Annotated in this window: 54 protein-coding genes and 1 pseudogene (2 of these 55 running past the window's edge); 26 read left to right on the forward strand and 29 right to left on the reverse strand. The window is 64.8% G+C overall.

The annotated features are described in order from the left end of the window. The 3 genes in view from AC1RR3_RS25425 to phnG are tightly spaced (at most 4 nt apart) and all read right to left on the reverse strand, a layout consistent with a single transcriptional unit that may run on beyond the window. A protein-coding gene (locus AC1RR3_RS25425) for a carbon-phosphorus lyase complex subunit (RefSeq protein WP_492825833.1) crosses the window boundary here: on the reverse strand, positions 1–163 show its beginning. The gene continues 950 nt to the left of window position 1, outside the view; the window shows 163 of its 1,113 coding nt (coding positions 1–163); its start codon is at positions 161–163; its stop codon lies beyond the left edge, outside the window. 3 nt (positions 164–166) lie between these two features. Continuing rightward, positions 167–775, reverse strand: a complete 609-nt coding sequence (gene phnH / locus AC1RR3_RS25430) for a phosphonate C-P lyase system protein PhnH (RefSeq protein ID WP_492825834.1) — start codon at positions 773–775, stop codon at positions 167–169. A gap of 4 nt (positions 776–779) precedes the next feature. Beyond that, a complete protein-coding gene (phnG, locus tag AC1RR3_RS25435) occupies positions 780–1,244 on the reverse strand; it encodes a phosphonate C-P lyase system protein PhnG (protein WP_492825835.1) in 465 nt (154 codons plus the stop codon). Between the two features lie 107 nt (positions 1,245–1,351). Here phnG and phnF point away from each other — a divergent pair, with 107 nt between their 5' ends. After that, positions 1,352–2,083, forward strand: a complete 732-nt coding sequence (phnF, locus tag AC1RR3_RS25440; protein WP_492825836.1) for a phosphonate metabolism transcriptional regulator PhnF — start codon at positions 1,352–1,354, stop codon at positions 2,081–2,083. A 169-nt stretch (positions 2,084–2,252) separates the two neighbouring features. Here the strand turns inward: phnF and phnE (AC1RR3_RS25445) are convergent, their stop codons facing one another. The 4 genes from phnE (AC1RR3_RS25445) to phnC form a co-directional block, all read right to left on the reverse strand. Next, on the reverse strand, positions 2,253–3,101 hold the full coding sequence (gene phnE, locus AC1RR3_RS25445; RefSeq protein ID WP_492825837.1) for a phosphonate ABC transporter, permease protein PhnE: 849 nt from the start codon (positions 3,099–3,101) through the stop codon (positions 2,253–2,255). After that, positions 3,098–3,982, reverse strand: coding sequence for a phosphonate ABC transporter, permease protein PhnE (gene phnE, locus AC1RR3_RS25450; RefSeq protein WP_492825838.1), 885 nt, complete (start codon positions 3,980–3,982; stop codon positions 3,098–3,100). The genes phnE (AC1RR3_RS25445) and phnE (AC1RR3_RS25450) overlap by 4 nt, the downstream gene beginning before the upstream one ends. A 72-nt stretch (positions 3,983–4,054) precedes the next feature. Further along, positions 4,055–4,990, reverse strand: a complete 936-nt coding sequence (gene phnD, locus AC1RR3_RS25455) for a phosphonate ABC transporter substrate-binding protein (RefSeq protein ID WP_492825839.1) — start codon at positions 4,988–4,990, stop codon at positions 4,055–4,057. Between the two features lie 60 nt (positions 4,991–5,050). Beyond that, the gene (gene phnC, locus AC1RR3_RS25460; RefSeq protein ID WP_492825840.1) at positions 5,051–5,860 is read right to left on the reverse strand and encodes a phosphonate ABC transporter ATP-binding protein; all 810 of its coding nucleotides are present in this window, start codon (positions 5,858–5,860) and stop codon (positions 5,051–5,053) included. Between the two features lie 170 nt (positions 5,861–6,030). On the opposite strand from phnC, the gene AC1RR3_RS25465 reads away from it, so the two are divergent. Genes AC1RR3_RS25465 through AC1RR3_RS25475 form a run of 3 tightly spaced genes read left to right on the forward strand, consistent with a single transcriptional unit; the run spans position 6,031 to position 8,597 of the window. Then, positions 6,031–6,690 (forward strand): LbetaH domain-containing protein, encoded by a 660-nt coding sequence (locus tag AC1RR3_RS25465; protein WP_492825841.1) that lies wholly within the window; start codon positions 6,031–6,033, stop codon positions 6,688–6,690. After that, on the forward strand, positions 6,687–7,880 hold the full coding sequence (locus AC1RR3_RS25470; protein ID WP_492825842.1) for an alpha-D-ribose 1-methylphosphonate 5-triphosphate diphosphatase: 1,194 nt from the start codon (positions 6,687–6,689) through the stop codon (positions 7,878–7,880). Before AC1RR3_RS25465 ends, AC1RR3_RS25470 begins: the two co-directional genes overlap by 4 nt. Positions 7,881–7,898: 18 nt before the next feature. Further along, positions 7,899–8,597 (forward strand): DUF1045 domain-containing protein, encoded by a 699-nt coding sequence (locus AC1RR3_RS25475; protein ID WP_492825843.1) that lies wholly within the window; start codon positions 7,899–7,901, stop codon positions 8,595–8,597. 110 nt (positions 8,598–8,707) lie between these two features. Here the strand turns inward: AC1RR3_RS25475 and AC1RR3_RS25480 are convergent, their stop codons facing one another. The 5 genes from AC1RR3_RS25480 to AC1RR3_RS25500 form a co-directional block, all read right to left on the reverse strand. After that, positions 8,708–9,649, reverse strand: coding sequence for a dihydrodipicolinate synthase family protein (locus tag AC1RR3_RS25480; RefSeq protein WP_492825844.1), 942 nt, complete (start codon positions 9,647–9,649; stop codon positions 8,708–8,710). A 120-nt stretch (positions 9,650–9,769) separates the two neighbouring features. Further along, positions 9,770–11,851, reverse strand: a complete 2,082-nt coding sequence (locus tag AC1RR3_RS25485; RefSeq protein ID WP_492825845.1) for a methyl-accepting chemotaxis protein — start codon at positions 11,849–11,851, stop codon at positions 9,770–9,772. A 121-nt stretch (positions 11,852–11,972) separates the two neighbouring features. After that, complete coding sequence (locus AC1RR3_RS25490; RefSeq protein WP_492825846.1) at positions 11,973–12,743, reverse strand: enoyl-CoA hydratase; 771 nt, start codon at positions 12,741–12,743, stop codon at positions 11,973–11,975. Continuing rightward, positions 12,740–13,243: a MarR family winged helix-turn-helix transcriptional regulator gene (locus AC1RR3_RS25495; protein WP_492825847.1), complete on the reverse strand. Its 504-nt coding sequence runs from the start codon at positions 13,241–13,243 to the stop codon at positions 12,740–12,742. Before AC1RR3_RS25495 ends, AC1RR3_RS25490 begins: the two co-directional genes overlap by 4 nt. A 44-nt stretch (positions 13,244–13,287) precedes the next feature. After that, positions 13,288–13,947 (reverse strand): TetR/AcrR family transcriptional regulator, encoded by a 660-nt coding sequence (locus AC1RR3_RS25500; RefSeq protein ID WP_492825848.1) that lies wholly within the window; start codon positions 13,945–13,947, stop codon positions 13,288–13,290. A gap of 91 nt (positions 13,948–14,038) precedes the next feature. Here AC1RR3_RS25500 and AC1RR3_RS25505 point away from each other — a divergent pair, with 91 nt between their 5' ends. Further along, positions 14,039–15,286, forward strand: coding sequence for an HlyD family secretion protein (locus AC1RR3_RS25505; RefSeq protein WP_492825849.1), 1,248 nt, complete (start codon positions 14,039–14,041; stop codon positions 15,284–15,286). After that, positions 15,234–16,847, forward strand: a complete 1,614-nt coding sequence (locus AC1RR3_RS25510; protein WP_492825850.1) for a DHA2 family efflux MFS transporter permease subunit — start codon at positions 15,234–15,236, stop codon at positions 16,845–16,847. Before AC1RR3_RS25505 ends, AC1RR3_RS25510 begins: the two co-directional genes overlap by 53 nt. 185 nt (positions 16,848–17,032) lie before the next feature. Here the strand turns inward: AC1RR3_RS25510 and AC1RR3_RS25515 are convergent, their stop codons facing one another. The 8 genes from AC1RR3_RS25515 to AC1RR3_RS25550 form a co-directional block, all read right to left on the reverse strand. Then, positions 17,033–18,694 carry a tannase/feruloyl esterase family alpha/beta hydrolase gene (locus tag AC1RR3_RS25515; protein ID WP_492825851.1) on the reverse strand — a complete coding sequence of 554 codons (1,662 nt, stop codon included), beginning with the start codon at positions 18,692–18,694 and terminating at the stop codon, positions 17,033–17,035. A 98-nt stretch (positions 18,695–18,792) separates the two neighbouring features. Continuing rightward, the gene (locus tag AC1RR3_RS25520) at positions 18,793–20,247 is read right to left on the reverse strand and encodes a GntP family permease (RefSeq protein ID WP_492825852.1); all 1,455 of its coding nucleotides are present in this window, start codon (positions 20,245–20,247) and stop codon (positions 18,793–18,795) included. A 3-nt stretch (positions 20,248–20,250) separates the two neighbouring features. After that, positions 20,251–21,270: a patatin-like phospholipase family protein gene (locus AC1RR3_RS25525; RefSeq protein ID WP_492825853.1), complete on the reverse strand. Its 1,020-nt coding sequence runs from the start codon at positions 21,268–21,270 to the stop codon at positions 20,251–20,253. Positions 21,271–21,381: 111 nt separating this feature from the next. Then, complete coding sequence (gene serA / locus AC1RR3_RS25530) at positions 21,382–22,626, reverse strand: phosphoglycerate dehydrogenase (RefSeq protein WP_492825854.1); 1,245 nt, start codon at positions 22,624–22,626, stop codon at positions 21,382–21,384. Positions 22,627–22,936: 310 nt separating this feature from the next. Then, positions 22,937–24,169: a rhodanese-like domain-containing protein gene (locus tag AC1RR3_RS25535; RefSeq protein WP_492825855.1), complete on the reverse strand. Its 1,233-nt coding sequence runs from the start codon at positions 24,167–24,169 to the stop codon at positions 22,937–22,939. Positions 24,170–24,242: 73 nt separating this feature from the next. After that, positions 24,243–25,436 carry a PepSY-associated TM helix domain-containing protein gene (locus tag AC1RR3_RS25540; protein ID WP_492825856.1) on the reverse strand — a complete coding sequence of 398 codons (1,194 nt, stop codon included), beginning with the start codon at positions 25,434–25,436 and terminating at the stop codon, positions 24,243–24,245. Then, the gene (locus AC1RR3_RS25545) at positions 25,429–26,451 is read right to left on the reverse strand and encodes an extracellular solute-binding protein (protein WP_492825857.1); all 1,023 of its coding nucleotides are present in this window, start codon (positions 26,449–26,451) and stop codon (positions 25,429–25,431) included. The genes AC1RR3_RS25540 and AC1RR3_RS25545 overlap by 8 nt, the downstream gene beginning before the upstream one ends. Before the next feature lie 8 nt (positions 26,452–26,459). Then, entirely contained in the window at positions 26,460–28,784 is a 2,325-nt protein-coding gene (locus AC1RR3_RS25550; RefSeq protein WP_492826057.1) for a TonB-dependent siderophore receptor, read from the reverse strand. A gap of 452 nt (positions 28,785–29,236) precedes the next feature. Between AC1RR3_RS25550 and AC1RR3_RS25555 the strand changes: the two genes are divergently transcribed. From AC1RR3_RS25555 to AC1RR3_RS25570, 4 genes are read left to right on the forward strand one after another with little or no spacing between them, the layout of a single operon-like run. Next, positions 29,237–29,689 carry a MarR family winged helix-turn-helix transcriptional regulator gene (locus AC1RR3_RS25555; protein WP_492825858.1) on the forward strand — a complete coding sequence of 151 codons (453 nt, stop codon included), beginning with the start codon at positions 29,237–29,239 and terminating at the stop codon, positions 29,687–29,689. A gap of 55 nt (positions 29,690–29,744) precedes the next feature. After that, the gene (locus AC1RR3_RS25560; protein ID WP_492825859.1) at positions 29,745–30,314 is read left to right on the forward strand and encodes an isochorismatase family protein; all 570 of its coding nucleotides are present in this window, start codon (positions 29,745–29,747) and stop codon (positions 30,312–30,314) included. Further along, the gene (locus AC1RR3_RS25565) at positions 30,311–30,640 is read left to right on the forward strand and encodes a hypothetical protein (RefSeq protein ID WP_492825860.1); all 330 of its coding nucleotides are present in this window, start codon (positions 30,311–30,313) and stop codon (positions 30,638–30,640) included. Before AC1RR3_RS25560 ends, AC1RR3_RS25565 begins: the two co-directional genes overlap by 4 nt. Continuing rightward, complete coding sequence (locus tag AC1RR3_RS25570) at positions 30,637–31,866, forward strand: MFS transporter (RefSeq protein WP_492825861.1); 1,230 nt, start codon at positions 30,637–30,639, stop codon at positions 31,864–31,866. The genes AC1RR3_RS25565 and AC1RR3_RS25570 overlap by 4 nt, the downstream gene beginning before the upstream one ends. A 9-nt stretch (positions 31,867–31,875) precedes the next feature. Here the strand turns inward: AC1RR3_RS25570 and AC1RR3_RS25575 are convergent, their stop codons facing one another. Further along, the gene (locus tag AC1RR3_RS25575) at positions 31,876–32,760 is read right to left on the reverse strand and encodes a dihydrodipicolinate synthase family protein (protein ID WP_492825862.1); all 885 of its coding nucleotides are present in this window, start codon (positions 32,758–32,760) and stop codon (positions 31,876–31,878) included. 174 nt (positions 32,761–32,934) lie between these two features. On the opposite strand from AC1RR3_RS25575, the gene AC1RR3_RS25580 reads away from it, so the two are divergent. After that, a complete protein-coding gene (locus tag AC1RR3_RS25580) occupies positions 32,935–34,347 on the forward strand; it encodes an FAD-binding oxidoreductase (protein WP_492825863.1) in 1,413 nt (470 codons plus the stop codon). A 12-nt stretch (positions 34,348–34,359) separates the two neighbouring features. After that, positions 34,360–35,040 carry a GntR family transcriptional regulator gene (locus tag AC1RR3_RS25585; RefSeq protein WP_492825864.1) on the forward strand — a complete coding sequence of 227 codons (681 nt, stop codon included), beginning with the start codon at positions 34,360–34,362 and terminating at the stop codon, positions 35,038–35,040. Positions 35,041–35,043: 3 nt separating this feature from the next. Here the strand turns inward: AC1RR3_RS25585 and AC1RR3_RS25590 are convergent, their stop codons facing one another. The 3 genes from AC1RR3_RS25590 to AC1RR3_RS25600 form a co-directional block, all read right to left on the reverse strand. Then, positions 35,044–35,208, reverse strand: coding sequence for a hypothetical protein (locus AC1RR3_RS25590; RefSeq protein ID WP_492825865.1), 165 nt, complete (start codon positions 35,206–35,208; stop codon positions 35,044–35,046). 144 nt (positions 35,209–35,352) lie between these two features. Further along, positions 35,353–36,291, reverse strand: a complete 939-nt coding sequence (locus AC1RR3_RS25595) for a DMT family transporter (protein WP_492825866.1) — start codon at positions 36,289–36,291, stop codon at positions 35,353–35,355. Beyond that, positions 36,272–36,562: a hypothetical protein gene (locus AC1RR3_RS25600; RefSeq protein ID WP_492825867.1), complete on the reverse strand. Its 291-nt coding sequence runs from the start codon at positions 36,560–36,562 to the stop codon at positions 36,272–36,274. Before AC1RR3_RS25600 ends, AC1RR3_RS25595 begins: the two co-directional genes overlap by 20 nt. 191 nt (positions 36,563–36,753) lie before the next feature. Here AC1RR3_RS25600 and AC1RR3_RS25605 point away from each other — a divergent pair, with 191 nt between their 5' ends. From AC1RR3_RS25605 to AC1RR3_RS25615, 3 genes are all read left to right on the forward strand, one after another. Next, a complete protein-coding gene (locus AC1RR3_RS25605) occupies positions 36,754–38,775 on the forward strand; it encodes a YgiQ family radical SAM protein (protein WP_492825868.1) in 2,022 nt (673 codons plus the stop codon). A 319-nt stretch (positions 38,776–39,094) separates the two neighbouring features. Next, positions 39,095–39,319: an antitoxin MazE-like protein gene (locus AC1RR3_RS25610; RefSeq protein ID WP_492825869.1), complete on the forward strand. Its 225-nt coding sequence runs from the start codon at positions 39,095–39,097 to the stop codon at positions 39,317–39,319. Positions 39,320–39,348: 29 nt separating this feature from the next. Then, positions 39,349–40,014, forward strand: coding sequence for a hypothetical protein (locus tag AC1RR3_RS25615; protein WP_492825870.1), 666 nt, complete (start codon positions 39,349–39,351; stop codon positions 40,012–40,014). A 186-nt stretch (positions 40,015–40,200) separates the two neighbouring features. Here the strand turns inward: AC1RR3_RS25615 and AC1RR3_RS25620 are convergent, their stop codons facing one another. Further along, positions 40,201–41,025, reverse strand: coding sequence for a hypothetical protein (locus AC1RR3_RS25620; RefSeq protein ID WP_492825871.1), 825 nt, complete (start codon positions 41,023–41,025; stop codon positions 40,201–40,203). A gap of 186 nt (positions 41,026–41,211) precedes the next feature. Continuing rightward, positions 41,212–41,628, reverse strand: a complete 417-nt coding sequence (locus tag AC1RR3_RS25625; protein WP_492825872.1) for a hypothetical protein — start codon at positions 41,626–41,628, stop codon at positions 41,212–41,214. A gap of 394 nt (positions 41,629–42,022) precedes the next feature. On the opposite strand from AC1RR3_RS25625, the gene AC1RR3_RS25630 reads away from it, so the two are divergent. The 3 genes from AC1RR3_RS25630 (at position 42,023) to AC1RR3_RS25640 (ending at position 44,527) form a co-directional block, all read left to right on the forward strand. After that, the gene (locus AC1RR3_RS25630; RefSeq protein ID WP_492825873.1) at positions 42,023–42,496 is read left to right on the forward strand and encodes an acyltransferase family protein; all 474 of its coding nucleotides are present in this window, start codon (positions 42,023–42,025) and stop codon (positions 42,494–42,496) included. Positions 42,497–42,620: 124 nt separating this feature from the next. Continuing rightward, positions 42,621–43,256, forward strand: a complete 636-nt coding sequence (locus AC1RR3_RS25635) for a hypothetical protein (protein WP_492825874.1) — start codon at positions 42,621–42,623, stop codon at positions 43,254–43,256. Between the two features lie 248 nt (positions 43,257–43,504). Next, a complete protein-coding gene (locus AC1RR3_RS25640; protein WP_492825875.1) occupies positions 43,505–44,527 on the forward strand; it encodes an LLM class flavin-dependent oxidoreductase in 1,023 nt (340 codons plus the stop codon). Between the two features lie 27 nt (positions 44,528–44,554). Here the strand turns inward: AC1RR3_RS25640 and AC1RR3_RS25645 are convergent, their stop codons facing one another. Then, positions 44,555–44,995, reverse strand: a complete 441-nt coding sequence (locus tag AC1RR3_RS25645) for a hypothetical protein (RefSeq protein WP_492825876.1) — start codon at positions 44,993–44,995, stop codon at positions 44,555–44,557. 177 nt (positions 44,996–45,172) lie between these two features. On the opposite strand from AC1RR3_RS25645, the gene AC1RR3_RS25650 reads away from it, so the two are divergent. The 5 genes and pseudogenes from AC1RR3_RS25650 to AC1RR3_RS25670 all read left to right on the forward strand — a co-directional run bounded on the left by AC1RR3_RS25650 (position 45,173) and on the right by AC1RR3_RS25670 (position 49,304). Next, entirely contained in the window at positions 45,173–45,571 is a 399-nt protein-coding gene (locus AC1RR3_RS25650; RefSeq protein ID WP_492825877.1) for a helix-turn-helix domain-containing protein, read from the forward strand. Between the two features lie 74 nt (positions 45,572–45,645). Next, positions 45,646–45,781, forward strand: a pseudogene (locus tag AC1RR3_RS25655) (LLM class flavin-dependent oxidoreductase); the annotation flags it as partial. A gap of 350 nt (positions 45,782–46,131) precedes the next feature. Then, entirely contained in the window at positions 46,132–48,426 is a 2,295-nt protein-coding gene (locus tag AC1RR3_RS25660) for an MHYT domain-containing protein (protein WP_492825878.1), read from the forward strand. 233 nt (positions 48,427–48,659) lie between these two features. Then, positions 48,660–48,947: a type II toxin-antitoxin system ParD family antitoxin gene (locus AC1RR3_RS25665; RefSeq protein WP_492825879.1), complete on the forward strand. Its 288-nt coding sequence runs from the start codon at positions 48,660–48,662 to the stop codon at positions 48,945–48,947. A 6-nt stretch (positions 48,948–48,953) separates the two neighbouring features. Next, the gene (locus AC1RR3_RS25670) at positions 48,954–49,304 is read left to right on the forward strand and encodes a type II toxin-antitoxin system RelE/ParE family toxin (protein WP_492825880.1); all 351 of its coding nucleotides are present in this window, start codon (positions 48,954–48,956) and stop codon (positions 49,302–49,304) included. A gap of 27 nt (positions 49,305–49,331) precedes the next feature. Here AC1RR3_RS25670 and AC1RR3_RS25675 read toward each other — a convergent pair whose 3' ends face one another. Then, positions 49,332–49,928, reverse strand: coding sequence for a TetR/AcrR family transcriptional regulator (locus AC1RR3_RS25675; protein WP_492825881.1), 597 nt, complete (start codon positions 49,926–49,928; stop codon positions 49,332–49,334). A gap of 86 nt (positions 49,929–50,014) precedes the next feature. Between AC1RR3_RS25675 and AC1RR3_RS25680 the strand changes: the two genes are divergently transcribed. After that, positions 50,015–51,325, forward strand: coding sequence for an MFS transporter (locus AC1RR3_RS25680; protein WP_492825882.1), 1,311 nt, complete (start codon positions 50,015–50,017; stop codon positions 51,323–51,325). Between the two features lie 49 nt (positions 51,326–51,374). On the opposite strand, the gene AC1RR3_RS25685 is transcribed toward AC1RR3_RS25680, so the two are convergent. Further along, positions 51,375–53,405: a methyl-accepting chemotaxis protein gene (locus AC1RR3_RS25685; protein ID WP_492825883.1), complete on the reverse strand. Its 2,031-nt coding sequence runs from the start codon at positions 53,403–53,405 to the stop codon at positions 51,375–51,377. Positions 53,406–53,543: 138 nt separating this feature from the next. Here AC1RR3_RS25685 and AC1RR3_RS25690 point away from each other — a divergent pair, with 138 nt between their 5' ends. Both AC1RR3_RS25690 and AC1RR3_RS25695 read left to right on the forward strand, forming a co-directional pair. After that, positions 53,544–53,954, forward strand: coding sequence for a DUF2846 domain-containing protein (locus AC1RR3_RS25690; protein WP_492825884.1), 411 nt, complete (start codon positions 53,544–53,546; stop codon positions 53,952–53,954). A 156-nt stretch (positions 53,955–54,110) separates the two neighbouring features. Continuing rightward, a protein-coding gene (locus AC1RR3_RS25695) for a tetratricopeptide repeat protein (RefSeq protein ID WP_492825885.1) crosses the window boundary here: on the forward strand, positions 54,111–55,893 show its 5' portion. The gene runs 167 nt beyond the window's last position; the window shows 1,783 of its 1,950 coding nt (coding positions 1–1,783); the start codon lies at positions 54,111–54,113; its stop codon lies off the right edge, out of view.

Below are 55,893 nucleotides of genomic sequence, written 5' to 3' on the forward strand. Positions count from 1 at the left end.
AGAGCGAGCCTTCGCTCATGACACGGTCCACGGCAAGGCCGAGCTGCTCCGAGATCTGGTCGAGAGAGATTTCCGCAACGCTCTGGTCGCCGCGCCGCGCATAGGCGAGCAGGCGATGGGCGTTCTCGATGGCGCGTTCGCCGCCTTTGACTGCGACATACATGCTTCAGCTTCCCTTGCTCACGACGCGCGTGGTGCGGGGGATCGCAACCACGGCGTCATCGGCGACCAGCACCACATCGATGCCGCGCGGAAACAGCGCCTCGTTGAACCGCAGCCGCTCGAACAGGTCGAAAGGCTTGATCGACGCCTGAAGCGACGCCACGCCATCGATGCCGGGACCGCGGAGCTCGAAGCTGCGCCCTGCGTCCAGGCTCTCGACCTGGACGATCACCGTGGTGGAACGATCCGGATATTCGTTGGTGCCGAGCGCGAAGCGTTCGAGCGCCGGAAGCAAGCCACCATCGCTGATCAGCGCAAAGCTCGCGATGGACGAATCCTGCACCACCGGCGCGCCAGTGTGGAACTTCAGCCATTTCGTCACCTCGGGTCTCTCCGCCATCCGCGCGTCGAGCCAGAGTGGCGTGTCGTGGTCGAACAGCGTCAGCGCGATCGCGGCGGTGCCGCGCATCATCGTATCGGGCGCTCCGGCCATCGGCACGATGCGCTGGACCGAGCCCGGCCGCGCCATCGCATCCATGACCGAACGAAAGGTCGATTGCGCCGACAACACCTTGTCGGCGAACCCCGGCGGCAGTTCCGCAATCGTGGTCATGATCTCACCCCTCACCGCGCACCATGGTGTAGAAATCAACCTTCGTCGCAGCGGTCTCGCCCGCTGCCTGTTTGCGCTTGACCATAAGCTGCTCGCGCAACGGCGCGATAACGTCCCGCTCCACCGCGGCGCCAAAATCCCGCGATTGCACCAGCGCATCGCACAGCGCGATCAGCCGCGCCTTCTCGCCGTCGCGCCCGAGCGTGTAGCCGAAGCCGACCTCGCCGCTCGCAAGCCGCACCGCGGCGCGCGACACCGTGGCTTCACCGAGGTTGAACGGCGCGCCATCGCCGCCGACCCGGCCGCGCAGCATGACGAGGCCGTTTTCCGGTTCGCGCAGATCCTGATGGGTCGGGAGGGCCAAGTTGCGGAGGCGAGCGGCGATCTCGCCCGCCTCCGCATGCGCCAGCACGGCCATTGCGGCCTGGCGCTGGGCTTGCTGGGTATTGTTCTGGGTCACCAAATTCACCGAACTTGCCGAATTCAAGTTGTCTATGATAATAGACAACTTCATACGGAAGCGCCATGACTGTTTCGTGACAAAGGTGTGATTTCTGGGCTAGCTTGGCCGATGACATGAGCATGCAGGACACAGCCTCCTCCGGCGTCGCGCTATGGCGCCTCGTTGCCGACGGCATCGAGCGCGGGATCGCCGACGGCCGCTTTGCCGCCGGTGACAAATTGCCGGGCGAGATGGAAATCGCCGAAACCTATCGTGTGAATCGCCACACCGTGCGGCGCGCGCTGGCGGCGCTTGCCGAGCGCGGCATCGTGCGGGCCGAACGCGGCAGCGGAACCTATGTCGAGGCGCAACGCCTCGCTTACCCCTTGCGCTCGCGCACGCGCTTCTCCGAGATCGTCGGCGCCGATGGCCGCGAGCCGCATGGCCGCTTGCTCGAAGCCTCCGAGGACGTCGCCACGCGCGAGCTGGCGCGGGAACTGGGCTTGAAGACCGGCGCACCGCTGGTGCGGATCGAGGCGATCCGCCTTGCCGACCGCACGCCAATCTGCGTCTCCACGACCTGGCTGTCGGCGGAGTTGTTTCCGGGTGCGGGGGCGGTATTTGCCGCGACGCGCTCGATGACGAAACTGCTCGAGCATTTCGGCGTGCGCGACTATCGCCGCGGCGCGACCCGGATCACCGCCGGCATCGTCGACGCGACTGATGCTGCGCGGCTCGATCTTCCGCTGGGACGGCCGATCCTGGTGGTTGACGCGACCGACCACGATCTCGACGGCAAGCCGCTGGTGACCAAGCACTCGCGGTTCGCGGCGGAGCGGGTGGAGTTTCTGGTGGAGAACGGGTGAGCTGCGCCATCTTCCCCTCTCCCCCTGTGGGAGAGGGTGGCTCGTCGCGAAGCGACGAGCCGGGTGAGGGGTCTCTCTCCGCGAGTCCAATTCTCATTTGAGTGCGCGGAGAGAGACCCCTCATCCGGCGCTTCGCGCCACCTTCTCCCACAAAGGGAGAAGGAAGAAATCACGCGACAGCCCGCCGCCCGATAATCGCAAACCGCAGCTTGCTCGAGACGAAATCGATCGCGGCGACCGCGACCAAAATCATCAAAATCAGGAACGACACCCTCTGCCATTCCAGCACGCGGATCTGCTCGGCGAGCTGGAGGCCGATGCCGCCGGCGCCGACGATGCCGATGATGGTGGCCGAGCGTGTGTTGGATTCGATGAAATAGAGCACCTGACCGGCGATGACGGGAAGGACCTGCGGCAACAGGCCGAAGCGGATCTCATGCAACGCGCTGCCGCCGGAGGCGCGGATGCCTTCGACCTGCTTCTGGTCGGCGCCCTCGATCGCCTCCGAGAACAGTTTTCCGAACGCGCCGAAATCCGACACCGCGATGGCGAGGACGCCGGCGAACGGACCGAGCCCGACCACGTTGATCCACACCAGCGCCCAGATCAGCGTGTCCACGCCGCGGATCGAGTCGAGGAAGCGGCGGACCGGGAAGCGCAGGATGTTCGACGGCACGATGTTGCGCGCGGCCAGCAGGCTGACCGGAAGCGCGAACAGCGCGGCCAGCGTCGTGCCGAGCAGCGCGATCGACAGCGTTTCGCCGAGCGCCTTCAGATAGACCGGCAGCGACGAGCCGGGGTCCGGCGGGATCATCATCAGGCTGATCCAGCCGAGCTGGCTGAGGCCGGCGAAGAGGCGCGACGGCGAGAAGTCGAGATCGACGAGCCCATAGACCAGGATCGCGAATGCCGCGACGATCATCGCTGGCATTGCCAGCCGCGCCGACGCCGGCCGGTCGAACACATCAGGGTAGCGGGCGCGAATCTCGCGCGTGTCGACCTGCTGCGGCTTCGTCACGTCCGCGCCTCCTTGCCGAACAGGCGGCCGCGCAGCCAGCCGGTGCCGATGTCGATGATGAAGACGGTGACGATGATGGTGAGCAGGATGGCGCTGACGTCCGAATAGTAGAACTTGCGGATCGCGACGACGAGCTCCTGGCCGATGCCGCCGGCACCGACGAAGCCCATGACGGAGGCTTCGCGGACATTGATCTCGAAGCGCAGCAGCGCGTAGCTGGCATAGCCCGCGGTCACCTGCGGCACGATGGCAAAGCGCATGCAGGCGAGCCAGCTCGCGCCGGTCGAGCGGATGCCCTCGACCGGCCTCATGTCGGCGTTCTCGACGATCTCCGAGAACAGCTTTCCGAGCGCGCCGGTGGAGTGGATCGCGATCGCCAGCACGCCGGCCATCGGACCGAGCCCGAAGGCGATCACGAAGATCAGCGCAAAGACGATGCCCGGGACAGTGCGCGCGAACTCAAGCAGACGGCGCACCACGAAACGCAACCAAGGCGAAGGTGAGGTGTTTTCAGCCACGAAGAAGTTCAGGCAAAATGCGAAAGTCGCGCCGATCAGCGTGCCGACATAGGAAATCAGCACGGTCTCGCCCAGCATCTTCAGCCATTTGCGCCAACCCCACAGCCATTCGCCGACATCGGTCCAGACCCGCTGGCCGCTGTCGAGCGTGAGGATGCGGTCGAAATAGCTGATGAAGTTGCCGAAATGGGCGAAGAGGGTGCGCAGGTTCACTTCCGCGCCGACCGCGGCGAGAAGAAGCGCAGCGGCGAACACCGCGGCTCCCAACAGCAGGCGCCATCGCCTGCGCGCCACCGCCTGGCTGTAAGCCGCATTGAGCGTCGCCAGCTGCTGTTCGGGGAGGATCGAAACCGCGATGGTCATTGGTCAAAGAGGACCCATCAAAAGAGAAAGAGCCGGGTCCATCGACCCGGCTCCAGTGACGTCGCCCTGAGATCAGGACGCCTTCTTCTTACGCAGTGCATCGACGAACTTGATCAGGTCGATCGTGCCATCCCAGTCCTTGGTGGTGGCGTGATTAAAACCCTTCTTCTGGCCGTCCTGGAGGCGATCGAACGCCGCCTTGTCCTTCGCCGGCGCGTCGAAGAAGGCCTTCGCGATGGCCGCCTTGGCGTCGTCCGGCAGATCAGAGTTGTAGGCGTAGGGACCGTTGATGATCGGTGCCGACTTGTGGATGATGCGGAAGTCGTCCTTCTTCATCGCCGAGCCGTCGGCATTCTTCAGCATGCCCTTGGTCAGCATCTGCGCCAGCGTCGAATCGTCGTCGGTGGTCCACTGGTTGGCGGCGACGTCGACCGTGCCCTGCGCCAGCGCCAGCATCGCGTTCTCGTGGCTGCCGGTGAAGACGACCTTGCTGAAATAGGTGTCGGCGTCCGGGATGCCCATCTTGTCGAGCTCGAAACGCGGCACGTTGTTGCCGGATGTCGAGTTCGGATCGACCAGACCGAGGTTCTTGCCCTTGAGGTCGTCGACCTTCTTGTAGGCGCTGCTCGCCTTGACGAAGAACACCGAATAGTAGCCGGTCGAGCCGTCAGCATTGATGTCGTTAGCGAAGGCGTCGGTCTTGACGCCGGTCAGGCGCGCGCGGGCAAACGAGGCCGAGCCGTAGCTGGCGATATGGATGTTGCCGGCGCGCTGGCCTTCGATCACGGCAGCGTAGTCGTTGGCAATGCGCAGCGTGACCTTCACGCCCAATTCCTTGGTGAGATAGCTCATGAACGGCGCCCACCGCTCGGTGACGCCGGAAGCGTTCTCGGCCGGGACGACCGCGAAGGTCAGCTCGGGATATTTGGCTTTCCAGTCCTCGGCGGAGGCTGACGTCGTGAACGCGAGCGCGGCGGCGCCGGCGAGGATTAATCTGCGAGTGATCATGATACCCTCTTCATCGGTTGGGGTCGGTTGACGCAAAACTGGCAACTAAACAGGTGAGGCTCAGGCGGCCGCGGCCGTTCCGAGCGCCGGCACACCCTCGGGCACCGGTGCAGATGCGCCGCCCATGACATCGGCGGCTTCGAGATCGTAAAGCTCACGCGCGACGTGGTCGGTCAACTCGGCCGGCGCACCGTCGAACACCACGCGCCCTTGCGCCATGCCGATCAGCCGGTCGCAATAGCTGCGGGCCAGATCCAGCGAATGCAGGTTACAGAGCACGGTGATGCCAAAATGCTTGTTGATGCGCAGTAGCGCATCCATGACGATCTTGGTGTTGCGCGGGTCGAGCGAGGCGATCGGCTCGTCGGCAAGGATGATGTCGGGCTGCTGCACCAGCGCGCGGGCGATCGCGACGCGCTGCTGCTGGCCACCGGAGAGCTGGTCGGCGCGCTGGGCCGCGAGCGAGGCGATGTCGAACTGTTCGAGCGCGGACATTGCCAGCGCCTTGTCCCGCTCGGGCCAGGTCTGCGTCAGCGAGCGCCAGGCCGGCATCGTCGCAAGGCGCCCCATCAGCACATTGGTCAGCACGTCGAGCCGGCCGACCAGGTTGAATTGCTGGAAAATCATCGCCGACCGCGCGCGCCACTGCCGCAATTCCTTGCCGCGCAGTGCGGTGACGTCGAGGCCGTCGAACAGGATCCGGCCCTGCGTCGGCGTCGCCAAGCGATTGATCATGCGCAGCATCGTCGACTTGCCGGCGCCGGAGCGTCCGATCACCCCGACGAAGCCGCCGGGGGAGACTTGAAACGAAGCGTCGTCCACCGCGGCTTTTGCGCCAAAACGGCACGTCAGACCTTCAACCACCAGCATGCAGGGCTCCAGAGTAGCTGGGACCCACCGCTAACGCCCGCGCTTGACACTTGTGTGACATGCACGTTGCGGTGCGGCGATCCAACACACCTCATCCCCTGTCATCGCATCGTCATGACATTGTCATCAGGCGGCTCGAAGAGGAACCGTTCTCAAACTACGGATGTAACATGGCCGGCAAAACGCTCTCGGTCCAACCGACCATCGACGCTTCCGCGAAGCTCCATGAGACCAGGCTTGGCGCCTATACCGAAGTCGGCGCGCGCACGATCCTGAACGAAGTCACCATGGGCGATTATTCCTATGTCGTGAACGACGCGCAGATCACCTACAGCACAATCGGAAAATTCTGCTCGATCGCGGCGATGACGCGCATCAATCCGGGCAATCATCCGATGCACCGCGCGACGCAGGCGCATTTCACCTATCGTTCGAGTGCCTATTTCGCGGGCGAGAGTGACGACGCCGACTTCTTCGACTGGCGGCGTCAGCATCACGTCCATATCGGCCATGACGTCTGGATCGGCCATGGCGCGATCGTGCTGCCGGGCCGCAACGTCGGCACCGGCGCGGTGATCGCGGCCGGCGCGATCGTCACCAAGGACGTGCCCGCCTACACCATCGTCGCCGGCAATCCGGCGCGGATCGTGCGGCGGCGGTTCTCGGAAGAGGTTGCGGGGCGACTTGCAAGGCTCGCCTGGTGGGACTGGGATCACGACAAATTGCGTGCGGCGCTACCCGATTTTCGCAAGCTCGCAATTGAAGATTTCCTCACGACATACGAAGCAGGGGCACATTCCTCTGCCAGCAAACGAAGCGCGGTCGCGTGACAGATATTTTCCTTGAAGGCGGCCGGGCCCTGATCGGCGCCGAGTTCGTCGAAACTTCACTGAGTGTTTCCGGAACGGATATCGCGCAGCTCGGTGCCTCCCGCGGCCGGGCACGGCTGGCGATCGATGCGCGCAATCTTCTGGTGCTGCCCGGAATCGTCGACCTCCATGGCGATGCCTTCGAGCGGCAGATGATGCCGCGCGCAGGCGTCGACTTCCCGATCGACGTCGCGCTCGCCGACAGCGACCGGCAGGCGATCAGCAACGGCATCACCACGGTGTTCCACGCCACGACCTGTTCGTGGGAGCCGGGCCTGCGCAGCGCCGGCAATGCGCGCGGCCTGATGGAAGCGATCGAGCGGCAGCGCCCGCAATTCGCCGCCGACACCCGCTTCCATTTGCGGCACGAGACCTACAACCTCGATGCCGAGGCCGAGATCTCCCAGTGGCTCAGCGAGGGCCGCGTCGATCTGTTCGCCTTCAACGACCACATGGACGGCACCGTTGCCGACATGGCCAAGCCGCGCAAGCGCAACCGCATGGTGGAGCGCACCGGACTGTCGAGCGAGGATTTTGACAGACTGGTCGCGGGCGTGGTTGCGCGCGCGGCCGACGTGCCGGCTTCGGTGTCGCGGCTCGCCTCAGCCGCCCGCTCCGCAGAGGTGCGGATGCTCTCGCATGACGACGCCACGCCGGTGATGCGCCAGGAGTTCCGCGAGCTGGGCGCCTTGATCGCGGAGTTTCCGATCAACGAGGAGACGGCGCGCGCGGCGGCAAGCCACGGCGATGCCATCGTCTACGGCGCGCCGAACGTCGTGCGCGGCGGCAGCCACACCGGCTGGACCAGGGCGTCGGACATGATCGCCAAGGGTCTCTGCTCGGTGCTGGCCTCGGACTACTACTATCCCGCGCAGTTGCTCGCCGCGTTCCGCCTCGCCGCCGATGGCGTGCTGCCGCTGGCGAAGGCCTGGGATCTGGTCTCGGCCGGACCCGCGCGCGCGACCGGCCTTGCCGATCGTGGCCTCCTCGCTGCGGGGCGCCGGGCCGATATTCTGCTGGTCGACGACAGCGTGCCGCTGCGGCCGCGGCTGATCGCCGTGATATCGGGCGGAAAGCTCGTGCATCTCACCGATGCGACACGGCTGCTCGCCGCGGCCGTAGCGCCGCGCGAGGCTGTCGCCGCGGCCTAAATTGGTTATGCTGAGCCAATGACAGGTTTTCCCCGCTACGCGATCTATTTTGCCGCAGGCAGCAGCAGCGCCCTCTCCCGCTTCGGCGCCGAACTGCTCGGCTACGATGCCTATACGGGCGACGAGATTTCGTTTCCGCGTGACGCGCAGCATGTCGCGCCGGACTGGCGCGACATCACGGCCGATCCCCGCAAATACGGCTTTCATGCCACACTGAAGGCGCCCATGGCACTCGCGGCGGACAAGACCGAGGCGGAGCTTACGGCCGCCTGCGCCGCCTTCGCCAGCAAGTCGCGGCCTGCCCCGATGATCCGCCCCGTCGTCGATGCCATCAGCGGCTTTATTGCCGTTATTCCGGCCGAGCCGGTCGATGAGCTCCAGCAGCTCGCCGCCGATTGCGCGCGCGATTTCGACTCCTTTCGTGCGGGGCTGACGGCAGAGGACCGTGCGCGGCGCAAGCCGGAGAGGCTTAGCGAGCGGCAGCGCGACTATCTCGACCGCTGGGGCTATCCTTACGTCATGGAAGAATTCCGCTTCCACATGACACTGACGGGACGGCTGGACGCGGAGCGGCGCGGACCGATCCTGGAGATGCTGCGGGCGCGGTTTGCGACGCTCGGTCTCGACACACTGGCGATCGATCGCATCGCGCTGTTCAGGCAGGATGATGCGAAGGCAAGATTCCGCATTGTCGGCGAGTGGGCGCTGGCGCGGTAGCCTCAACAAACTCCGTCATTGCGAGCGCAGCGAAGCAATCCAGACTGCCTCCGCGGAAACAGCCTGGATTGCTTCGTCGCAAGGGCTCCTCGCAATGACGATGGAGAGACTTACTTCCCCCACCGTAGCGCCAGCGCGTCACGCTCCTTGGCCAGCTCCAGCAGCCCGGCCCGCGTCGCCGGATGCAGCGGCTGGAGCGGATGGCGCACAGCCTCCGACTTGATCACGCCGCCGGCCTGCATCATGACCTTGCAGGCGATCAGGCCGCATTGGCGGTTCTCGTAGTTGATCAGCGGCAGCCAGCGCTCATAGGCGGCTTTCGCCTGCTCACGCTTGCCGGCGAAATACGGGTCGATGATCTGGCGGATGCCGTCGGGATAGCCGCCGCCGGTCATCGCGCCGGTGGCGCCGGCATCGAGATCGGCCAGCAGCGTGATCGCCTCCTCGCCATCCCAGGGACCCTCGATGTCCTTGCCGCCCGCCTCGATCAGGCTGCGAAGCTTTGCAGCAGCGCCCGGCACCTCGATCTTGAAATAGCGGACGTTGGCGAACTCGCGCGACAGCCGCGCCAGCAGCTCGACCGACAGCGGCGTGCCGGCCACCGGCGCGTCCTGGATCATGATCGGAATGCTGATCGCGCCGGAAAGCACCTTGAAGAACTCGACGATGCCCTTCTCCGGCACGCGAAACGTCGCGCCGTGATAGGGCGGCATCACCATCACCATGGCGGCACCGGCCGCTTCGGCCTGCTTGCTGCGTGCCGCACAGACGGCCGAACTGAAATGGGTGGTGGTGACGATGACGGGAACCCGGCCCGCAACATGCTCCAGCACCGCATGCATCACGGTGTCCCGCTCGGCGTCGGTCAGCACGAACTGCTCGGAGAAGTTGGCGAGGATGCAGAGGCCATGCGAGCCGGCATCGATCATGAAATCGATGCAGCGGCGCTGACCGTCGAGATCGAGCTCGCCGCGCTCGTCGAAGATCGTGGGCGCCACCGGGAACACGCCGCGATAGGGGCGCTGGGCCTTGGTGTGTGGCGTGACCGGCATCGAACTCTCCATCCCATATTTTCTGCTCTGTCGCCGCGCTCGCGCGACGTCACAGATGTACTCGGCACGCGGATCGGCGGCAATGCCGATCCGCGTGCCGCTGGAACAGGGATGCGAGAGTTACGCGGTTTTCACGGCGCCGAGGAAGCCCTCGACCGCGGTGCGGAGACGATCGGCGTCGGCCGACATCTTCTTGACGGACTCCGACAGCACCGTGCCGGCGTTACCGGTCTCCTGATTGAGCTTGGCGACGCTGCCGATGGTGTCCGTGACCTCGCGGGTGCCTTGGGCGGCCTGCTGGAAGTTGCGCGAGATCTCGGTGGTGGCCGCGCGCTGCTGCTCGACGGCGGCCGCAATCGCGGTCATCTTCTCGTCGATGCCGCTGATCGAGCCGCCGATCGAGCGAATGGCGGCAACCGCTTGACCTGTCGCGCCCTGGATCTCCTCGACCTGACGCGAAATCTCTTCCGTCGCCGTCGCCGTCTGCGCCGCGAGGCTCTTGACCTCACCGGCGACCACGGCAAAGCCACGGCCGGCTTCGCCGGCACGCGCGGCTTCGATGGTGGCGTTCAGCGCCAGCAGGTTGGTCTGGCCGGCGATCGCATTGATCATCTTCACGACTTCGCCGATACGGTTTGCGGTCTGATCGAGGATCTCGACCGTCGCGTTGGTCCGCTCGGCCTGCGACACGGCCTCGCGGGCCTCGCGCGCGCTCGACTGCACCTGCGCGGAGATTTCGCCGACGGAGGCGGAGAGTTCCTCGGTCGCAGCCGCGATGGTTTCGAGATTGTTGGTGGCCTGCTCGGCGGAGGAGGCGACCGCCGCGGTCTGGCTGCTCGACTCCGAAACCAGCGTACGCACATCGGTCGCGGTGGCATCGAGCTCTCTTGCCGACGCCGCAACGCTGTGGATCACCGCCTGCACGGTGTCGTCAAAGCTGCGGCACGCCTCATCCACGGTGCCGGAGCGGGCGAGCTGCAGCGCCTGCTGCGATTCACGTTCCTGACCGAGACGCTCCGCGGTTGCCGCGCTTTCGCGGAGGCTTTCGAGTGCGGCCGCCATGGTGCCGAACTCGTCAGGATATCTGGACTGTGGAACGTGCGTCGCATAGTCGCGCGCGCCGATGCGGGCGATGGCATCGAGGATGGCGCGCACCGGACGCATGAGGCGGGTGCGCACGACATAGACGCCGGCCAGAGTCACGGCGAGCGCAAGGAGGAACGCAAGCGATTGCACGATGAGATTGGTCAGTGCCTTTTCCTGAACCGTCTCCGCACGCGCGATCGACTGATCCAGGGCCTTGTTCGCGACCGCGACGATGGACGCGAACGGCGACTGGCACAGCACATTCCATTCCGAGGCGGGCATCGCGGGCTTGCCGCTGCCGTCAAAATTCTTGGTGAGTTCCCCGATCTGCTTGAGGACGCCGTCGGTCTTGGCGCGCGCGTCCTTCGCGGCGGTGACCATCTCAGCGGCGACATCGGGCGCGGCCAGCAGTTCCTCCATGCCGGCCCAGCCCGACGCGATGGAGCCGTTCCAGCCCGCAATGGTCTGCTTCTGGGTCTCCTCGAGCGGCTTGCTGGCGTTGACGTTCGGACGCAAGGTCGAGCACTGGATGCCGTAGCGGTCGCGCACCTGCCAGGCGAAGCGGCGAACCTGGATCATGCGGGCGATGAAGGGATCGTTCATCCAGGCGCGGTTCGACACCGCAGTCGACGCCAGATTGGCGGTGTCGATCACCTTGGTGACGGCATCGTACCAGGCATTGGTGCGCTCCATCTTGCGCTCGGCCCGCGGACGCTTGGCCTCGTCATAGAACAACTGGAACTGCGGTGCGGCTTCGCTCCAGCGCTGCTTCAGCGTATTCGCGAGCTCGTCGCGCCGGGCGAATTCGACGGTGGACAGTGCCACGCCGATGGATTCATAGCCGGCCTGCTCGGCCTTCTCGGCGGCACCCAGCTTGGTGCGCGGATCGTCCTCGCCAAGCAGTGCGCTCTGGGCATCGCCGCGATTGTTGCGCAGCGACAGCACCCCATGGAAGATCGTCTTGTCGGCGGCGGCAAGCCGCGCGGTTTCGAGACTGTCGCTGTAGCGGCCGAAGGCCCCGACCATCTGGATCGCGGTAGAGGCCAGCGCACCGGCGGCCAGCAGGGCCATCAAGGTCAGGAGAAGCGAGCTTACCGATTTCTTAAACATTGCCATGAGCGAGGGGGCCTGCATTGTACTGCCGGCCACCCTGCATCGTGACATGCCAAGGATCGGTTAAGGTTTTCGTCAAATTGCCGGGAGTTCCCGGTCTGTCAGCGCTTAAAGACTAGCGAAATCAGGCAACCTTGGTGAAATCCGGCGGGCGGCGTTCCGCAAAGGCCGTGAACGCTTCGCGCGCTTCCGCCGTGCGCAGGCGCTGGGCAAATTGCTCGCCTTCGGCCTGCATCTGCGCGACCAGCGCCTCGCCGTTGCGCATCAACTTCTTGGTGGCGGTGAGCGCGCCGGCCGGCTGGCGGGCAAGCCGCTGCGCCAGCGCGAGGGCCTCGGCGTCGAGCTTGTCGAGCGGGACAACGCGGTTGGCGAGTCCCCATTCCAGCGCGGCTTTCGCCGACACGGTCTCACCGAGCGCGAACATCTCATAGGCGCGCGCATAGCCGATGCGCGCCGGCATCAGCAGGCTGGAGGCGGCTTCCGGCACGAGTGCGAGACTGACGAAGGGCGTCGACAATTGCGCGTTGTCGGCCAGCACGACGAGGTCGCAGTGCAGCAGCATCGTGGTGCCGACGCCGACGGCGCGGCCCTGCGCCGCTGCCACCAGCGGCCGGGTGCAGCGCGCCAGCGACTGGATGAAGCGCACGACGTTGCGGCTGCCCTCGGACTTGCCGGCTGCCACGGCGGCGAACTCGCCGACGTCGTTGCCGGCGGTGAACATGTCACCCTCGCCGCGGATCAGGATCACGCGGGCGGAGGGATCGAACTCGGCGGATTCGATGCTGTCGGCGAGCTTGCCGTACATCGCATCGGTCAGCGCATTCTTCTTGTCGGGGCGCGCCAGCGTGATCGTGAGAATTCCGCCATTGTTCTCGGTCCGGACATGCTCGGTCATTGCTCTGCTCCTTTTGAAGGTCTTGAATCTGAAGGTCTCGGATCTGAAGGTCTTGGATCTGAAGGTCTTGGAAACTTGTCCTGAATGCTGGTCAGCCAGCGCGCGACGATGTCGATCTCCGCGCTGGTAAACCCGTCCGTCAGCGCCGCGTTGATCTCGGCGGCCGAGGTCTTCGCCTGCGCCAGCGCATTGCGCCCCTTCGGCGTCAGCCACACCCGCCAGGCGCGGCCGTCCTCGCGATCGGCGCGCCGCTCGATCAGTTTTGCCGCCGCCGTGCGGTCGACCAGGCCGGAAATGCCGGCCGGCCCCATATCGAGCGCCGCACCTGCCTCGCCCATCAGAACGCCGTCCTGCTTGCCGAGGATGAACAGCAGCCCCGCCTGCGCCGGCGTCACTTCGCTCGAAGCCTGCACCGCCATCCAGCGCTGCAGGCGGCGTTGTGCGACGTTCAGGAGATAGATCAGCCGGTGGTGCCGTGCTGCAGGGTCTTTACTTCGCATGCGAAACAAATAGTCGGGCCGGCTGGGAATGTCAAAGGGCGTTGTTAGGTCGATTTGACGCGGCAACCGTCGAGAAACAGGGCCGCGCAGGTCTGCACGCGATGCTCGATCTGCTTGCGCGAGGGTAGCGGCTTGCCGCCATAGATTGCCGCACGCTGCGGCGCCGATGCGACCATGCCGATCAGCATGCCGGCGATTTCCTCCGCATCGTCGATGGCGATCCGCTTGCGCTTGACCTGCACGCGCAGCCAGCCGGCAAGCGCCTTCACGGTGCGAGCGATGCCATTGTTGTAGAAGTTGGCGGCAAGCTCCGGGAATGCGGCGGATTCCTGCAACACCATGCGCTGCAAAGCCACGACCTCCGGATCGAGCGCGAGATCGGCACAAGCCATCAATGCGGCGCGCAGGCCCGTTTCGATGTCGACCTCGTCGCTGGCCTGGAGATCGACCGCGGAGAGCAACCGCTCCAGCCTGTCCGCGCACATCGCCTCGAACAGCGCGGCCTTGCCGGGAAACAGGCGATAGAGCGTCTTGGTCGAGATGCCGGCGCGGCGCGCCAGCTCTTCTGTGCTTGTCGCGGCATAGCCGTCGCCGGCAAAGGCGTGCCGTGCGGCTTCGAGGACGATGCTCTTCGTCTCGTCGTCGCTGCGCACCGGCGGCCGTCCGCGCGGACGGCATTCGTTTTCCGATTTTGCCTGAGCCATGTCTTTAAATGATGCCTGTCATTCCATTGACAATTCCAAAGCTAGTCTCATTTTGGAAATTATCAAGTTTCCTAATTCAGGGGAGCCGGCCATGACCGTCCACACTACCCCATCCGCAGCTGCCCAGACCGCCCTTCCAGCGACCGCGCTGGAAGGTGTCCTGCCCGGCGCCACGACCGGCGTCCGCCGGCAAAAACTCAACCTTCGCAAGCTGTTGCTGATGGGGGCCGCCGCCATCGCGTTGGCCGGCGCCAGCTGGTACGGCTACGACTATTGGACCGTCGGCCAGTACCTTGTCTCCACCGATGACGCCTATGTGAAGGCCGACAACACCACCATCGCACCGAAGGTCAGCGGCTATCTCAACGCCGTTCTGGTCGCCGATAACGAGCATGTGAAAGCCGGCCAGGTGCTGGCCCGGATCGACGACCGCGACTTCCGCGTCGCGCTCGACCAGGCCCGTGCCGACGTCGCCGCTGCGAATGCGACGGTGACGAGCAAAGAGGCGCAGCTCGACGTCCAGCAGGCGGTGATCGCCGCCGCCAAGGCGACCATCGACGTTGACACCGCCGCGAAGACTTTCGCGGAGCAGGAAAACAAGCGTTACAGCGACCTCGCCAAGACCGGCTACGGCAGCGTACAAAATGCGCAGCAGGCCCAGGCACGCGACGCCGGTGCGGACGCAACGATCGCGCGCGACAACGCCAACCTCATCTCCGCCCAGAAGCAGGTCGATCTCCTCAAGGCGGAGATCGTACAGGCCAAGGCCTCTGCTGCCCGCGCCGCTGCGATCCAGCAGCAGGCCGAGCTCAATCTCGGCTACACCACGATCGTCTCGCCGATCGACGGCGTCGTCGGCAACCGTTCCTTGCGCGTCGGCCAGTTCGTGCAGGCAGGCACCCAGCTGATGTCGATCGTGCCGGCCGAGGGCGCCTATGTCGTCGCCAATTTCAAGGAGACGCAGCTCACCCACGTGAAGGCCGGACAGACGGTCGATATCGAGGTCGACATGTTCCCCGGCCAAATCGTGCACGGCCATGTCGATTCCCTCGCACCGGCGAGCGGCCAGGAATTCGCGCTGCTGCCGCCCGACAATGCCACCGGCAACTTCACCAAGGTGGTGCAGCGCATCCCGGTCAAGATCGCGCTTGATGCCGGGCACGGACCCGCGATTGCGCTGCGGCCGGGCATGTCCGTCATCCCCACCATTGCAACACGTTCGACCGCGCCGACCGCGAATGCGGCCGTGACGCCCACAGCGAAGCTCGTCTCCGGAGGGTCGTACCATGTCAAACAGCCTGTCAATTTCGACGCCAGCAACACCGGCCGCGACGCCTGATCGCGCCGCCAGCGATCCGAACCGCGCGAGCCTCGCGACCTGGATCGCCGTGCTCGCCGCCATGATCGGCTCGTTCATGGCCATCCTGAACATCCAGATCACCAATGCCTCGCTGGCCAATATCGAGGGCGGCATCGGCACCGGCGCGGACAACGGTTCCTGGATCTCGACGTCCTATCTGATCGGCGAGATCATCGTGATTCCGCTGACCGATTATCTCAGCCGCGTGTTCTCGTTCCGCCGCTATATGATCGCAAGCGCGGCGCTGTTCGCAGCGTTCTCGGTCGCCTGCGCCTTCACCCATGACCTGCCGTCCATGATCGCGATGCGCGGCCTGCAGGGCTTTGCCGGCGGCGTGCTGATCCCGATGGCCTTCACGCTGGTGCTGACCAAGCTGCCGAAGCCGCAGCAGCCGGTGGGGCTTGCGATCTTCGCGCTGTCGGTGACGTTCGCGCCCGCAATCGGCCCGACCATCGGCGGCTATCTCACCGAGAACTACGGCTGGCGCACCATCTTCTTCGTCAACGTAATCCCGACCGCCGTGATGGTGGCCGCGCTCTATCTGACGCTGGAGAAGCAGAAGATGCAGCTGGGCCTTCTGAAGGAGGGCGATTGGGCCGGCATCGTCACCATGGCGATCGGGCTATCGGCGCTGCAGGCGGTGCTCGAAGAAGGCAACAAGGACGACTGGTTCTCCTCGCCTTTCATCGTCAGGCTGGCGGTGATCGCGGCCGTCAGCCTCACGCTGTTCGTCACGATCGAGCTCACGATCGAAAAGCCGCTGATCCGGCTGCGCCTGCTGACGCAGCGCAATTTCGGCTTCGGCACCATTGCGATGACCATGGTCGGATTCGCGCTGTTCGGCTCGGTCTACATCCTGCCGGCCTATCTCGGCCAGGCGCAGGGTTATAATGCCGAGCAGATCGGCAACGTGCTGGCCTGGACCGGCCTGCCGCAACTGGTGCTGATCCCCCTGATCCCGAAGTTGATGCAGCGCTTCGACACGCGCACCATCGCCATCACCGGGCTCCTCATCTTTGCCTATAGCTGCTTCATGAACACGGCGATGTCGCCGGATTATGCCGGTGACCAGCTCTGGATCCCGAACATCGTGCGCGCCGTCGGACAGGCCATGGTGCTGACGCCGCTGACCTCGGTGCTGACCGGCGGCATCGCGCCGCAGGATGCGGCGGCGGCCTCCGGCATCAGCAACATGTTCCGTAATCTCGGCGGCGCGATCGGCACGGCGACGCTCGCCACCATCATCACCAAGCGCGAGCAGTTCCACTCCAACATCATCGGCCAGTCGGTGACGCTCGGCCGCGAGGAAATCCGCACCCGCATCGCGCAGATGACGGACTACTTCATGGCCCACGGTGTGCCCGACCCCAACGCCGCGCGCGAGCAAGCCATCATCGCGCTCGGCAAAACGGTAAAGCGCCAGGCGCTGGTGATGGGCTATTCCGACGCCTTTGCGGTGATCGGCGCGGTGCTGGTGCTCGCCGCGATCGCGGTGCTGCTGACGCGACGGGTGAAGGCGGCGGGCGGGCCGGCGCATTAAGCTCTTCTTCTCCCTCTCCCCGTTCTTACGGGGGCGCGACGAGCTTCGCTCGCGCTGAGAGGGTTGGGGTGAGGGGCTTCCTCTACGCGTGAGATCTATCGAGAGACCTGTACCCCCTCACCCGGATTGCATCTAAGGATGCAATCCGACCTCTCCCCGCACGCGGGGAGAGGTGAAGGGCCACCTCACGGCGCACAGGTAAAACTCGCCGCCTCCGTCACCGGCCCCGACCTGTAACGCGGCCAGGCCGGCCAGCGGCACAGCGGCAGCGCGCGGGTCACTGTGAATGACGGCGCCTCGAGTTTCTGCTCGGTGACTTCCAAGTCGCCGGGCGCCTTGCCCTTCTCGACCCAATTGACCAGCGCGCTCAGCATGTCGACATTGGCCGGCGCACCGGAGCCGACATGATCGACGCCGGGGGCGGTGTAGAGCCGCGCGAATTCCGCGGTCTCGGCCTTGCCGAGCTTCCGCTCGACGCTCTCGAAATAGCGGATGCCGGCGTACGGGCTCTGCGCGTAGTCGGCCATGTGCTCGAGCATGATCAGCCGGCCGCCTCGGGCGCGGAAGCGGCTGAGATCGGGGTCGGTGGAATCCATGAGCGCCGAGACTTCGAGCAGCCGCGCCTTGTGGTCTTCCACCTTGTAGGTCGTGACGTCGAGCGTGGGATCGCGCGCGAACACATACCGGATACCACCGGCACCGTAGACCCAGGCGATGCCGTTGTTAGGCGCAGGCGGCTGCGCGGGCGGCGCGGTGCCGAGCCACCACGCGACCCAGCCGCCGGTCGGGCCAACCGCGGGCGTATCCTCGCCCGAGACGCCCCAGCCGGGATAGTCGTCGAGGCCATTGGCGAGGGGGAACGGGAATTTGTAGGTCGCATGCAGCGTGTTGACCGCGTTGATCTGCGCATCGGTCAAACACTGATCTCCGCTCTGGCCGCTGGCGCACCGCAGCGTCTCGACCTTGAATGTCGCCTTGCAAGACACGGGATCCTGCACCAGTGCGTCGTCGGAGCCATCGGCCTTGTCGCAGGCGGCGCGCACGGCGTCGCCGACGAGCTTGACCTGCGCCGGATTGATCCAGGCCTCGCCCATGGTCGCAAGCCCCGAGCGCGTGCCGGCATGCTGCAGGCCCACCCAATTGATGACGGGGACGCGCGCAAAAATGCCGTCGAAATCGTCGGGGTAGCGCTGCGCCATGGTCAGGCCTTCGCGGCCACCCTCGGACGAGCCCATGAAGTACATTTTTTCCGGCTTCTTGCCGTAGGCACGCTCCATCAGCGCAACGGCGGCGTCGCGCACCTTCTTGTAGGCGCGATGGGCAAAGTTCTCGAAAGCTTCGTCGTTGAGCGCGAAGACCTGCGGCAGTTCGCCTTGTCTGGTCTCATGACCGGAATCGGTGCCATAGGTGACGAAGCCACGCGCGAGCGGCGACGGCTTGTCGAAGGGATAGGCGGGCGGCAGCCCGAGGCCGCTGATCAGCACGCCGTTGAAACCGCCGCCGCCATATTGCACCGAGCGACCGTTCCACTCGACCGGGAGATTGACCTGGAATTTGATCGGCGGCGCCTTGGGATCGACAGGGTCGATATGGCCGAGCAGCTTGCAGAAGGCGGGATTGGCGGGCGTGACGCGCCCCGACGGGGTCGGCCCGCGTTCGGCAACCGCGAGAGGCGACGGCGCCAGCAGTGTCGCGGTATCGATCTTCACGGCATCGGCGCCGCCGGTGAGACCCTTGCAGACGGTGTCCGCATCCTCCGCCAGCGTCACCGCGGACGCGCCGCCCGCGCTCATGACCGCCATCGCACCCACGAGCCATGCACAGAGCTTCGCTCTTTGTCGCGTCATCGTTTCCACCCGGCGTTCGCTGTTATGTAGGATTGATCCGTTGGCCGCATTGAATGCAACCTTCGCCGTGCCGTCAATCGCTCGCTTTGGAATTCGGCTCAGAACGATCCCAGCACGCTGCCCAGGGCGATCACGGCCACCAGTGCCAGCAGCGACGTCACGATGCCGACCATGACGATGTCGACATAGCTGTCGCGATGCGTCAGGCCGCAGATCGCAAGCAGGCTGACCACCGCGCCATTGTGCGGCAGGATATCCAGCGTGCCCGAGCCGATCACCGCCACGCGATGCATCAGCGCAGGGTCGATGCCAGTGCGTGCGGCGAGCTCGACATAGGTCTGGCCGAGGGCGTCCAGCGCAATGGTCAGGCCGCCTGACGCCGACCCGGTCAGCGCGGCCAGGATGTTGGTTGCGACGGCAAGCGAGACCAGCGGTCCGCCTTCGATCGCCAGCACCCAGTCGCGCACGATCGCGAAGGCCGGCAGCGAGGCCACGACTGCACCGAAGCCGACGAGGCTGGCGACGCTGAATGCGGGCAGGACGGACGCATTGGCTCCGGCGTCCATGGTGCGACGAAGCGCCGGCAGGCGGGCCCGGTTCAGCGCGATGGTCGTGACGATGGCCGCCGTCAACGCGACTGCGACCGACCACACGCCCGCGACGGCCGCGAGCGACGTTTCACCAAAACGCTGCTCGGCGAGATAGCTGACATCGAGCCGCGGCAGCACGACAAGGGACATCACGAGATTGACGGCCACGACGACGATCAGCGGCGCGATGGAGTTCAGCACGGGCGAAGGCCGGTCGCTGCGATGACCGTGCTGTAGTTCCGCCGGATCGAACTCGCGCGCGGTCGTCGCGCGCTCGCGCACGAGCTCGTCCGCGGCGGCGTGCTCGATCGCGCCCTCGATGTCGTCGCCATAGCCTTCTCCGGCGCGGCGCGCCGCAGCTTCTGCACGGTGGAGCCACCACAATCCCGCGCAGAGCATGATGATGGAGGCGATGATGCCGAGCCCCGGCGCGGCGAACGGCGTCGTGCCGAAGAACGGCATCGGGATCGCATTCTGGATCGACGGCGTGCCCGGCAGGGCCGACATGGTGAAGGTCGACGTCCCCAGCACGATCGCAGCCGGGATCAGACGGCGCGGGATCGCAGCCGCGCGAAACAGCGAACGGGCCATGGGAACGATGACGAAAAACGCGACGAACAGACTGACGCCGCCATAGGTCACCGCGGCACCAGCGAGCACCACCGCCAGGATCACGCGCCGCTCGCCGAGGCGCTCCGCCATGAAGCCCGCGACCGACGTCACCGCGCCGCTATCGTCCATCAGCTTGCCGAAGACCGCGCCAAGCAGAAAGATCGGAAAGAATTGCGCCAGAAATCCTGCCGCATTCACCATGAACACCTGCGTCAGGTTCGCAAGCAAGGGTTCGCCGCCGAACAACGCGGCAACGAGCGCAGCGAAAGGCGCCAGCAGAAGCACGCTCCAGCCGCGAAAGGCGAACAGGACCAGCAAGCCGAGCCCGACGAGAAGGCCGAGAAGACCCATGTCTCAGCACTCCGACAGGAGAATGTCGAGATCGGCGGTCGATTGCCGGCCGATGTCGGCACCGTGCTGGCCAAGAAACGCGTCCGCGGCCAGGCGCCCCTCGGCGCGCAGCATCGAGACGAACTCCCATTCCGCGTTGAGTTTCGACGAAGCGCCGAACGCCGCCAGCATGTCGCTCTTGATCCGGTGCGTCCGCATCTTCGCCCAGCGCGCGCCCTCGCCGCTGCCGGGGTCGGCGGCCTGGCGCAGCAGCGCGATCATGCGCAGCTCCTTCACCAGCGGCGAGTTGAAGGAGATTTCGTTCAGCCGGTTGAGGATTTCGGCAGCCGTCCGAGGCTCCTCCGGCCGCTCCGTCGGATTGATCTGGACCAGGATGGTGTCGTGCGCGTCGCTCTCGCGGACCAGCGGTGTAATGGTCGGGTTGCCGGCATAGCCGCCGTCCCAATAGGACTCACCGTTGATCTCGATCGCGCGAAACATGGTCGGCAGGCAGGCGGAAGCGAGCAGAACGTCGGCCGTGATCTCCGCATTGCGGAAGATGCGGCCGCGCCCGGTGCGAACGCGCGTCGCGGTAATGAACAGTTTGATTGGCGAACTCGCCAGCCGCTCGAAATCGATGCTCTCGGCGAGCACCGCGCGCAGCGGATTGTAGCCGGTCGGATTGAGATCGTAGGGCGAGAGCACGCGCGACATCAAATCGGTGAGAATGTAGAAGGGCGACGTATCGAGGGTCCAGCGCCCCATCAGGCGGTCGAGCGGCGAGCGCTGCAGCGGACTGAAGGCCGCAGCCTTCGAAACGCGGCGCCAGTATTGTTCGAGCGCCTCGCGCGCGCCCTCGGCGCCGCCGGCCGTCCAGCCGTCCGCCAGGACCGCCGCATTCATCGCCCCTGCGGAGGTTCCGGAGATCGCGGCGATCTCCAGCCATTTCTCTTCGAGGAGGCGGTCGAGCACACCCCAACTGAAGGCGCCGTGCGAACCGCCACCCTGAAGCGCGAGATCAATCAGTACGGCGTCCCGTTCCATGGCGGACACTCACGCAACTGAAGCTCAAATTCGACGTGATTTTGCACCATGTCGAATTCGACGGCAGTGTGAGAGCAGTCGCCGCGATATGCAACTGGAACGTGGGGGCGTTTAGTGCTCGAATACCAGCCGTGCGCCGACCGTGCCCTCGAGGCTGCTGATCTGCGCAAGCAGCGCGGCCGAATCCACGCCCCCGAGGTCGGCATCGAGCACGACGTAACCGAGGTCACCTGCGGTCTCCAGATATTGCGCGGCGATGTTGATGTCGCGCTGGAGGAAGACCTCGTTCAGCCGCCGCAGCATGCCCGGCACGTTGCGATGGACATGGCTGAAGCGCGCGCCGGAGGGGCGCAGGTGCAGCTGCACCTCCGGGAAGTTCACCGCGCCCATGGTCGATCCCGTGATGAAATAGTCGACCAGTTTTCGCGCGACTTCCCCACCGATGCGCTCCTGTGCCTCCTCGGTGGAGCCGCCGATATGCGGGGTGAGGATGACGTTGCCGAGGCCCTGCATCGGGCTCTCGAAGCGATGCGCGTTCGAGGACGGTTCGACCGGAAACACGTCGATCGCGGCGCCCGCAATGTGACCGTCGCGCAGCGCGCCCGCGAGCGCATCGAGATCGACCACGGTGCCGCGGCTGTTGTTGATGAAGAACGAACCGGGCTTCATCGTCCGCAGCTCCTTCTCGCCGATCATGCCCGCGGTCTCCGGCGTCTCCGGCACGTGCAGGCTGACGACGTCGCTCTGCGCCAGTAGCTCTTCGAGCTTCTCGACCGGCTCGGTGTTGCCATGGCGGAGCTTGTCGGTGCGGTCGTAATAGATCACGCGCATGCCCATGGCTTCGGCGAGCGTCGAGAGCTGCGAGCCGATATTGCCATAGCCGACGATGCCGAGGGTGCGGCCGCGGACCTCGCGGCTGCCGGTTGCGGACTTGTCCCAGCCGCCTTCATGGGCGGACACCGAGCGCGGAAAGATCTGGCGCAGCAGCATCACGATCTCGCCGATCACGAGCTCGGCGACGCTGCGCGTGTTGGAGAACGGCGCATTGAACACGGGAATGCCGCGCTTGCGCGCCGCAAGCAGATCGACCTGGTTGGTGCCGACGCTGAAGCAGCCGACCGCGAGGAGCTGGTCGGCGGCTTCGAGCACCTCATCGGTGATCTGGGTGCGCGAGCGGATGCCGAGCAATGACACGCCCTTGAGCGCCTTGCGCAGATCCTCGCCGTCCAGCGCCTTGGTCAGCCGCTCGATATTGGTGAACCCCGCGCCCTTGAACAGGTCCACGGCGCTGTCATTGACGCCTTCGAGCAGCAGCGCCTTCGCGCTCCGCTCAGGGCTTTGGCCTGGGGCTGGCATAGAATCTCCTGAAATGGCGGCTTTGCCGCAGCTCATAAACCGCGGACGAGGCCCAGCACAATAGGGTTTGGATAGGGGGAGAAGATGGCGCGGGGGTAGATGTGCTGGTGTACCAGACCCGTCGTCCTGAGGCGCGAGCGGCGCGATGCCCGGCATCGCGCCGGGAGCCTCGAAGGATGAACAGCCGCGATGCGGCCGGGCCATCGCCCTTCGAGGGCCGCTACGCGGCCACCTCCAGCGACAACGGCTTCGCCGTTGCGCGGGGGTGACGGTGATGGAGGATTGGCACGGAGCGCGCGGGCCACTCGAGTCAAATCACGTAAAACCCATGCGTGCCGTCGAGCCGAAGCTGTTCGACGAGGCCATACTCCCAATCGAGATAGGCCTGCATCGCGCGTTCGGCGACATCGGTACCTTCGTAGGGCCGGCGGTAGCGGTGGGCGGGATCGGGCTTGGGCAGCATGCGTGGCGGGCCGATCTCGAGCGTACCGTCATAGCCGCCCTCGCGCACATAGACCTCCCAGCCCATCTGCGCGAGCCAGGACGCGGTCATGTCAGCCCGCACGCCCTTGTCGTCGGTCAGGACGATGCGCGCGCCGCGCACCGGTGCGGCCATGTCGGTCTCCTGGACCAGCTGGCCGCCCGGATAATGGCGGAAGCCCGGAAGATGGCCGGCGGCATAGTCCTCGGCGTCGCGCACGTCGAAGCGGTACAGCGTGCGATGGGTCTCAGCGAGCAGTGCTGACATCTCATTTGCGCCGATGCGGCGGACGCCGGCGCGATAGGCGACGTCGCGGGCGTTGGCCGGGCCGCCTTCGAACGGCCCAATCGCGCCGCGCCGGTCGGCACCATGATTGAGGGTGTGTCGCGCCAACGTCCAGCCGATCGTGCCGTTGCGCAGCGCCCGCACCTTGTTGGGCACGCCGGCATTGATCAGCGACTGGGTGCCGATGATCGAACGGGTGCGCCCGGCGCAATTGACGATGATGGTGGTCTCAGGATCGGGCGCGGCCTGACCTGCCCGCAGCACCAGCTCGGCGCCGGGCACGCTGACCGAGCCCGGAATGTTCATGGTCGCATATTCGTCGAACCGGCGAACGTCGAGGATGGCGATGTTGGCCTTGTCCGCAATCAGCTTCGCCACTTCGTCGGCGCTGAACGACGGCGTGTGACGGCGCGCCTCGACCAGCTCGCCGAACGCCTTCGAATAGGAGTTGACGTCCTCGAACATTTGATAGCCGGCATCGCGCCAGCCCTTCAGTCCGCCATCGAGCACTCGGACGTTGCTGTAGCCGAGCGCCGCAAGGCGTTCGGCACCCACAGCGACCAGCCCCTCGCCATCATCATACAGCACGATCGCCACATCCTTGCGCGGCAACCTCACCTCGGCCTCGATCGTGATCCGGTCCGCGGCCATGTTGGCGGCGAACAGCGGATGGCCGGTGGCGAAGGCCGCCTCGTATCGGAGATCGAGCAGCGCGATCTCCTCGCGCAGCAGCAGCGCACGGCGGATGTCGGCGGGGGTGACGGTCGAAAGCTTCATGGCGCGAACCCTGGTGAGGACAGCCATGGGCTTTTGAACGATTGCGGCGGCCTTGGCTAGCCTTCGGGTCCGTTCACTCGCCCGGAACGAGGCGCCCGAGCGGCGGCTGTGCCGGGCGCCGCAACCTGCGACGCGATAGATAGAGCAGGATGCCGGTCACCGCGAACAGCGGCATCAGCGCCGCGGCAATCATGAACGCAAGCTTGCCGGGCCAGCCCAGGACCGCGCCGCGGTGGATGTCGAGCAGGTTGGCGATGATCTTCTCGCCGAACGTCTTGTCGGCGTAGCGCTCCGCGGAGGCCAGCTGACCTGTGACCGCATCGATACGGAATTCGTCGCGCGTGGTATCGAGCGTCGTCTCCTTCCCCCACGACCGGATCCGTATCGCCGTGCCGGGACCTGCGGGCAGCGTCAGCAGGGCCCTGGCGAAGCGGTCGCCCTCCTCGCGCCGGAACGTCGTCCAGGCCTGATCGAATCCGATCAGCTGGGATGGCTCGGAACGACCGGCCGCGCGCGGCGCCTTTGCGGCCATCCTGGGCTGCATCTTCGCGGCAGAGACCTCTGGACGCGACAGCAGCCAGACGACACCATCCTTGTACCAGTCGAACGAGTACCACAGCCCGGTCAGCGTCATCACCAGATAGACCGGAAGGACCCAGGTGCCGATCACCGCATGCAGCGATCGGTGCAGCCCGCGCCCACTGAGCCCGAGGTTGGGCTTCAGCCACGTCTTCACGCTGCTTGCGCGGAGTGGCCAGCGCAGCACGAGGCCTGAGATCAACATGACGATCAGGCCGAGTGCGGTCACGCCCGTGACTTGACGGCCCCAACCCTTGGCATCGCCGGGGATGAGCAGCCAACGATGCAGCCTGCGCACCGTGGCGAAAAACTCCTCACCGCGCGGAGCACCCAACACGTGCGCATCATAGGGGTCGACATAGAGCGACGTCGGCCGCGCACCCTGCTCATCGCGCGCGAAACGGACGCGCACCGCGGCGGCCGGATCGCTCGACAGCGTGACGGCCGAGACCTTGCCGAGGTCCTGCCCTGCCTTCAGCCGTGCGACCAGCTCGTCCGGCATCAACGCCGGCGCCTGGCGCGGCACGACCCGCATGATGCCGGCATTCAGATGATCGACGATCTCGTCCTCAAAACTCATGATCGCGCCGGTCAGCGCGATCACAGCCAGCACCAACGCGAGCACGAGACCCGCGATGGAGTGGATCTGGAGCAGAACGGCTTTGATATTGTGCCCCACCCTACTCATCGAAGCCCGCCTTCTTGATCAGCGCGATCGCGGCCTGTTGATGCGCGGCGATCTGATCGATCGGCAGCGCATCGGCGGCGAACGAGCCCATCTCGGCAACGATGGCCGCCCGTTCCGCTGTCGCGACCACGGGATATTCCAGCTCGGCGGCGGCAAAGATCCGTTGCGCGGCAGGCGTGACCAGGAACGCGAGCAGTTTTTGCGCGTCCTCCGGATGCGGCGCGTGCTTCGCGATGGCAGCACCGGTGAGGTTCACATGCGTCCCGCCGCCCCGAAAGGCGGTCGGGACAGCCTTGACCTCCATGGCCCATGCGCGCCAGCCGGCACCTTCCCGTCCATCGCGCAATTGCGCCAATGCCACGGTGTTGCCGATACCGATCTCGCAAGTGCCTTGCGCGATCTCGCGGATCACGTCGTTGTCCTTGCCATCAGGCTTGTGGACGAGATTGGCTTTCAGGCCCGCGAGCCAGGCCTGCGTCGCCGCTTCGCCATGATGGGCGAGATAGGCCGCAACCAGCGCGACATTGTTCTGGTGCAGCGGCGCCCGCATGCAGAGCTTGCCGCGCCATCGCGGACTCGCAAGGTCTTCGTAATCGATCGAGGCAGGCGCGCTGTCCTTGCGCGCGAATACGACGCGCGGGCGGACGGCGAGCGCAAGCCACTGCGCCCCGCCACCGCGAAGATTTGCCGGAACGACCTGTTCGAGACGCGACGACGTGAAGGCTTGCGTCAGGTCACGGTTGGAGAGCTGGGTCGTCTTGTCCAGCCCGATCGTCACCAAGACGTCGGCGGGCGACGCTTCGCCTTCCGACACCAGGCGCTTGACAGGACTGTCCTCGACAAAGACGATTTTCACCTTGACGCCACTGGCTTCGGTGAAGGCAGCAACGACCGGCTCGACCAGGGCAGCCTCCCTGGTCGAATAGAGCGTGATGTCCCCGGCGCAGCTCGCACCTGTGGCCGCAAGGCAGGCAGACGCCACCGCGATCAGGACCGCGATTGCTCTGTGCCGCATCGCCATCGCTAGAACTTCACCGTTGCAGACAGCGAGAAGCGGCGGGCATCGCCGATGGCGACGGCCAAGGCGCTGCCGGTGGTCGACGTATAGTAGAGCTTGTCGAACAGGTTCTTGACGTTGAACTGATAGGTCACCGGCAGCTTGTCGATCTTCGTGTCGTAGGTCGCAAAGATGTCTGCGACGGTGTAGGCCGGCAGGAAGAGCGAGTTGTCGGAAACGGCCGGCCGGTCACCGACATAGTGTGCGCCGCCGCCGAGACGCAGACGGCCCGGCAACCGCTCGCCGAAATCATAGACGAGATAGAGTGAGGCCGTGTTCATCGCGGAATTAATCAGCTTGGCGTTGCCGACATCGGGATCGTTGATCAGGCGCGCATCGGTATAGCCGTAACTTCCGATCATGCTCCAATCGTCAGTCAGCTTGCCGGTCACGTCCAACTCGATTCCGCGCGACCGGGCCGCACCGGAGGTTCGCGCCGAAACCGTGCCGTTGCCAAGATCGTCCCTGACAAGCACATTCTTCTTCTGGATATCGTAGAACGCCAAGGTCCCCGACAGCCGCTTGTTGACGTCGAATTTGAAGCCGGTTTCCCACTGTGTGCCTTCTTCGGGCGGGAGATTTCCGGTGACCACGAAACCCACGGTCGTGCCCGCGAACTGTGCGATGGTCGAGGTTGGCTTCAGCGACTGCGTATAGCTCACGTAATAAGTGAGCTGATCGTTCAGCTTGAAGATGACGCCGCCGAGCGGCAGCACCTTGTCGCCCGCCAGATTGGTGTTCGTGATGAAGTTCGGCCGGCCCTTTCCGGCGAGCTGCTCATATTCCATCCAGCGTACGCCGCCGACGAAGGACAGCCAGTTGGTCGCGTGGAACGTGTCCTGGGCGAAGAAGCCGCGGGTGCCGAGCAGATCGGTCTGCTCGCTGTCGACTGCGGAAACGGTCGTGCCCGGTGTGACCAGCCCGTAGACCGGATTGTAGAAATTGAAGTTTGGCGTCGCCTGGCGGATCAGGTCGCGACGGTCGATGGTGCGATACATTGCCTCGCCGCCGAACAGGATCTCGTTGCGGAAGCCGCCGACCCAGACGTCGCCCTGCAGATAGGAGGTGCCGTAGCTGGCGTTGCTCAGCGAGTTCTGGGTGCCGTCGTTGCTGCGGGTCTCGATGCCTGTATTGGCGTCAACCTTGGTGATGCGGAGCTGGTTGGCGCTGTAGGTTTCGGTGTTGTAGCTGTAGGCGGCCGTGACCTTCCAATTGTCGTCGAGCTTCTGCTCGACCGAGGCCTGCATCAGATCCGAGGTGCCCCACATGTTGTTGAAGGGCTCGTCGAGCCGGCGCTCCTTCGGGATCGCCAGCGGCGCACCGCCAACGAAGGCCGTGCCGCGGTCGAACGGATAGATGAACTCGCGGTGCTCGTAGGTCAGCTGGACCGTGGTGGTCTCGCCATACCAGGCCAGCGACGGGTTCACCAGCATTTCGCGGTGGCGGCCGAAATTGCGCCAATAATCCTCGCTGACGCCGTAACCGATGAAGCGGTAGGCGAGACCGCCGTCTCCGATCGGACCGGTGATGTCGAGCGTGCCGTCGGCGCCGCTGCGGTTGTTCGCAAAGGTCGAACCGAGCAGCGTGACCGAACCGTGTTGGTACAGCTCCGGGCGCTTGCTGATGGTGTTGACGATGCCGCCGGGATCCATGATGCCGTAGAGCAGCGAGGCCGGTCCCTTCAGCACCTCGACGCTCTCGACCGCGGCGTTCAGGCTGCGGCCCTGCACCAAAGGCATGCCGTTGCGCATGATCGAGCCGTCGCGATTGTCACCGAAGCCGCGGCGGATCACCGCGTCCTGAGTGCCGGCGAGCGTATTGGTCTGGGTGATGCCGCTGATGTTGATCAGCGCGTCGTCGATGTTGCGCGGAAGCTGGTCCTTCATGACCTGCTCGGGCACGACGTTGACGGATTGCGAGGTATCGAGCGGCGAAGCGCCGCTGCGCAGCGTGGTCGCGCTCGGCATCGCGCGGTAGCCGAGCTTTGCGGCTTGCTGTGCGGCGGCCGCAGCGGCGGCGCGCTCCGACGGTGTCGGTGCTGCGGGCGCGGGATTGCGGCTGGGCGGGCGGCGCGCAGCGGCCTGGGTGCGACGCGGAGACTGTTCCGATGCGCGCGCCGGCTTCGGCCGCGGCGACGGCGCTTCCACCGTGACCGGCGGCAGCGCCGATTGCGCCTGCGCGCTCGTCGTGTTGGAGGGGCATTCGGCGATCAGCACGACTGCGCCGATGAGAAGACCTGCACGGCTCTTGCCGGCACGAGTTCGGTGGCCGCTGACGCGCTGGCCATCCATAAAGGCACGCACTTTCGATTCACTTCCAAGTCAGACACAGCATTGAAGCTGGCGCGTCTAGCAGCCGCTGTGAACGAAGAGAACATGCCGACGATTTGAATCCCTCTAGTGTTGAATCGTTCTAAGAGCAGTCACGATGCATGACGATGAGACGACCCGGATTGCGATGCTTTCATGAGCAGGATTCGGGGCGCCGCAAGTGGAACTCCTGCGAAATGGGCACGTCTGCACATAGTCGATGCTGACCACGCATCCCTGGCAGGGCGACAGCTTCAGTGGATCCGCGGCAACGCGACGCCTTGTCGCACAATCATCCCGCAACACGCAGCCCCGCCCACAATTTTTCCGTGCCGTGATTGCGACAATCGCCCCTCCCCGCTCACGTCGTTTTGTTCAGACTAACTGCACAGTTAATCTTTACAGACTACCTGTATATCTATATTCGGTTCAGCATGATCGATTCCCCGGACCAACGCCCCTCCGCGCGCGCCGGTGCGCTCGCAGAAGACCTTCGTTCGCTGGTCGGGAAGCTGAAGCGCCGGCTTCGCGAGCAGACGGGCCCTGAGGAACTGACGCCGTCCCAGGTATCCGTGCTGCTGCGCCTGGAAAAGGATGGCCCCGCCACGGTGTCGAGCCTGGCGCGATCGGAAAAGATGCGCCCGCAATCGATGAGCGCCGCGGTCGCGGTTCTTCTGGACGCGGGCCTGGTCAACGGTGCCCCCGATCCGGAAGACGGCCGTCAGACCATCCTGTCGCTGACCAAGGCGTGCCGCGACCGGATCCGTGTCGGTCGCGCCGCGCGGCAGGATTGGCTCTCGCGCACCATTTCGACACGGCTTTCATCGCGGGAGCAGGACGAGCTGGCCGCCGCCGTCCCCTTGCTCAAGCGACTTCTCGATGATTGACGCGGCCCCGCAGCATCCGCGGCGCGGAACTTGCGTTTGCGGACAGGACATCATCATGGCTCTCACGACGCTCGACCCGATCACCGCCCTCATTGTCGTCGACCTGCAACGCGGCATCGTCGGCTCATCTTCCGTCCATGCCGTGGGCGACGTCGTGGAGCGTGCCAGCACGCTGGCTGCTGCGTTTCGGCGGCATCGCCTGCCGGTCGCGCTGGTCAACGTCGATGGTGGAGCGCCGGGCCGCACCGAGCGGCCGCGTGCCGGCGGACCGTTTCCCGACGGATGGACCGCTCTCATTCCGGAGCTCGATCAACAGCCCGGCGATATCGCCGTGACCAAGCGGACATGGGGCGCATTCGCCAGCACCGATCTCGAAAGCCAGTTGCGATCGCGCGGCGTCACGCAGGTCGTCATTGCGGGCGTCGCCACCGGCACCGGCGTCGAGTCCACCGCGCGCCAGGCCTACGAGGCGGGCTTCAACGTCACCCTTGCCACCGATGCGATGACCGATCCGCGTCGCGAGGCGCACGACTACAGCATCGCAAGCGTCTTTCCGCGGCTCGGCGAGAGCGGCTCGACGCAAGCGATCATCGACTTGCTGGCAACACGGAGCGCGCAAGCATGAACTGGCTTCACCTGGTTTCCTATTTCTTTGGCGGCGCCTTTCTGATGAACGCCATTCCGCATCTCGTCAGCGGCCTGCGAGGCGAGCCGTTCCAAAGCCCATTCGCGCAGCCGCGCGGAGAAGGGCTATCCTCGTCGACGGTCAACGTGTTCTGGGGCTTCTTCAACTTGATCGTCGGATATCTCCTCGTCTGTCGTGTCGGGGAGTTTGCCCTGACGGACACGCGCGACGTCGGCGCGCTCGGACTTGGCGCCCTGCTCCTCAGCCTGTTTTGCGCGCGACATTTCGGCCGGTTCCACGGCGGCAACACGCCGACAGGTTCGTGAGCGTGCCGGCCGCGGGCACGTTTCGCTCACTGCGCAACTTCAATTACCGCGTCTGGGCTGCGGGCGCGCTGGTGTCCAATACCGGAACGTGGATGCAGCGCGCCGCCCAGGACTGGCTCGTTCTCACCGAGCTCACACGGCACAATGCGTCGGCTGTCGGCGTGGTGATGGCGCTCCAGTTCGGGCCGCAGCTCCTGCTGATGCCGTGGACGGGTTTCGCGGCCGACCATTTCAACCAACGACGGCTTCTGATCGCGACGCAGGCGACGATGGGCGTGCTGGCCCTGGCCCTTGGTCTTCTCACCGTCACTGGCAAGGTAGAGCTCTGGCACGTCTACGTATTCGCCTTCCTGTTCGGCTGTGCCGCCGCCTTCGACGCCCCGGTACGCCAGACATTCGTGGCCGAGCTCGTCGGCGACGTCGACCTCTCCAATGCCATCGCGCTGAACTCGACGTCCTTCAACGCCGCACGGATGATCGGGCCCGCAATCGCCGGGATCGTCATCGCCTCGATCGGCACCGGATGGGCATTCCTGATCAACGCCGCATCCTTCATGGCGGTGCTTGGCTCACTCTCTCTGCTGCGCGCCTCGGAGCTTCGCCCAAACGCACGGGCTCAGCGGGCCAAGGGCGGCATGACCGAGGGCTTTCGCTACGTCTGGGCGCGCGCGGATCTCAGGGCGATCATGATCATGCTGTTCCTGATCGGCACGTTCGGGCTGAACTTCCCGATCTTCATCTCGACCATGGCGGTCACCGTTTTCCACACCGATGCGCGCGGCTTTGGCCTGCTGTCGTCGACGATGGCGATAGGCACCATCTCGGGCGCATTGCTGGCCGCGGGGCGCGCACAGCCGCGGTTCGTCTCGCTGCTGCTGGGCGCTGCGACTTTTGGGGCGGGGTGCACGCTGGCCGCGCTTGCACCCAGCTACTGGCTGTTCGCGGGCGCCCTGGTCGTGATCGGCGTCGCCGCCCTCACGGTCACCAATACGTCGAACAGCCTGATGCAACTCTCGACCGAACCGAGGATGAGGGGACGCGTGATGGCGTTGCGCCTCGGGGTGGCGCTTGGCGGCACGCCCATCGGCGCACCGATCATCGGATGGGTGGCGGACAATCTGGGCCCGCGCTGGGCGCTCGGCGTCGGTGCGGCGGCCGGCTTTGCGGCCGCACTCGTGGCAGTCCGTGCGATGTCAGCCCCCACCTCGGACGATTGCCTCGAATGAAGGGCGGCCCTAGGCGATGGCGGGAGTCGTCAACTCGTCCAGCTTCTGCTTGAGCGCCGTCCCATCAGCCAAGGCGCGCAGCGGCGGACGCACGCGCAGCCAGCTCGCATCGCCCGTCTGCGCCGCCAGGATCGCCTTGAGCGTCGTGAGGAAGGATGGTGACTTCACCACGATGTCGACCGCAGCTTGCATGCGCGCTTCGACATCCTTGCCGTCGATCATCGCCTTGACCAGTTCCGGCGTGATATTGGCCATGCCGCAGATGGTGCCGGCTCCGCCGCCGGCGATCGCGCGGGCGATGTCGGTTTCATTGCCGACGGTGATGGCAAGCTCCGGCGCGGCTGCGCGGAACGCCTGGAACTGCTTGAAGTCGCCACTGGAATCTTTCAGGCCCGCGACCACCTTGCCATAACGCTTGCGCAAGTTTGCGGCCACGGCAGTCGGGATCGCGACGCCCGAGACCTGCGGGATATGATAGAGATAGGCGCGCAAGCGATCATCTGCGACGCCGTCGATGATCGCAGCAAAAGCGTCCTCGATGCCTTCGGCCGTGACGCTGCGATCGAAGTAAGGTGGCAGATACAGCACGTGGCGCAGGCCGAGGCCGAGCACGGCGCGCGTCAGCGCGATGCTGTCGCTGATGGCGGGAAAGCCGCCGCCGATGCCGATGCGTTCCGGCGCAATACCAGCCTTGAGCACGGCTTCGATGGTCGCGACGCGCTCGGCGACATTGAACGAGGTGCCTTCGCCGGTGGTGCCGAACAGCACGATGCCGTCAACGCCTTTGCTGAAGAGCTGCCTGGCGTGCGCGGCAAGCTTTGCGGAGTCCACATTGCCGTCCGTTGCCAGCGGCGTCGCCGACGCCACCCAGAACCCGCGAATCGGCTCGCTCATCACACCACCCTTTGTTGCGGTCTCGGACTAAGTCACTGATCTCAAACGATCTTCTGCACTTACCGGGCCTTGTTTTTGCTTTACTTTCCATCTTGTACCTTACATACAAGATGGACGCAAATCCCTGCCGCGACAGGCGCGCCACAGACGCAGCCGATCCTGAGGAGGTCTCGCATGGACATGGTGACTCCGACCGACCGTCCCGACCAATTGCTCGGCGCCTTGCGCCACAAGCTCGGCGCAGCTGCCGTGCTGACCGGTGCGGACGTGCCGGCGCGCAATTGCAATGACTGGAGCGCGAGCCTGCCGCAGACGCCCCGCGCGGTGATCCGTCCGCTCGACGCGCAGGGCGTTGCGGACGCCATTGCGACCTGCCGGCAGGCGCATTGGCCTTTCGTGCCGCAGGGCGGATTGACCGGGCTGTGCCGCGGCGCCTCGCCCGAAGCGGGCTGGGTCGCGATCTCGCTGGAGCGCATGACCGGCATCGAGGAGATCGATCACGCGTCGATGACGATGACGGTGAGAGCAGGCACGCCGCTGGAGACGATCCAGAAGGCCGCGGATGATGCCGGCTTCTTCTTTCCGCTCGACCTCGGCTCACGTGGCTCGTGCGCCATCGGCGGCAATCTCTCGACCAATGCCGGCGGCAACCGCGTGATCCGCTACGGCATGACGCGCGAGCTGGTGCTCGGCCTGGAGGTGGTACTGCCTGACGGCACTATCATCACCAATCTCAACAAGCTGATGAAGAACAATGCCGGCTATGATTTGAAGCATCTGTTCATCGGCTCGGAGGGCACGCTCGGCATCATCACCCGCGTGGTGCTGAAGCTGTTCCCGAAGCCGCGCTCGACCATGGCGGCACTCTGCGCGCTGAAGGATTATGCCGCCGTGATCTCGCTGCTCGGCGCCGCGCGCAGCGGGCTCGGTCCGCTGCTGTCCGCGTTCGAGGTGATGTGGCCGGATTATTGGGACGTGATCACGAAGCGCGCCGGCGTGAAGCCGCCGGTCGCCGCAGGTCACGGTCTCTACGTGCTGGTGGAAGCGCAAGGCACCGATGAGAGCATCGATGCGCCGCGCTTCCAGGCCTGGCTCGAAGGACTGATGGAGCGCGACATGCTCGCGGATGCCGCCGTGGCGCAATCGCTGGCGCAGACGCAGGCCTTCTGGCGGGTGCGCGACATCTGCGCCGAGTTCGGCCAGGTGCTGGGGCCGCACATTTCCTACGACATCGGCCTTGCGGTCGCGCGCATGGACGAGTTCGTCACGCGCTGCAAGGCGGCGTTGGCCTCCGGCATCAAGGGCTGCGAGAGCGTCTATTACGGCCATATCGGCGACGGCAATCTGCATCTCGTCTCCTGGGTCACCGGTCTTTCCGTCGAGCAGCAGCCGAAGGAAGAGATGGACGCGATCATCTATGGCCTCGTCCGCGAGATGGGCGGCAGCGTCTCCGCCGAGCACGGCATCGGCACCTTGAAGAAAAAGTGGCTGGGGCATGCCAGAAGCGAGCCCGAGATCGCGCTGATGCGGACGCTGAAGGCGGCGCTCGATCCGGATCATCTGCTCAATCCCGGCAAGGTGATCTGAGCGGGAGAGCTCATGAGATCGCTCAAGCTCGATACGCCGAAATCGCTGTCGCAGCGGGTGATGCAGCGGCTGCGTCAGGCCATCATCGACGGCGAGTTCGCGCTCGGCGCTGCGATATCCGAGGAGATGGTGGCGAATTCCTTCGGCGTCAGCCGGACGCCGGTGCGCGAGGCGATGGGCCAGTTGCAGGCGCAGGGGCTCGTGGTGATCCGCCCGCAGGTCGGCAGCTTTGTCTTCACGCCGAGCGCGGAAGACATCACTGCGCTCTGCACCTTCAGGATCGCGCTCGAGCCCAAGGCCGCGGAGCTCGCCTTTCGCCACGATCGCGACGGCGCGACCGCGACGATGAGCGATGCGATCGCGGCAATGGAGCCGGCGATCGCGGCCAAGGACAATATCGCCTACGGGCGCGCCGATGCCGCATTCCACGAGGCGCTGTTCGCCCATTGCGGCAACCGCTACCTCGTCGAATCCTACCAGCTCGCATCCAGCCGCGTTGCTGCACTCCGCACCAATCTCACCTCGCCGATCGACGTGCGGACCCGCACATCCTTCGACGAGCACCGCAAGCTGCTCGATCTGTTCACGCGCGGCGAGTTCGCGGCCTTCGAGAAGCTGATGACCACGCACATCACCAATTCGGGTGTGGTCTATGCCAAAGCCTTGAAAGTCGACGCGCTGAAGGTGGATTGAGCGCTACCGCCCGCCCTTCGATCCCGGCCTGTCCAGGAAATCCAGCGCGGTGTTGATCTGCTCGAGCTGGTGCTCGATCCTGTCGCGGTCCTCGACGGTTTGCGCCTTTTCGAGTTCTTCCACGAGCTTCTGCTTCCGCAGCAGCAAGTTCTCTATGACTGTACTCACAGTTCCCCCCATCGCCCGAAGCGAATATCGAGGCATTCCGGACCTTGGACACACGCGCGAACCGGGCTCGCCGCAAACCCTTGATCAGAATGTCGACGGAGCCGGTTGGTTCCTGCGAATGAACCACAACTCTCGCCGATGGAACTATTTGCGCAGGCTCGCCCAGACCCCGCCCAGAATCAGCACACCGCCGAACAGATGGATCAGCTTCGGCGGCTCACCGAGAATTGCGAACGACAGCAGCGCGCTCGCAATCGGTCCGAGATAAAGCACGAGCGAAGTCCGGACCGAACCGAACTTGCCGCCAAGCCAGGCAAAGCCGGCATAGGCCAGCAGACCGGGAACGATCCCGGCGAAGACGTAGGCCGACAGCGCTTTCGTGCTGAAAACCTGCGCCGGCATTGTCCACATCTCGCGGGCCGCGAGCGGCAACGAGAACAATGCACCTGCGGCCGAGAACAGGCTCATGCGCGCAAGCAACGACGCCTTTGGCGCAGCGCGTGATTGCAACAGCGTGTAGCCGGACCAGCCGAGCATCGCGATCACGACCAGTCCGTCGCCCGATGCCGTCTCCAGCGCGAACAAGGTCTCCGGATGGCCGCCGGAAATGATGAGCAACGCGCCTGTCAGCGCGAGCGCGGTGCCGAGCCATTGCAGCGGGCCGACATGCTCGATGCCGAGCCCGGCGGAGATCATCAACACCGTGATCGGCGACAGCGCCATGATCAGCGCGATATGGATCGCCGTCGTCGAGACGCCCGCGGCGTAGACCGGACCGCCGCAAAGGAACATGCCCATGAAGCCGGCGGCGAGGATCGGCCAGATGTTTTTGGCCAGCGGCACACGGCCGGTGCGGATCTCGGTGAGCGCGATCGGCGCGAGCCCGATGGCGACGATGCTCCAGCGGAAGAAGGCGAGCGCGAAGGGCGGGACGGAGCCCGCGAGCCCTCGCGCCAGAATCTGATTGGAGGCCTGCGCGGTCGCCACCAGGATGAAGCCAATCAGCGCAATTGCGCCGAGCCAGGCCTCGGTGGATGGCGCCGCGCCGGATTCATCGCCGCCGTCAGAAATTTCCTTGCCCATGGAGCAATCGCATATCCGATAGCGGCCGCGGTGAGAACCCTGAAGAGGGATCGCTGGTGTGCATATGCGGCACGCGCACCGTTCCGGACGGCGCGGCGATGCTCGCGAGCAACACCGGTACGACAGGCGTGCGGGTGATCGAGACGGAGAACACCGCCAGCAGCGCGCAGACCATGCAAAGCCTCATCCGCACCGTCCTGCGATCGGAGATCGGCAGAAACAGGAAAAACAACATCGCCAGGATCAGCAGCGCATCGATCAGAAAAAACATGGATCTCTCCCGTGAAACTGCGAGAGAGGATGACGCGCCGGTGCCGGCGGGTATGTGGACGGCGTCACACACCTGACGACGCCGCCTCGCGCGCGCCGTTGCCGAATTGCGCGCCACGCGGGAACCGCAATCGGCAAAGACAGCCCATCGATCGGTTGTATTCGCGGCCCCGGAGTCCTATGCCTGTGCCCATGGACACCCAAATCATCACTGCCGAAAAGCCCCTGATGGCCCAGGCCCGCCCGCGCAAGCCGGCGCCGTTCCTCCCGATGAGCCGCGCCGAGATGGATGCGCTCGGCTGGGATGCCTGCGACATCGTTCTGGTGACCGGCGATGCCTATGTCGACCATCCGAGTTTTGGCATGGCGATCATCGGCCGCCTGCTCGAGGCGCAAGGTTTTCGGGTCGGCATCATCTCCCAGCCCGACTGGCATTCGGCCGAGCCGTTCAAGGCGCTGGGCAAGCCAAAGGTGTTCTTCGGCGTCACCGGCGGCAACATGGACTCGATGGTGAACCGCTACACCGCGGATCGCCGCATCCGCAGCGACGATGCCTACACCGCGGGCGGCGAAGGCGGCAAGCGGCCGGACCGCTGCACCGTCGTCTACGCCCAGCGCTGCCGCGAGGCGTTCAAGGACGTGCCGATCGTGCTCGGCGGCATCGAGGCCTCGCTGCGCCGGATCGCCCATTACGATTACTGGTCCGACAAGGTGCGCCGCTCGGTGCTGGCCGACGCCAAGGCGGACCTGCTGCTCTATGGCAATGCGGAGCGCGCCGTCGTCGAGGTGGCGCAGCGACTCGCTGACGGCGAGGCGCCGCGCTCGCTCGACGACATCAGGGGCGTCGCGCTGTTCCGCCGCGTGCCCGAAGACTATTCCGAGTTGCACGCCGACGATCTCGACTCCGCCGACGAGGGCGCATCGCGAACCAAAGGCTTAACCGTGATCCGGCTGCCGGCGCTGGAGCAGGTCGAGCAAGACAAGGAAGCCTACGCCCGTGCCTCTCGCGTGCTGCACCGGGAGAGCAATCCCGGCAATGCGCGGCCGCTGGTGCAGCGTCACGGCGACCGCGATCTCTGGCTCAACCCGCCGCCCATCCCGCTGACCAGCGACGAGATGGACGCGGTCTACGATCTTCCTTACGCGCGCGCGCCGCATCCGTCCTACGGCGACGCCAAAATCCCCGCCTGGGACATGATCAAGTTCTCGGTGACGATCATGCGCGGCTGTTTTGGCGGCTGCACCTTCTGCTCGATCACCGAGCACGAGGGCCGCATCATCCAGAACCGCTCCGAGGGCTCGATCCTGCGCGAGATCGAGAAGATCCGCGACAAGACGCCGGGCTTCACCGGCGTCATCTCCGACATCGGCGGCCCCACCGCCAACATGTACCGGATGGCGTGCAAGGACCCGAAGGTCGAGGCGGCGTGCCGAAGGCCGTCCTGCGTCTTCCCGGAGATCTGCCCGAACCTCAACACCTCGCATGACGATCTGATCCGGCTCTATCGCAAGGTGCGCGAGACCAAGGGCATCAAGAAGGTGATGGTCGCCTCCGGCGTGCGCTACGACCTCGCGGTCGAGAGCCCCGAATACATCAAGGAGCTCGTCACCCATCACGTCGGCGGTTACTTGAAGATCGCGCCTGAACATACCGAGCGCGGGCCGCTCGACAAGATGATGAAGCCGGGCATCGGCGCCTACAATCAGTTCAAGCGGATGTTCGATGCCGCGGCCGAGCAGGCCGGCAAGAAATATTACCTGATCCCCTATTTCATCGCGGCGCATCCGGGCACGACCGACGAGGACATGATGAACCTCGCGCTGTGGCTCAAGAAGAACCGCTATCGCGCCGACCAGGTGCAGACCTTCCTGCCCTCGCCGATGGCGACAGCGACCGCGATGTACCACACCGGCGTCAACCCGCTGCGCGGCGTGCGTCGCGGCGGCAGCGACAAGGTCGAGGCGATCAAGGGCCTGCGCCAGCGCCGCCTGCACAAGGCGTTTTTGCGTTATCACGACCCCGACAACTGGCCGGTGCTGCGCGAGGCGCTGAAGGCGATGGGCCGCGCCGATCTGATCGGCTCCCGCCCCGACCAGCTCGTCCCCGCGCACCAGCCCCCCGGCACCGGCAAGGCCGCCGGCACACGACGTCCGGTGCGCCCCAGCGACAAGACGCAGCGGTTCACGACCAAGGGTCTGCGGGTGATGAAGTAGCGGGCAAGGGCTGGATGAGGTCCGGTTCAGCCTGACGCTTTCGTGCGTCTAAAAGAAAATGTCGAAAACAACCCCATGCACAGTAGACGGCATGAGGGGGATCAATGGCTTAGGCGATTTTTGGCGACGTTGACCCGTCGGGCAAAACAGGAGCAGGATGGCAGCAAGCGCCCGGATAGGGTGGCCTCTACCGCTCCTCAGTATCCATCACACCGCGTCTTGCGCGCAGGCAGCTTCGCACCCAGTCGCCACATTTCAGGAAGCCCACCTCAACGCATTCTTTCCAGACCGAAACGCGTTGCACTGTCGCGCGTTACGGATGGAGAAAGCTCATGGCACCAGCAGCCGAAAGGATGAAGCTGATGCGGCAGCGGCGGCGATCGCGGGGCTGCGTGAGCTGCGTCTCATCGTTGCCGATCCCCGCTCGCGGGCGGTGCGGAGACGGGTGGCGAGGCAGGTCGCCGGCCTCGACGTGAGGCGCGAGAGCGACGCGATCAATTGGATCGAATCGGTCTCCGAGTTTGACGCCGATGCGCCGCGGTGATCTGGTCACCGTTGCAGCGGGAGGAGACAATGGCAAGCCTCGTCCGGCCGACATCTCAATCTGGCAAGACCACGCTGTACTACGCGCTCGCGACAGGCAACCAGGCGCCGCTCTATGACGGCACCAAGTTCACGATGACGGAATTTGCGGAGATGTCCGTTGCAACAACGGACACGACCAAGAATCCCGCGGTGATCGGCGCCCGCAAGATCAACGACTGGCTCTTCTGGAACGACGCCGGCACCTTGCGGATACCGCAAGGTCCGGATTGGACCAACGACACGCTCGGCCGGGACGGCGCTTGTCAAGGTCAACGGGATCTGGCTCGACAACGCCGCCATCACCAACGGGCCGGCAGCGCAGCGTGGCACCTATGTTGGCACGACGCGCAGCGACACCAGCAGCCGACTCAACTTGGTGCTCGGCGCATCCGGGCAAGCGGCGAACCTCGCGGTCTGGAACGCCTACAACCGCACGGTTGTCGCGACCACATCGAGCGAAAACTCGGCATCCTGGTCCTATTCATCGGCAACCGTGCGCGCATAGAACGGCGGCTCCGCAGCGCGCATCCAATTCGTCGCGGGACTGGCAGAGGACTTCATCCCGGCGCTTGTGACGCAGGGCTTCAATCTGGCGGCTGGAGGCTGTTCGTTTGCACAGTTCGGAATGAAGATGGATGCCACCAATGCCTTTGACAAGCATGCTGATGCTGGCAGCATCACCGGATCGGCAGCGCAAATTTCAAGGGCTCGCGGTTCCGAGCATGTACGCGCCGCAGCTCGGATATCACTTCGTCTCAGTCTGCGAAGCCGGCGACGGAACCACCACCATTCACGGGCGGGAGCAAGCACGGCGTCTCGCTGACCCTTAGGATGTAACATTCAGACGGATACGAACGGCAAATTTTTGACAGCCTTCCACTGCAGGTCGTGTGCGACTCCCGAATAGGACTCCCGGAATGCATTCGGCCGCCAGGCAGCGACCGGATCCAGTCGCCCGCTTGCCGTGAAAAACGCATTCGCTCCTGCTTCCGAGACTGCGGCCAGGCCGTAACCGTGTCTGCCGCAAAGCGTTGCCAAGGCTGTCAGCGACGCGCCGTGATACCATCCGCGAGGGTGCTTGAGATGCCTGTCGAAAGCTGGATCGTACGGCACGGCGATCGGAGCTGTCCCGAAGGTCGAATTGTACTCGACGCAAATAACCGCCGGCTTGGTTTCGATCAGCCGCTCCAGGAACCAATAATCGTTGCCATCAACATCGATCGAGAGGACTCCAAGCGCGGGAAACGCGCTCTTGAGAAAATCGATGTTGTCCAGGTTCAAGAACCTCTGAACAGCGGCGACCCGGGAGGGAAGGAAGAATTTGGCATCAGCAACCTGACCGGCGTCGCCGTCGACTAGTAGGCCCTTCCAGTCGCTTCTCCGGGCGAGAGTGGCGCAATTGAACTCGGCGGGGTGAAAGCCGAATTCGATAAACGTCTTGGGGCAATCGATAGCCAAGTGCTCGATGATCGTCGTTTCGTCGGACTGCCCCTTGCTGCGAAGCATCCGCAGTCCGGTCCGCGCGCGCCGAACTAGCGCTAGATTCTTGATCGCGTCACGAATGTCAGCCAACCGGATGACCTTGGCGGGGCCGGAGGGGCCGTCGATCATCCGCGAATGAGACCTCAATCTAGCGGCGTCCGACTTTCCGAATAATTCGGCCATCTGGGTGCTCACCTATTTATTTCTGAATGTTTCTTAACGCATCGCAGCCCCGGCTGGCAACTTTCCGCAGGGCGGCCTGACGTTGCCGACATCTGCTCTGCACAGCTTCCTGACCACAATCCGGAGTGTTCCCCGCATGCCCGACCTGCATGGCATTTCGCGCGCCGCAGCGCGCCTGATCAGGAGTTAAGCAATATGGCAGTCATCACGGTTGCCCAGATCAAGGCGATTGCCGGACCTGGCGCGCGCAACGACCTCGTCAATGCCATCGTACGCGGGTGGCCGCAGGCCGTTGCGAAGGCCAAGGTCACGACCTCGCTGCGGGCATGTCACTTTCTCGCGCAGATCATGACCGAAACCGGTGGTCTGATTTAGCGGACTGGTGATTGAGGGCCAACCGCAACACACCGTGTCGGCATAGAATTTGGTGGCAAGATCACTCTCGTCGACCGGCTCCGCCGCACGCACCTTGTGCAGCCGAAAATCAACCACCGTGTCCGACGCCGAAAACGACGTCACAGTGCGGTTTTGCCGGTTGCGCAGCTCGGCCGCACGCATCGCATCGGCAATGCGCTCGTGCACAGACGGATCGAAGCGCGCCAAATTCTCAAAATCGACGCCCTGGATCGCCGGCGTCTGGCGCTCGATCGCGATGGTGACCGGCGCGCCGGCCGAAGCCGCCGGAAACGCGAGCGAGTAACCGTCACCGCGGCGGAAGCATCGAGCGAGGCCGAGAAGTGCAGGCCGAACGTCAGGTTGACCAGCAGCCCATTGCCGTCGAAATAGCCGACATGGACGTGCGTGGCATCCTGCGCCGAAAAGCCTGGCGAGAAGCTGGTCTCGGCCCCGGTGTAGAGGAATTCGGCATACTGGCTCCGGTTGCGACCATCATGGCAGGCAAGACAGGCCGGTGGCGCCAACCGCGGGGCTGTCAACCCACTTACCCACGGAAAAACGCGGGAGACGGCTAAGCAGGCCTCCCGTAGTGCGCGCGGCCATGGAGCCCCGCACGATCTTCCCGAATAGCCGAATTCAATTTGCCAACACGCTCAGAGGCGTCGCCGCGGTCTCCGTCGTGATGTACCACTACGCGATGTTCTGGATCTTCGGCTACTGCCCCCCGAGAATCTGGGGAAACTTACCGGACGTCACCCCCGTCAAGAACTCCTGGCTGCTCTTCCTGTACCAATTTCCCCCTCAGTTGCAGCCGTCTTACGTTCCCACCATCGACTGGGGTTCATTCGGCGTCGCCCTGTTCTTTCTGCTCAGCGAGTTCGTCATCGCCAATTCCGTGCAGAGCTATCGGCCAGAGCAGTTCTTGCTGAACCGCGCGCTGCGTATCTATCCGACCTACGCGGTCGGCTTCTTGATCGTTCTTTCGGCCCATGCACTCGCAGGCTGGATCTACGGCAGAGGCTTTCCATATCCCATCGGTCGAATGATCGCGCACAGGTTCTCGGGCATTCGATAGATGTTCAATGCGGCCTATATCGCCCCCATCATCTGGACGCTCGAGGTGGAGATCAAATTCTACCTCGTCGTGTTCGTCGCCATCTCGATACGCTAGGTCGGAGCGCGACTGGCCGCCGCCAAGCTTGGCACCGGTATTTTGGCATTCACGCTGCTCGCTTCTCTCGTGCTGCCGTCTTCTGCTGGCGTTGCGGCCCGGACGCTCCTTATCCGATGCCAAATTCGTCGGTTTCATCATCGGCGGAGCGGTCTTTTTCGAGTACTGGAACGGTGTATGCTCACGCATCTCCGTTTGTCTGCGCACCGGCGTCATCCTCGCCCTGTTCGCCCCGACATGGATCGTCGCCGATCAGCGGGGCATCTCGATCCAGCCGCTCGGTCGCATCTGGAGCTTCACAGCCGCCATCGCGATCTTTGTGCTCGCCATGCGATTTTACGAGCGGTTCGGATCTCGGTTCTGGCTGGCGGACTTCTACGCGAAGATCAGCTATCCGCTCTACGTGGTGCATCTTGCCACGAGGTACTTCGTCCCTTCGCTTCTACATGCGACGCCCCTTCCGATCGCGCTTGATATTGCCGTCGCGTTCGCCGCCAGCACGCTCGTCGCATGGGGCCTTCATCTGGCCGTCGAAGCCCCCACGATGAAGCTTGCGAAAACATACGCTCAGCGAGCGCGACCGAGCGCCCGCACGCCTGATGAAGCGCCAGACCAGGACTTGGTTCGCGCCGCCGGAGCGACCGCCGGTATCGGCTCCCCCTGATGTCAGTTGAGCGGACTGGTGATTGAGGGCCAACCGCAACACCTTTGTAATTGCGCCATCAGGATGGCATCATCGGGCGGCTGAGATGGCGAGCCCCACCGCGACTCGGTATCGATGCCCTCAAGCTTCAGAAAGCGCTCTGCACGCAGGCTGTTCCGTGCCTGCACGATGGCCAATTGTAGCCAAATCTTCCAGCTCGCCCAAATGTCAGAAGACTAAACCCTCCCCACCATCCATAGACTGCCCCCATGAAAAAAATCGGATTCCTGTCCTTCGGACATTGGACGCCCTCGCCGCAATCGCAGACCCGCTCGGCGAGCGACACGCTGCTGCAATCGATCGAGCTTGCGGTTGCAGCGGAACAGCTCGGCGCGGACGGCGCCTATTTCCGCGTGCATCACTTCGCGCGGCAGCTTGCCTCGCCCTTCCCGCTGCTGGCGGCCGTCGGCGCCAGGACCAGCACAATCGAGATCGGCACGGCCGTGATCGACATGCGCTACGAGAATCCGCTCTACATGGCGGAGGACGCCGGCTCCGCCGATCTCATCGCCGGCGGGCGGCTTCAGCTCGGCATCAGCCGCGGCTCGCCGGAGCAGGTGATCGACGGCTGGCGCTATTTTGGCTACCAGCCGGCCGAGGGCCAGAGCGATGCCGACATGGGCCGGCGCCATGCGGAGGTGTTTCTCGACATCCTGCGCGGCGAGGGTTTTGCGAAACCCAATCCGCAGCCGATGTTTCCGAATCCGCCGGGAATGCTGCGCCTGGAGCCTCATTCCGAAGGCCTGCGCGACAGGATCTGGTGGGGTGCCGGCTCGAACGCGACCGCGGTCTGGGCGGCGATGCACGGCATGAACTTGCAGAGCTCGACGCTGAAGAACGACGAGACCGGCGAGGCCTTTCACGTGCAGCAGGCCGCGCAGATCCGCAGCTTTCGCGCCGCGTGGAAGGAGGCCGGCCACACCCGCGAGCCCCGCGTGTCGGTCAGCCGCAGCATCTTCGCACTGATGGACGATCGCGACCGCGCTTATTTCGGTGGTGAACGCGGAGGCGAGGATCAGATCGGCTTCATCGATCCGCGGACGCGTGCGATCTTCGGGCGGAGTTATGCGGCCGAGCCGGGCGCGCTGATCGAGCAGCTGCGGCAGGACGAGGCGATCGCGGAGGCGGATACGTTGCTGCTGACGATCCCCAACCAGCTCGGTGTGGACTATTGCGCGCATGCGATCGAGGCGATCTTGAAGCACGTCGCGCCGGCGCTGGGCTGGCGGTGAGACGAGCCCACCCCCTCCCGGCGCAAGTCAAGCCCTCTCTTGCTGCCCCCTGATCTTCTCGAGCCAGGCCACCAGGCGCGGATGTCTGGCATATCGGCCTTCCAGGCTTGCCAGTTCCTGCTGAAACACTGGCAATGACAGCAGCCTTTCGATATCGGGCTCCCTGATCTTCCAGATCGCCGGCGGAAAGAAGCCATGCACCTTCAGCTCGTAGAGCTCGAAGATCGCGTGGATGATCTCGTGCACGGCCCGCCGCTCTTCCGCCGTGATCTCGATGTCGCCGGCAGCTCCTCGCTCGAGGAATGCCGCGACCGGAAGGTGGCGGCGCAGGTCGGAGACCCGGTCGGAATAGCGAAGAAAGATGTCCGCGCCCAGACGCCGGTTGTTGGTGTGGAGCGCCGCATAGATCGCGGCCATGCCAACGATGATCGATCCGAGCGTCATGAATCTGAGAATATGGTCGAGCACGCGTCTGTCTCCTTGCGCGGGGCATCGGAGCTGAAATGTAGACCACACCGAAATCTGATAAAATAGGTCGACACGAAGCTTAACGTGCTCCTCGATGTGCTTGAATAGGACAAGGCTCTCGCCCGAGGACGATACGAGGCACGCTGAGTCCGATCGCATCGATCCTGAGACCGTCTCATGGCCAAGAAAATGATCCGTCCGCTTCGCTCCGAGAGTGATTACGATGCCGCACTCGAAGAGATCGAGCGCTATTTCGAAAGCGAGCCAAAGCCGGGCACGCCGGAGGGCGATCGTTTCGATCTTCTCGCGCTTGTCATCGAAGATTATGAGCGTAAGCACTGGCCGATTGATCCGCCCGATGCGGTCGACGCGATTCGCTATCGCGTGGAAACCGGGCAACACACCCAAGCGGATCTCGGCCGCCTGCTCGGCTCGCGTCAGCGCGCCTCCGACGTCCTGACGCGCAAGCGTCCCCTCACGATGAAGATGGCCTGGCGGCTGCACCGCGAGTGGGGAATTCCCGCGGAAGCGCTGATCTCCCCGCCGCAGACCCGAGGACGAAGATCCGCGGCATAACCATTCACGGGCAAAAATCGGCCGCCTCTGGCATCAAGAGCCTGCGTCACCCGCGCGTGTCCGTCAGCCGCCGGCTGAGGCAGGACGAGGCGATCGCGGAGGCGGATACGTTGCTGCTGACGATCCCCAACCAACCGGGCATGGCTTATTTACGCACACGCGATCGAGGCTATTTCGACTCGCGTTGCGCCGGCGCTGGGCTGGCGGTGACTGCACTGTGGATCGCGCTCCTCCTTTCATGATCTGATCACGCGTTCCAACCTGCTCAGCTGCGACGCCGACGGCGATCTTGCGCCACCGACGCGTGACGGGCGGCCGCCCGCCATGCACCCTGTGCGGGAGCCGGCCGACTTGCTGCCATCTTTACGCTGCAGGCTGCCGGCCGGTATTCTTCTCAACTGATTCTCGACCGACGAAGGGGTGCGGATGCCGCGGCGGTCATCGGCGCGGTCACGTCTGGCGAGAGCAATCCTGGTGCCGAGGATGATGTCGGCGTCGTCGGGGGAGGACAATTTGCGAATACGCGAACGCGAACGCAAGTTCGGCTAGCGTCACTGGAAATGCATCACCACACCGCATTTCACGATCCCGTCCTGGTCGCGTTATCGATCCTGATCGCGGCACTCGCCTCCTATACCGCGCTGGATCTGGCGACCCGGATGCGGGCAGCGTCAGGCAGGGCCCGCCGATCCTGGCTCGTAGCCGCGGCGATTGCCATGGGCGGTGGCATCTGGTCGATGCATTTTGTCGGCATGCTGGCCTTCAACCTGCCCGGAATCGAGATCTCGTACGATCCATTCCTGACCCTGCTCTCGCTTGTCATTCCCATTGCCGTCGCGGCTGCCGCCTTTGCCGTCGTCGGACGGCGGCCGCAGGCCCTCCTCGCATCGGGCTTCGCGATGGGACTTGGTATCGCCGGTATGCACTATACCGGCATGGCAGCAATGCGAATGGCGGCCCTCATGGCGTACGATCCCCGGTGGGTTGTGCTCTCGATCGTGATCGCGATCAGCGCCTCGGTCGTGGCGCTCTGGCTCGCCTTCCGCAACACCAGCGCGCTCCAGCGGCTGTTCGCGGGATTCGTGATGGGCCTTGCGATCTCGGGCATGCACTACGCCGCGATGGAAGGCGCCATGTTCCTGCCGACGAGCCCCATGGCAGGGCAGGCAGGACGTCTCGGCGTCGGTCAGGCACCGCTCGGATTCCTGCTCGCCGGCATCACCATCGTGATCCTGAGCATCGGGATCGCCGCTGCCGTCTACGACAGGGCGTCCGCGGAGCGCGCCCAACGCGAGGCCAGCGCACTGAGGCGCAGCGAAGAACGCTTTCGGCTCCTGGTGGAGGGTATCGCCGACCACGCGATCTTCATGCTCGATCCGGATGGGCGCGTGGGCAACTGGAATCTCGGCGCGCACCGGCTGATGGGCTATCGCGACGACATCGTCGGAACGAGCTACACGATCTTTCATACCGAGGAAGATTGTGCGGCCGGGGCGCCCGCACGCGCGCTCATCGAGGCCGAGCGGGAAGGGAAGTCCGCCATCGAAGGCTGGCGTGTGCGCAAGGACGGCAGCCGATTCTGGGCGGAGGCAACCATCGTCGCGGTCCGGAACGAAAGCGGTGCGATCGCCGGCTTTGCCAAGATCGTGCGCGACGTCAGCGAAAAGAGACGGGCGCAGGAAGCACTGGACCGGGCGCGCGAAGCCCTGACGATGTCGCAGAAGATGGACACAATCGGCCAGCTCACCGGCGGCGTGGCCCACGATTTCAACAATTTGCTCGCGGCCGTTCTCGGCAGCCTCGAGCTCTTGAAGAAGCGCCTGCCGTCGGGCGATCCGAGGATCCAGCGCCTGGTGGACAATGCGATGCAAGGCGCGCAGCGGGGCGCCTCCCTGACCCAGCGGATGCTGGCTTTCGCGCGCAAGCAGGATCTCAGGCCGGCGGTCGTCGATGTCCGCGAGTTGGTGCATGGCATGGCGTCACTGCTGAAATTCGAGGCCGGAATTCGGGTCGAGACGTTGTTTCCGATGGACCTGCCGAAGGTAACGGTCGATGCGAACCAGCTCGAACTGGCGGTCCTCAACCTGGCGGTCAACGCGCGTGATGCGATGCCGGATGGTGGCCTGATTACCATCGCGGCACGCACGGAGCGGGACGATGGCGGCCCTCCGAGGAGCGGCTACGTCGCGCTCTCGGTGAGCGACACGGGCTGCGGCATGGACGATGAGACCCTCAAGCACGCCCAGGAGCCGTTCTTTACGACCAAGGGCGTCGGCAAAGGCACCGGGCTCGGTCTGTCAATGGTCCACGGACTTGCCGAGCAGTCCGGCGGCAGGCTCGTCTTGAAGAGCCGTCCCGGCGAGGGTACGACAGCAGACATCTGGCTGCCGATAGCCGAAGAGACCGCAGTGCCGGAGCTGCGCGCGGAAGCTCCCGCACCCGTACCTCGGGCCAGCCGGCAGCTTGCCGTGCTTGTCGTCGACGACGACCTCCTGGTGCTCGAGAATACGGCCGTGATGCTGGAGGATCTTGGGCACATCGTGCTCGAGGCGCGCTCGGGCGATGAGGCGCTGGCTTTGCTCCGCCGCACGCGCACCGTCGACCTGGTCGTGACCGACTATGCCATGCCCGGCATGACCGGATTGCAGCTTGCGAACGCCATCGCTGCGGAGCGCCCGGAGACGGTCATCCTCCTCAGCACGGGATACGCGGACCTCCCGAGCGACACGCGATCCAGCCTGCCGCGTCTGTCAAAGCCATTCGACCAGGCTGCGCTCGCGAAGGCCGTCGAGGCAGCGATGCAGGAAGAAGAGCCGACCGGATCCATCGTCGCGTTTCGGCCGAAGAGCGCGTGACTGACGAATGACAAGTGGCGCGCCGCGGCACGATTCGAATGTTCGACCGTTGGATTCGTCGCGCTCGATCCAGCTGCGCTGCGGGCGCGTGTTTTCGTAGACCGCGATGGTCCACCCTCACCCCGCCGTCACTCCTGCATCGATCAGCAGCAGCAGCCCACTCGATCCCAAGGTTGAAGCGAGAGGCCCCCTGTGGCATATTATGCCATAAGGCTCGAACAGCGAGGACGACGATGCCCACGCGAAACGTTGTGCTGACGAAACGCCAGCAGGAACTCATCGAAACCCTCGTCGAGTCCGGCCGCTACCAGAACGCCAGCGAGGTGCTACGGGATGGACTGCGCCTGGTGGAGCAACGCGAGGCCGAGGACGCCGGCAAGCTCAAGGCGTTGCGCGCCGCGGCGCGCCTCGGCATCGGGTCATTGGAGCAGGGCGAGTTCAAGGAATTCAGGACAATCGAAGACCTGCAAACCTATTTGACTGGTCTCTCGGAGAAGGTCATCTCCGGAACAGCCGAATAAAGCCGCATGGCCCGGCCACAATGGCGCGTCCGCCTCGGCGCTGCTGCGGAAGTCGATTTTGCGAATATTCTGAAATGGACCACTGAGAATTTCGGACCGCGACAAGCGCGCATCTATCGGGACACGCTGCTTCAAGCGATTGGCGAACTCGCCAACGGCCCTGAGGTTGCAGGCTCCCAAATCCGGGACGAGATCGCGCCGGGCCTTCGCACGCTCCACGTTGCACGACGCCGTCGGCGCGGAAGCCACTTCCTCATGTACCGCGTCGCGCCGGAGACCACGATCGAAATCGTGCGCATTCTCCACGACCGGATGGACTTTCAGCGCCACATTCCCACCGACGAGAGCGGCGCATAATCTCCCTGCAATGCTGAACGATGCCCCTCACCCCGCCTTCACGCTCGCATCGATCAGCAACTTCGCCGCCGCGAGCGCCGACTGCGCCGGGCCGTCCTCCGACTGCTGGCCGGTGACGTAGATGCCCTCGATCAGCAGCAGCAGTGCGTCGCCAAGCACGTTCGGCTGACGTGCGCCGATGTCGGCGGCGAGCTCGCGCAGGCGCTTGCGGAACACCTTCTTGTGGGCTTCGGCGACCTGGCGCGCCGGATTGTCGCGCGAGGGATATTCCACCGCGGCGTTGCTGAGGCCGCAGCCGCGATAGCCCTTGCGCACGGCGCGCGACGCCAGCTGGGCGATATAGGCGAGCACATGGTCGCGCGCATCGGCGTAGGATTTGCCGCCGGGGTGCTCGAAGTTCTCCCAGAAGCTCAAATCGTAATCGCGCAAATAGGCGGCGGCGAGATCGTCCTTGGAGGCGAAGCTGCGATAGAGGCTGGGCTTGGTCACGCCGGCCCGGTCCACGACCTCGTCGACGCCGACGGCGCGGATGCCCTCGCGGTAGAACAGCTCGCTGGCCGAGGCACGAATCCGGTCGGCGGCCCGGAGCGGCGGGTCCGCTGGCGTTTCGACTTTCTTCTTCATCGGCTTCGCTGCCTTCCAGATGGGCTTGACAATGTTACTGACCGGTACGTACTAATGCCGCATCGCAATACGTACCGGTAAGTAACATGCCCCCTTCCTCCGTTCAACCTGCCTCGGTTCAATCCATCACCGTCTCCAGGCGGCCGTTCGGCCCGAACTACGCCTTCGTCGTCATCGCGGTGATCTTCCTGGCGCTGCTCGCCGCGGCCGGCCTGCGCTCGACGCCGGGCGTGCTGATGCTGCCGCTGCAAAAGGCCTTCGGCTGGGACGTCAGCGTGATCTCGTCCTCGGCCGCGGTCGGCATCTTCCTCTATGGCCTCGCGGGCCCGTTCGCGGCGGCCGTGATGCAGCGCTTCGGCATCCGCCGCACGGTGCTGGGCGCGCTGGCGCTGATGTCGGCATCGACGGCTGCGAGCTATTTCATGACCGCGCCGTGGCAATTGTTCCTGACCTGGGGACTGCTCTCCGGCATCGGCTCGGGTGCGGTCGCCAACGTGCTCGGCGCCACCATCGTCAATCGCTGGTTCACCACCAATCGCGGCCTCGTCATGGGACTTTTGACCGCGAGCACCGCCACCGGCACGCTCATCTTCATGCCGGGCCTTGCAGCGCTGGTCGAATGGGGCGGCTGGAAGCCGGTGGTGCTGACGGTTGCCGCATGCTGCGCGGCTCTGATTCCGCTGGTGTACATGCTGGTGCCGGAGCGGCCCGCCTCGATCGGCCTGCGCTCCTATGGCAGCCCGCATGAGGACCAGCCGGCGCCGCCGGCGCAGGGCAATCCGTTCGTCGCGGCGATCAGCAACCTCGTGCGCGCGGCGAAGACGCCGACCTTCTGGTTCCTGTTCGCGACCTTCTTCATCTGCGGCTTCACCACCAACGGCCTCGTCGGCACCCATTTGATCGCGTTCTGCGGCGACCACGGCATCTTCGAAGTGCAGGCCGCAAGCCTGCTCGCATTGATGGGGTTCTTCGACCTGTTCGGCACCACGCTGTCGGGCTGGCTCACCGACCGTTTCGATCCACGCAAGCTCTTGTTCTTCTATTACGGCCTGCGCGGGCTCTCGTTGATCTATCTGCCCTACTCGGATTTCTCTTTTGTCAGCCTGTCGGTGTTCGCGGTGTTCTACGGGCTCGACTGGATCGCGACCGTGCCGCCGACCGTGCGCATCGCCAACGAGACGTTCGGCGACAGGAACGCGCCGCTGATCTTCGGCTGGGTCGTCGCCGGCCATCAGTTAGGCGCCGCCTGCGCCGCCTTTTTCGCCGGCTTCATGCGCTCGGCGCAGGGGGATTATCTGCAGGCCTTCATGATCGCGGGCGCAACCGGCATCGTCGCAGCCGTGCTGTCGCTGATGATCGGCCGGCGGCCGGTGCAGCCGGCGCTCGCCACGGCGTGACGGGTTACGCGGCTGATCCGAGGTGCCTCGGCACCTCGGGCTGCGCCCGTCAGGCCGCCCTGACTGAGTCCAGGAATTTGCCGACTTCGAGCTTGAGACGATTGCTGTCGCCGGACAGCGACCGCGCCGCGGACAGCACCTGCGAACAGGCGGTGCCGGTCTCGGAAGCGCCGCGCTGCACGTCGGTGATGTTGGCGGAGACCTGCTGGGTGCCGTGCGAGGCCTGCTGCACATTGCGGGAGATTTCGTGGGTCGCCGCGCCCTGCTCCTCCACCGCGGAAGCGATCGTCGATGAGATCTCGGACAGCTTTTCGATGGTTCTGCTGATGTCCTGGATCGCTCCGACCGATTCTTGCGTCGCGGTCTGAATGCCCGCGATCTGCTGGCCGATCTCGCCGGTGGCCTTCGCGGTCTGCTCGGCGAGCGCCTTCACTTCCGACGCCACGACCGCAAAACCGCGGCCGGCCTCGCCGGCCCGTGCCGCCTCGATGGTGGCGTTCAGCGCCAGCAGGTTGGTCTGGCCCGCGATCGTATTGATCAGCTCGACGACGTCCCCGATGCGGCCTGCCGCCTTCGACAGCTCACTGACCCGCTCGTTGGTGATGCGGGCCTGGCCGACCGCATCGGTGGCCATCCGGGCCGATTGCTGCACCTGGCGGCTGATCTCGGTGACGGATGACGCCATTTCCTCGGTGGCGGCGGCGACCGACTGCACATTCGTGGACGCTTCCCCGGACGCGGCGGCGACCATCGTGGTGAGCCCCTGTGCACGCTCGGCGGTCGAGCTCAGCGTCGAGGCGGAGGCCTCCAGCCTGGTCGCGGCCGACGACACGGTTTCGACGATCTTGCCCACGGCGGTTTCGAAGGTATCGGCGAGCTTGATCATGTCGGCCTTGCGCTGCCCCACGGCGCGCTTGTCCTGATCCGCCTTGGCGTCGGATTCATCCCGCGCCCTCTGTTCGGCATTCTCGCGGATCACGACGACCGTCTTGGCCACATCGCCGACCTCGTCGCCGCGCTTCGCGCCGGGAATTTCGATGTTCAACTCGCCGGCCGCCATCTTGCCGAGTGCGCCGCTCAGGCGGGTCAGCGGCCTTGAAACGCCGACAAAAGTGAAGATCACCGAGCCAATGAGCGACAGCATCATGATGATCGTCATGGCGAAACTCAGACGGTTGGCCTGGCCCAACTCGGCCGCGGCCTGCGCCTTGGCTGCCCCGGCGCCCTTTTCAGCGACGTCCACGGCCGCTCGCATCAACTCGAGGATCTGGTTCGCAACCGGCAACGCCTTGGCATCGACGAGCTGTTTCTTGTCCGCTTCCGCCCGAATCGCCTCGTGAGTGGCTGCGGAGAATTTCTTCACGATGGTCGCAAGCGAATCGATCGTGCCGAGAAGTGCCGCGTCGCTGACGATGCTCCTGGCACTGTCCAGCGTGTCGTCCAGTCCGCCGGTCCGATTGTCGATCACGTTCTTCTGGCTCTCGTCGCCGGTTGCGATCAATTGCCAGGTCGCCGAGCGAACCGAATTGAACATCGAATCGGCTTCGTTCAGCACCTTTTCGACGTCGGTTCGATTTGACGCGCGGATCAGCGCCGACGACAGCAGCAGGTCTTCAAACGTCTTGGTCCATTCGGCGGAGCGGTCGTTCCGCCTCTTGGTAATCTCGAATATCTTGAGCTGGGCCTTGCCGATGTCCGACGCCTGGTTGTTGTAGTCGGCGGCAAGGGACCTGATTTTCTGCAGCCGCTCCTTGTCGGGCGGATTGGCGACATTGCCGATCGCAACATCGAGTTCCCTGATCACGGCCGTAAAGGCGGCGTTGAGATCGCCGAGGCCCTTCTCGAGCTCCGGCGGATTCTTCGACTGCCTGATATCGCGCACCGCCAGCTCCATGCCCCGCAACGCAATGTTACCTTGAAGGGTATGATCGGCGATCGCCTGCTGCACGCTGGCGCGGTGCTGGGCTGAATTGATGGTCGTTTCCGAAACCATCTGGTTGGCGACCATGGCTCCCGACAGGAGCACGCCGAACAGGCCCACGGCGCCAAGTTTGTAACCGATACGATTGAGCTTGAGCATGTTGGCGGACTGTCCACATTCTGAATGACAGAAATGTTTGGGTGAGCGGACCAAACCCCGACGAGGCGCAATCAGGCGGCAGGAAGCTTAGTCGGTCGGCATTATTTTATGGTTAATTCGCCGTCCGTAGACTGACGGGTGAGAACGCCGGCTCGGCCCATCCGATACGTTGACAACGTCAAATCGAACACTGCACGTCTGGTGGCCTATCGCTCGTCGGCGCTGGGATTTGCGGTCATGCCCAACTACGCCGTCGATGGGCGCGTGATCGGCGGCAGCCAGGCCGCGGGGTTCGTGTCATGCGATCTGCCTCCGGGCCGTCACGAGGTCGCCGTCAACAATCTGCCACTGAGCAGCAATCTGTTCGGGCAAGGCAGCGAGAAGGTGAGTGTCGATCTGCGCGCCGGCAGCACGACCTACCTCTCCGCCCAGCCGCAGATGGGAATCGTGACGCCCGGCGCAATTACGCTGATCCAGGTCACGGAGGGCCAGGGCCGCGCCGACGTCGCCAGCCTGCATCAGAGCAGCGGCTCATGCGGCAAGGCGTGATTCCAGTCATCCCGCCGTCGAAGCGCGGATGCGACGCCTTGCTCTGAAAATCATCCTGCGCCTTGGTTGCTACGCCGTTTTTCCGGTGGTGACGCTGGCCTCGGTCACCGTCGGCAGGTGAATTGCGCGACATGCGTTCGAACGCCGGGCCTATCCTTGCGCGAGGCTTGCGCCGCGCAGGAAATGCGCGGCCGTCCAGCTTTCGACCATGACGAGAATCATGCATTTGTGACCAACAGGGCATCGAAACTCGATCGTGAATTGACCGGACATCGCGAGCACCGGGCCGCCAGCAAGAGCTCAATGACAGCCTGGAATGTGCAAGCGATCGATACGCCAGCCACGCTCTGTGAAGCGGGCCTTCAGCATTTCCGGGGCGGACGGCATCTCGACGCGCGCGTCTGCTGCGAGCAGGCCCTCGCGATCGATGCGGAGCACGCGGACGCCCAGCATCTCATGGGGCTACTGCTTCTCCACGCCGAACAATACAACGATGCCCTGGCGTGGATCGTCCGCGCGATCCAGCGCGCACCCAGGCCCGAATATCTTGCGAGCTTCGCAACGGCGCTACAGAAACACGGGCGCTTCGAGGAAGCACTGGGCGTCCTCGGCAAGGCGATACAGCTTCGACCAGACGATGCCGCGTTGTGGCAACAGCACGGCGACATTCTCGTTCAGCTTGCGCGCCTCGATCAGGCGCTGCTGAGCTTTCAACACGCGCTCAAGCTCGATCCCAACCATCACCATGCGCTTTACAAAAGCGGGACTGTCCTCCACAAGCTCGGGCGGAACGAGGAGGCGATCGCGCGTCTCGATCTCAGCGACAGGCTGTTCCCGAACCATGCCCCGACGCTGCAGGCCCGCGCATGGATTCTCTTCTGCCTGAAGAGGTTCGAGGAGTCCGCGACCGTAGGCAGGCGAGCGCACCAGCTCGACCCCGACAATGCCGACACCTGCAACAATCTGGGTCTTGCGCTGCGGCGGATTGGCAGGAATGACGAGGCGCTGGCGTGGTTCGACAAGGCCATCGCGCTTCGACCGCGCCTTGCGGATGCCTTCAACAACAGGCTGACCACGCTGTTCCAGCTGCATCGCTTCGACGAGGTCTTCGCGCTGTCCGATCGCATGAAGGCCCTCGGGCTGAGCAATATGGTGACCGAGTGGAATGTGGCTCTGGCTCATCTGCTGACGGGCAATTTCGAAGCCGGCTGGCTCGGGCACCACACAAGATTGAAACTGCCGTCGGCAAAATACGCGCAGCTTCCGCGACCGATGTGGCTCGGTGAAGAAAGCATTGAAGGAAAGACGATCCTTGTCGCTGCGGACGAGGGATTGGGCGACACCATTCACTTCGTCCGCTACGTCCCCTTGCTGGCGGAGCGCGGGGCGCGCGTTCTTCTCGCCGTTCAGGATCCGCTGCATCGCCTGATGTCAAATCTGAACGGTGTATCTCACTGCGCTCCGATGTCGGTCGCAGGCACGCTGCCGGCGTTCGATTTGCACTGCCCGATATCCAGCCTTCCGCTCGCCTTCAAAACCCGTCTCGACACGATCCCGTCGGAGCCGTATCTGCCCTCCCCGCCGGACGAGCGCATTCAGGCGTGGGACAATCGCCTTGGTCCTCGAACCAGGCTCCGGGTTGGGCTGGTCTGGTCCGGCGATCCCGGCCACGTCAACGATCACACGCGCTCGATTCCGCTGCGGACGCTTTGCCGGATCCTCGACGTCGATGCCACCTTCGTCAGCCTGCAGAAAGCCCCGCGCCCGGCTGATGCGGCGGTGCTGCGCGAGCGAAACGACATCGTCGACCTGACCGCTGATCTCACCGACTTCACCGAGACCGCCGCGTTGATCGCTTGTCTTGATCTCGTGATCAGTGTCGACACCAGCGTTGCCCATCTCGCCGGGGCGCTTGGCCGTCCAACCTGGATCCTGCTGC

The sequence above is a fragment of the Bradyrhizobium sp. GW821-FHT13H05 genome (assembly GCF_058804065.1).

Bases quoted from the DNA above. Each gene is read 5' to 3' on its own strand.
- phnH (WP_492825834.1), bottom strand. From the start codon at position 775: ATGACCACGATTGCGGAACTGCCGCCGGGGTTCGCCGACAAGGTGTTG.
- phnF (WP_492825836.1), top strand. From the start codon at position 1,352: ATGAGCATGCAGGACACAGCCTCCTCCGGCGTCGCGCTATGGCGCCTC.
- phnE (WP_492825838.1), bottom strand. From the start codon at position 3,982: ATGACCATCGCGGTTTCGATCCTCCCCGAACAGCAGCTGGCGACGCTC.
- phnD (WP_492825839.1), bottom strand. From the start codon at position 4,990: ATGATCACTCGCAGATTAATCCTCGCCGGCGCCGCCGCGCTCGCGTTC.
- phnC (WP_492825840.1), bottom strand. From the start codon at position 5,860: ATGCTGGTGGTTGAAGGTCTGACGTGCCGTTTTGGCGCAAAAGCCGCG.
- AC1RR3_RS25465 (WP_492825841.1), top strand. From the start codon at position 6,031: ATGGCCGGCAAAACGCTCTCGGTCCAACCGACCATCGACGCTTCCGCG.
- AC1RR3_RS25475 (WP_492825843.1), top strand. From the start codon at position 7,899: ATGACAGGTTTTCCCCGCTACGCGATCTATTTTGCCGCAGGCAGCAGC.
- AC1RR3_RS25480 (WP_492825844.1), bottom strand. From the start codon at position 9,649: ATGCCGGTCACGCCACACACCAAGGCCCAGCGCCCCTATCGCGGCGTG.
- AC1RR3_RS25485 (WP_492825845.1), bottom strand. From the start codon at position 11,851: ATGGCAATGTTTAAGAAATCGGTAAGCTCGCTTCTCCTGACCTTGATG.
- AC1RR3_RS25490 (WP_492825846.1), bottom strand. From the start codon at position 12,743: ATGACCGAGCATGTCCGGACCGAGAACAATGGCGGAATTCTCACGATC.
- AC1RR3_RS25495 (WP_492825847.1), bottom strand. From the start codon at position 13,243: ATGCGAAGTAAAGACCCTGCAGCACGGCACCACCGGCTGATCTATCTC.
- AC1RR3_RS25500 (WP_492825848.1), bottom strand. From the start codon at position 13,947: ATGGCTCAGGCAAAATCGGAAAACGAATGCCGTCCGCGCGGACGGCCG.
- AC1RR3_RS25505 (WP_492825849.1), top strand. From the start codon at position 14,039: ATGACCGTCCACACTACCCCATCCGCAGCTGCCCAGACCGCCCTTCCA.
- AC1RR3_RS25510 (WP_492825850.1), top strand. From the start codon at position 15,234: ATGTCAAACAGCCTGTCAATTTCGACGCCAGCAACACCGGCCGCGACG.
- AC1RR3_RS25515 (WP_492825851.1), bottom strand. From the start codon at position 18,694: ATGACGCGACAAAGAGCGAAGCTCTGTGCATGGCTCGTGGGTGCGATG.
- AC1RR3_RS25520 (WP_492825852.1), bottom strand. From the start codon at position 20,247: ATGGGTCTTCTCGGCCTTCTCGTCGGGCTCGGCTTGCTGGTCCTGTTC.
- AC1RR3_RS25525 (WP_492825853.1), bottom strand. From the start codon at position 21,270: ATGGAACGGGACGCCGTACTGATTGATCTCGCGCTTCAGGGTGGCGGT.
- serA (WP_492825854.1), bottom strand. From the start codon at position 22,626: ATGCCAGCCCCAGGCCAAAGCCCTGAGCGGAGCGCGAAGGCGCTGCTG.
- AC1RR3_RS25535 (WP_492825855.1), bottom strand. From the start codon at position 24,169: ATGAAGCTTTCGACCGTCACCCCCGCCGACATCCGCCGTGCGCTGCTG.
- AC1RR3_RS25540 (WP_492825856.1), bottom strand. From the start codon at position 25,436: ATGAGTAGGGTGGGGCACAATATCAAAGCCGTTCTGCTCCAGATCCAC.
- AC1RR3_RS25545 (WP_492825857.1), bottom strand. From the start codon at position 26,451: ATGCGGCACAGAGCAATCGCGGTCCTGATCGCGGTGGCGTCTGCCTGC.
- AC1RR3_RS25550 (WP_492826057.1), bottom strand. From the start codon at position 28,784: ATGGATGGCCAGCGCGTCAGCGGCCACCGAACTCGTGCCGGCAAGAGC.
- AC1RR3_RS25555 (WP_492825858.1), top strand. From the start codon at position 29,237: ATGATCGATTCCCCGGACCAACGCCCCTCCGCGCGCGCCGGTGCGCTC.
- AC1RR3_RS25560 (WP_492825859.1), top strand. From the start codon at position 29,745: ATGGCTCTCACGACGCTCGACCCGATCACCGCCCTCATTGTCGTCGAC.
- AC1RR3_RS25565 (WP_492825860.1), top strand. From the start codon at position 30,311: ATGAACTGGCTTCACCTGGTTTCCTATTTCTTTGGCGGCGCCTTTCTG.
- AC1RR3_RS25575 (WP_492825862.1), bottom strand. From the start codon at position 32,760: ATGAGCGAGCCGATTCGCGGGTTCTGGGTGGCGTCGGCGACGCCGCTG.
- AC1RR3_RS25580 (WP_492825863.1), top strand. From the start codon at position 32,935: ATGGACATGGTGACTCCGACCGACCGTCCCGACCAATTGCTCGGCGCC.
- AC1RR3_RS25585 (WP_492825864.1), top strand. From the start codon at position 34,360: ATGAGATCGCTCAAGCTCGATACGCCGAAATCGCTGTCGCAGCGGGTG.
- AC1RR3_RS25595 (WP_492825866.1), bottom strand. From the start codon at position 36,291: ATGGGCAAGGAAATTTCTGACGGCGGCGATGAATCCGGCGCGGCGCCA.
- AC1RR3_RS25600 (WP_492825867.1), bottom strand. From the start codon at position 36,562: ATGTTTTTTCTGATCGATGCGCTGCTGATCCTGGCGATGTTGTTTTTC.
- AC1RR3_RS25605 (WP_492825868.1), top strand. From the start codon at position 36,754: ATGGACACCCAAATCATCACTGCCGAAAAGCCCCTGATGGCCCAGGCC.
- AC1RR3_RS25610 (WP_492825869.1), top strand. From the start codon at position 39,095: ATGGAGAAAGCTCATGGCACCAGCAGCCGAAAGGATGAAGCTGATGCG.
- AC1RR3_RS25615 (WP_492825870.1), top strand. From the start codon at position 39,349: ATGGCAAGCCTCGTCCGGCCGACATCTCAATCTGGCAAGACCACGCTG.
- AC1RR3_RS25620 (WP_492825871.1), bottom strand. From the start codon at position 41,025: ATGGCCGAATTATTCGGAAAGTCGGACGCCGCTAGATTGAGGTCTCAT.
- AC1RR3_RS25630 (WP_492825873.1), top strand. From the start codon at position 42,023: ATGGAGCCCCGCACGATCTTCCCGAATAGCCGAATTCAATTTGCCAAC.
- AC1RR3_RS25640 (WP_492825875.1), top strand. From the start codon at position 43,505: ATGAAAAAAATCGGATTCCTGTCCTTCGGACATTGGACGCCCTCGCCG.
- AC1RR3_RS25650 (WP_492825877.1), top strand. From the start codon at position 45,173: ATGGCCAAGAAAATGATCCGTCCGCTTCGCTCCGAGAGTGATTACGAT.
- AC1RR3_RS25660 (WP_492825878.1), top strand. From the start codon at position 46,132: ATGCATCACCACACCGCATTTCACGATCCCGTCCTGGTCGCGTTATCG.
- AC1RR3_RS25665 (WP_492825879.1), top strand. From the start codon at position 48,660: ATGCCCACGCGAAACGTTGTGCTGACGAAACGCCAGCAGGAACTCATC.
- AC1RR3_RS25670 (WP_492825880.1), top strand. From the start codon at position 48,954: ATGGCCCGGCCACAATGGCGCGTCCGCCTCGGCGCTGCTGCGGAAGTC.
- AC1RR3_RS25675 (WP_492825881.1), bottom strand. From the start codon at position 49,928: ATGAAGAAGAAAGTCGAAACGCCAGCGGACCCGCCGCTCCGGGCCGCC.
- AC1RR3_RS25680 (WP_492825882.1), top strand. From the start codon at position 50,015: ATGCCCCCTTCCTCCGTTCAACCTGCCTCGGTTCAATCCATCACCGTC.
- AC1RR3_RS25685 (WP_492825883.1), bottom strand. From the start codon at position 53,405: ATGCTCAAGCTCAATCGTATCGGTTACAAACTTGGCGCCGTGGGCCTG.